At 64.8% G+C, this 54,806-nt stretch carries 57 protein-coding genes and 4 pseudogenes (1 of these 61 running past the window's edge); 28 read left to right on the forward strand and 33 right to left on the reverse strand.

Going from position 1 to position 54,806, the window contains the following annotated elements:
* Window positions 1–681 carry the 5' portion of a 3-hydroxybutyrate dehydrogenase gene (locus ABNX08_RS41915; protein WP_349604328.1) on the reverse strand. It extends 102 nt beyond the left edge of the window, so only the first 681 of its 783 coding nucleotides appear in the window; it begins with the start codon at window positions 679–681; the stop codon falls past the left edge of the window.
* Window positions 682–851: 170 nt separating this feature from the next.
* Here ABNX08_RS41915 and ABNX08_RS41920 point away from each other — a divergent pair, with 170 nt between their 5' ends.
* Both ABNX08_RS41920 and ABNX08_RS41925 read left to right on the forward strand, forming a co-directional pair.
* A complete protein-coding gene (locus ABNX08_RS41920; protein ID WP_374063752.1) occupies window positions 852–1,376 on the forward strand; it encodes an IS630 family transposase in 525 nt (174 codons plus the stop codon).
* A 10-nt stretch (window positions 1,377–1,386) separates the two neighbouring features.
* The gene (locus tag ABNX08_RS41925; RefSeq protein ID WP_267606345.1) at window positions 1,387–1,890 is read left to right on the forward strand and encodes an IS630 family transposase; all 504 of its coding nucleotides are present in this window, start codon (window positions 1,387–1,389) and stop codon (window positions 1,888–1,890) included.
* Here ABNX08_RS41925 and ABNX08_RS41930 read toward each other — a convergent pair.
* Complete coding sequence (locus ABNX08_RS41930; RefSeq protein WP_349608096.1) at window positions 1,887–2,594, reverse strand: acetoacetate decarboxylase; 708 nt, start codon at window positions 2,592–2,594, stop codon at window positions 1,887–1,889. The genes ABNX08_RS41925 and ABNX08_RS41930 overlap by 4 nt on opposite strands.
* 797 nt (window positions 2,595–3,391) lie before the next feature.
* Between ABNX08_RS41930 and ABNX08_RS41935 the strand changes: the two are divergent.
* A pseudogene (locus ABNX08_RS41935) lies at window positions 3,392–3,666 on the forward strand (aromatic ring-hydroxylating dioxygenase subunit alpha); the annotation flags it as partial.
* A 1-nt stretch (window position 3,667) separates the two neighbouring features.
* A pseudogene (locus ABNX08_RS41940) lies at window positions 3,668–3,925 on the forward strand (oxidoreductase); the annotation flags it as partial.
* Between the two features lie 500 nt (window positions 3,926–4,425).
* On the opposite strand, the gene ABNX08_RS41945 reads toward ABNX08_RS41940, so the two are convergent.
* Window positions 4,426–4,620, reverse strand: coding sequence for a hypothetical protein (locus tag ABNX08_RS41945; protein ID WP_349608098.1), 195 nt, complete (start codon window positions 4,618–4,620; stop codon window positions 4,426–4,428).
* 395 nt (window positions 4,621–5,015) lie between these two features.
* Between ABNX08_RS41945 and ABNX08_RS41950 the strand changes: the two genes are divergently transcribed.
* Window positions 5,016–5,879 (forward strand): hypothetical protein, encoded by an 864-nt coding sequence (locus ABNX08_RS41950; protein WP_349608100.1) that lies wholly within the window; start codon window positions 5,016–5,018, stop codon window positions 5,877–5,879.
* A 415-nt stretch (window positions 5,880–6,294) separates the two neighbouring features.
* Here the strand turns inward: ABNX08_RS41950 and ABNX08_RS41955 are convergent, their stop codons facing one another.
* Complete coding sequence (locus ABNX08_RS41955; protein WP_349608102.1) at window positions 6,295–6,525, reverse strand: hypothetical protein; 231 nt, start codon at window positions 6,523–6,525, stop codon at window positions 6,295–6,297.
* A 123-nt stretch (window positions 6,526–6,648) separates the two neighbouring features.
* Window positions 6,649–7,041, reverse strand: a complete 393-nt coding sequence (locus ABNX08_RS41960; RefSeq protein WP_349608104.1) for a GreA/GreB family elongation factor — start codon at window positions 7,039–7,041, stop codon at window positions 6,649–6,651.
* 864 nt (window positions 7,042–7,905) lie between these two features.
* Between ABNX08_RS41960 and ABNX08_RS41965 the strand changes: the two genes are divergently transcribed.
* Complete coding sequence (locus ABNX08_RS41965; RefSeq protein WP_349608106.1) at window positions 7,906–8,199, forward strand: phasin family protein; 294 nt, start codon at window positions 7,906–7,908, stop codon at window positions 8,197–8,199.
* A gap of 148 nt (window positions 8,200–8,347) precedes the next feature.
* Here ABNX08_RS41965 and ABNX08_RS41970 read toward each other — a convergent pair whose 3' ends face one another.
* The 13 genes from ABNX08_RS41970 to ABNX08_RS42030 form a co-directional block, all read right to left on the reverse strand.
* Window positions 8,348–9,181, reverse strand: a complete 834-nt coding sequence (locus tag ABNX08_RS41970) for a shikimate dehydrogenase (protein WP_349608108.1) — start codon at window positions 9,179–9,181, stop codon at window positions 8,348–8,350.
* Window positions 9,182–9,183: 2 nt separating this feature from the next.
* Window positions 9,184–10,632, reverse strand: coding sequence for an NADP-dependent succinate-semialdehyde dehydrogenase (gene gabD / locus ABNX08_RS41975; RefSeq protein ID WP_349608110.1), 1,449 nt, complete (start codon window positions 10,630–10,632; stop codon window positions 9,184–9,186).
* A gap of 24 nt (window positions 10,633–10,656) precedes the next feature.
* Window positions 10,657–11,394, reverse strand: a complete 738-nt coding sequence (locus ABNX08_RS41980; RefSeq protein ID WP_349608111.1) for an SDR family oxidoreductase — start codon at window positions 11,392–11,394, stop codon at window positions 10,657–10,659.
* A 27-nt stretch (window positions 11,395–11,421) separates the two neighbouring features.
* Window positions 11,422–12,813, reverse strand: coding sequence for a dihydrolipoyl dehydrogenase (gene lpdA / locus ABNX08_RS41985; RefSeq protein WP_349608113.1), 1,392 nt, complete (start codon window positions 12,811–12,813; stop codon window positions 11,422–11,424).
* Between the two features lie 10 nt (window positions 12,814–12,823).
* Entirely contained in the window at window positions 12,824–14,071 is a 1,248-nt protein-coding gene (locus tag ABNX08_RS41990) for a pyruvate dehydrogenase complex dihydrolipoamide acetyltransferase (protein WP_349608115.1), read from the reverse strand.
* The gene (locus tag ABNX08_RS41995; protein ID WP_349608117.1) at window positions 14,071–14,559 is read right to left on the reverse strand and encodes a VOC family protein; all 489 of its coding nucleotides are present in this window, start codon (window positions 14,557–14,559) and stop codon (window positions 14,071–14,073) included. The genes ABNX08_RS41990 and ABNX08_RS41995 overlap by 1 nt, the downstream gene beginning before the upstream one ends.
* Before the next feature lie 17 nt (window positions 14,560–14,576).
* Window positions 14,577–16,766: a dehydrogenase E1 component subunit alpha/beta gene (locus ABNX08_RS42000; RefSeq protein ID WP_349608119.1), complete on the reverse strand. Its 2,190-nt coding sequence runs from the start codon at window positions 16,764–16,766 to the stop codon at window positions 14,577–14,579.
* Window positions 16,767–16,819: 53 nt separating this feature from the next.
* A complete protein-coding gene (locus ABNX08_RS42005; RefSeq protein WP_349608121.1) occupies window positions 16,820–17,644 on the reverse strand; it encodes an SDR family NAD(P)-dependent oxidoreductase in 825 nt (274 codons plus the stop codon).
* Window positions 17,641–18,357: an ABC transporter ATP-binding protein gene (locus ABNX08_RS42010; RefSeq protein ID WP_349608123.1), complete on the reverse strand. Its 717-nt coding sequence runs from the start codon at window positions 18,355–18,357 to the stop codon at window positions 17,641–17,643. The genes ABNX08_RS42005 and ABNX08_RS42010 overlap by 4 nt, the downstream gene beginning before the upstream one ends.
* Complete coding sequence (locus tag ABNX08_RS42015) at window positions 18,354–19,112, reverse strand: ABC transporter ATP-binding protein (protein WP_349608125.1); 759 nt, start codon at window positions 19,110–19,112, stop codon at window positions 18,354–18,356. Before ABNX08_RS42015 ends, ABNX08_RS42010 begins: the two co-directional genes overlap by 4 nt.
* Window positions 19,109–20,398 carry a branched-chain amino acid ABC transporter permease gene (locus tag ABNX08_RS42020; RefSeq protein WP_349608127.1) on the reverse strand — a complete coding sequence of 430 codons (1,290 nt, stop codon included), beginning with the start codon at window positions 20,396–20,398 and terminating at the stop codon, window positions 19,109–19,111. The genes ABNX08_RS42015 and ABNX08_RS42020 overlap by 4 nt, the downstream gene beginning before the upstream one ends.
* Window positions 20,399–20,400: 2 nt before the next feature.
* The gene (locus ABNX08_RS42025; RefSeq protein ID WP_349608129.1) at window positions 20,401–21,342 is read right to left on the reverse strand and encodes a branched-chain amino acid ABC transporter permease; all 942 of its coding nucleotides are present in this window, start codon (window positions 21,340–21,342) and stop codon (window positions 20,401–20,403) included.
* A gap of 101 nt (window positions 21,343–21,443) precedes the next feature.
* Complete coding sequence (locus tag ABNX08_RS42030) at window positions 21,444–22,691, reverse strand: branched-chain amino acid ABC transporter substrate-binding protein (protein ID WP_349608131.1); 1,248 nt, start codon at window positions 22,689–22,691, stop codon at window positions 21,444–21,446.
* 264 nt (window positions 22,692–22,955) lie between these two features.
* Here ABNX08_RS42030 and ABNX08_RS42035 point away from each other — a divergent pair, with 264 nt between their 5' ends.
* Window positions 22,956–23,717, forward strand: a complete 762-nt coding sequence (locus tag ABNX08_RS42035; protein WP_349608132.1) for a FadR/GntR family transcriptional regulator — start codon at window positions 22,956–22,958, stop codon at window positions 23,715–23,717.
* A gap of 56 nt (window positions 23,718–23,773) precedes the next feature.
* Window positions 23,774–24,189: pseudogene (locus ABNX08_RS42040) on the forward strand (aldehyde dehydrogenase family protein); the annotation flags it as partial.
* 36 nt (window positions 24,190–24,225) lie between these two features.
* Here ABNX08_RS42040 and ABNX08_RS42045 read toward each other — a convergent pair.
* Window positions 24,226–25,062 carry a TetR/AcrR family transcriptional regulator gene (locus ABNX08_RS42045; protein ID WP_349608134.1) on the reverse strand — a complete coding sequence of 279 codons (837 nt, stop codon included), beginning with the start codon at window positions 25,060–25,062 and terminating at the stop codon, window positions 24,226–24,228.
* A 20-nt stretch (window positions 25,063–25,082) separates the two neighbouring features.
* Here ABNX08_RS42045 and ABNX08_RS42050 point away from each other — a divergent pair, with 20 nt between their 5' ends.
* From ABNX08_RS42050 to ABNX08_RS42075, 6 genes are all read left to right on the forward strand, one after another.
* Window positions 25,083–26,612: a hypothetical protein gene (locus ABNX08_RS42050; protein WP_349608136.1), complete on the forward strand. Its 1,530-nt coding sequence runs from the start codon at window positions 25,083–25,085 to the stop codon at window positions 26,610–26,612.
* A complete protein-coding gene (locus ABNX08_RS42055) occupies window positions 26,603–27,121 on the forward strand; it encodes an SCO family protein (protein WP_349608138.1) in 519 nt (172 codons plus the stop codon). The genes ABNX08_RS42050 and ABNX08_RS42055 overlap by 10 nt, the downstream gene beginning before the upstream one ends.
* 87 nt (window positions 27,122–27,208) lie before the next feature.
* The gene (locus tag ABNX08_RS42060; protein WP_349608140.1) at window positions 27,209–28,717 is read left to right on the forward strand and encodes an AMP-binding protein; all 1,509 of its coding nucleotides are present in this window, start codon (window positions 27,209–27,211) and stop codon (window positions 28,715–28,717) included.
* Between the two features lie 448 nt (window positions 28,718–29,165).
* On the forward strand, window positions 29,166–30,566 hold the full coding sequence (locus ABNX08_RS42065) for an aldehyde dehydrogenase family protein (protein WP_349608153.1): 1,401 nt from the start codon (window positions 29,166–29,168) through the stop codon (window positions 30,564–30,566).
* 58 nt (window positions 30,567–30,624) lie between these two features.
* The gene (locus tag ABNX08_RS42070) at window positions 30,625–31,743 is read left to right on the forward strand and encodes an NAD(P)-dependent alcohol dehydrogenase (protein ID WP_022540460.1); all 1,119 of its coding nucleotides are present in this window, start codon (window positions 30,625–30,627) and stop codon (window positions 31,741–31,743) included.
* Window positions 31,744–31,814: 71 nt separating this feature from the next.
* Entirely contained in the window at window positions 31,815–32,261 is a 447-nt protein-coding gene (locus tag ABNX08_RS42075; RefSeq protein WP_349608142.1) for a nuclear transport factor 2 family protein, read from the forward strand.
* Window positions 32,262–32,814: 553 nt separating this feature from the next.
* Here ABNX08_RS42075 and ABNX08_RS42080 read toward each other — a convergent pair.
* The 3 genes from ABNX08_RS42080 to ABNX08_RS42090 all read right to left on the reverse strand — a co-directional run bounded on the left by ABNX08_RS42080 (window position 32,815) and on the right by ABNX08_RS42090 (window position 33,805).
* On the reverse strand, window positions 32,815–33,225 hold the full coding sequence (locus ABNX08_RS42080) for a type II toxin-antitoxin system VapC family toxin (RefSeq protein ID WP_349608144.1): 411 nt from the start codon (window positions 33,223–33,225) through the stop codon (window positions 32,815–32,817).
* Window positions 33,226–33,230: 5 nt separating this feature from the next.
* Window positions 33,231–33,488, reverse strand: a complete 258-nt coding sequence (locus ABNX08_RS42085) for a type II toxin-antitoxin system Phd/YefM family antitoxin (RefSeq protein ID WP_349608146.1) — start codon at window positions 33,486–33,488, stop codon at window positions 33,231–33,233.
* Window positions 33,489–33,571: 83 nt separating this feature from the next.
* The gene (locus ABNX08_RS42090) at window positions 33,572–33,805 is read right to left on the reverse strand and encodes a hypothetical protein (RefSeq protein WP_349608148.1); all 234 of its coding nucleotides are present in this window, start codon (window positions 33,803–33,805) and stop codon (window positions 33,572–33,574) included.
* A 47-nt stretch (window positions 33,806–33,852) separates the two neighbouring features.
* Here ABNX08_RS42090 and ABNX08_RS42095 point away from each other — a divergent pair, with 47 nt between their 5' ends.
* Window positions 33,853–34,431, forward strand: coding sequence for a hypothetical protein (locus ABNX08_RS42095; RefSeq protein WP_349608149.1), 579 nt, complete (start codon window positions 33,853–33,855; stop codon window positions 34,429–34,431).
* Between the two features lie 47 nt (window positions 34,432–34,478).
* Here the strand turns inward: ABNX08_RS42095 and ABNX08_RS42100 are convergent.
* Window positions 34,479–34,673, reverse strand: a pseudogene (locus ABNX08_RS42100) (acetyl-CoA carboxylase biotin carboxyl carrier protein subunit); the annotation flags it as partial.
* 283 nt (window positions 34,674–34,956) lie between these two features.
* Between ABNX08_RS42100 and ABNX08_RS42105 the strand changes: the two are divergent.
* The 3 genes from ABNX08_RS42105 to ABNX08_RS42115 are packed head-to-tail and all read left to right on the forward strand — an operon-like array spanning window position 34,957 to window position 36,767.
* Window positions 34,957–35,922 (forward strand): tripartite tricarboxylate transporter substrate binding protein, encoded by a 966-nt coding sequence (locus ABNX08_RS42105; RefSeq protein WP_041682435.1) that lies wholly within the window; start codon window positions 34,957–34,959, stop codon window positions 35,920–35,922.
* A 46-nt stretch (window positions 35,923–35,968) separates the two neighbouring features.
* Window positions 35,969–36,646, forward strand: coding sequence for a 3-oxoacid CoA-transferase subunit A (locus tag ABNX08_RS42110; RefSeq protein ID WP_349608151.1), 678 nt, complete (start codon window positions 35,969–35,971; stop codon window positions 36,644–36,646).
* Entirely contained in the window at window positions 36,636–36,767 is a 132-nt protein-coding gene (locus tag ABNX08_RS42115; RefSeq protein ID WP_349608157.1) for a hypothetical protein, read from the forward strand. Before ABNX08_RS42110 ends, ABNX08_RS42115 begins: the two co-directional genes overlap by 11 nt.
* Window positions 36,768–36,775: 8 nt before the next feature.
* Here ABNX08_RS42115 and ABNX08_RS42120 read toward each other — a convergent pair whose 3' ends face one another.
* From ABNX08_RS42120 to ABNX08_RS42130, 3 genes are all read right to left on the reverse strand, one after another.
* A complete protein-coding gene (locus ABNX08_RS42120; protein WP_374063770.1) occupies window positions 36,776–38,848 on the reverse strand; it encodes a recombinase family protein in 2,073 nt (690 codons plus the stop codon).
* 136 nt (window positions 38,849–38,984) lie between these two features.
* Window positions 38,985–39,317 (reverse strand): DUF6788 family protein, encoded by a 333-nt coding sequence (locus ABNX08_RS42125; protein WP_349609875.1) that lies wholly within the window; start codon window positions 39,315–39,317, stop codon window positions 38,985–38,987.
* Window positions 39,318–39,369: 52 nt separating this feature from the next.
* Entirely contained in the window at window positions 39,370–39,657 is a 288-nt protein-coding gene (locus tag ABNX08_RS42130) for a DUF5372 family protein (protein WP_374063771.1), read from the reverse strand.
* A gap of 17 nt (window positions 39,658–39,674) precedes the next feature.
* On the opposite strand from ABNX08_RS42130, the gene ABNX08_RS42135 reads away from it, so the two are divergent.
* From ABNX08_RS42135 to ABNX08_RS42165, 7 genes are all read left to right on the forward strand, one after another.
* The gene (locus ABNX08_RS42135) at window positions 39,675–40,271 is read left to right on the forward strand and encodes a CoA-transferase (protein WP_349606840.1); all 597 of its coding nucleotides are present in this window, start codon (window positions 39,675–39,677) and stop codon (window positions 40,269–40,271) included.
* A 101-nt stretch (window positions 40,272–40,372) separates the two neighbouring features.
* Window positions 40,373–40,543 (forward strand): hypothetical protein, encoded by a 171-nt coding sequence (locus ABNX08_RS42140; protein ID WP_349606846.1) that lies wholly within the window; start codon window positions 40,373–40,375, stop codon window positions 40,541–40,543.
* A gap of 316 nt (window positions 40,544–40,859) precedes the next feature.
* Window positions 40,860–41,828, forward strand: coding sequence for a tripartite tricarboxylate transporter substrate binding protein (locus tag ABNX08_RS42145; protein WP_349606838.1), 969 nt, complete (start codon window positions 40,860–40,862; stop codon window positions 41,826–41,828).
* On the forward strand, window positions 41,825–43,123 hold the full coding sequence (locus ABNX08_RS42150) for a 3-isopropylmalate dehydratase large subunit (RefSeq protein WP_349606836.1): 1,299 nt from the start codon (window positions 41,825–41,827) through the stop codon (window positions 43,121–43,123). Before ABNX08_RS42145 ends, ABNX08_RS42150 begins: the two co-directional genes overlap by 4 nt.
* Complete coding sequence (locus ABNX08_RS42155; protein ID WP_022540473.1) at window positions 43,120–43,650, forward strand: 3-isopropylmalate dehydratase small subunit; 531 nt, start codon at window positions 43,120–43,122, stop codon at window positions 43,648–43,650. Before ABNX08_RS42150 ends, ABNX08_RS42155 begins: the two co-directional genes overlap by 4 nt.
* Window positions 43,647–44,501, forward strand: a complete 855-nt coding sequence (locus ABNX08_RS42160; protein WP_022540474.1) for an oxaloacetate decarboxylase — start codon at window positions 43,647–43,649, stop codon at window positions 44,499–44,501. The genes ABNX08_RS42155 and ABNX08_RS42160 overlap by 4 nt, the downstream gene beginning before the upstream one ends.
* Window positions 44,502–44,609: 108 nt before the next feature.
* Window positions 44,610–45,398, forward strand: coding sequence for a GntR family transcriptional regulator (locus tag ABNX08_RS42165; protein ID WP_349606834.1), 789 nt, complete (start codon window positions 44,610–44,612; stop codon window positions 45,396–45,398).
* Window positions 45,399–45,698: 300 nt separating this feature from the next.
* Here ABNX08_RS42165 and ABNX08_RS42170 read toward each other — a convergent pair whose 3' ends face one another.
* The 3 genes from ABNX08_RS42170 to ABNX08_RS42180 form a co-directional block, all read right to left on the reverse strand.
* Window positions 45,699–46,013: an aldehyde dehydrogenase family protein gene (locus tag ABNX08_RS42170; protein ID WP_349606832.1), complete on the reverse strand. Its 315-nt coding sequence runs from the start codon at window positions 46,011–46,013 to the stop codon at window positions 45,699–45,701.
* Window positions 45,958–47,178 (reverse strand): aldehyde dehydrogenase family protein, encoded by a 1,221-nt coding sequence (locus tag ABNX08_RS42175; protein ID WP_349606830.1) that lies wholly within the window; start codon window positions 47,176–47,178, stop codon window positions 45,958–45,960. Before ABNX08_RS42175 ends, ABNX08_RS42170 begins: the two co-directional genes overlap by 56 nt.
* Before the next feature lie 546 nt (window positions 47,179–47,724).
* Window positions 47,725–48,156 carry a GNAT family N-acetyltransferase gene (locus ABNX08_RS42180; protein WP_349606828.1) on the reverse strand — a complete coding sequence of 144 codons (432 nt, stop codon included), beginning with the start codon at window positions 48,154–48,156 and terminating at the stop codon, window positions 47,725–47,727.
* A 476-nt stretch (window positions 48,157–48,632) separates the two neighbouring features.
* Here ABNX08_RS42180 and ABNX08_RS42185 point away from each other — a divergent pair, with 476 nt between their 5' ends.
* On the forward strand, window positions 48,633–48,836 hold the full coding sequence (locus ABNX08_RS42185; protein ID WP_022540476.1) for a cold-shock protein: 204 nt from the start codon (window positions 48,633–48,635) through the stop codon (window positions 48,834–48,836).
* Between the two features lie 319 nt (window positions 48,837–49,155).
* On the opposite strand, the gene ABNX08_RS42190 is transcribed toward ABNX08_RS42185, so the two are convergent.
* From ABNX08_RS42190 to ABNX08_RS42200, 3 genes are read right to left on the reverse strand one after another with little or no spacing between them, the layout of a single operon-like run.
* Window positions 49,156–50,145, reverse strand: a complete 990-nt coding sequence (locus ABNX08_RS42190) for a tripartite tricarboxylate transporter substrate-binding protein (RefSeq protein ID WP_349606826.1) — start codon at window positions 50,143–50,145, stop codon at window positions 49,156–49,158.
* Between the two features lie 32 nt (window positions 50,146–50,177).
* The gene (locus ABNX08_RS42195) at window positions 50,178–51,680 is read right to left on the reverse strand and encodes a M81 family metallopeptidase (RefSeq protein WP_349606824.1); all 1,503 of its coding nucleotides are present in this window, start codon (window positions 51,678–51,680) and stop codon (window positions 50,178–50,180) included.
* A 21-nt stretch (window positions 51,681–51,701) separates the two neighbouring features.
* Entirely contained in the window at window positions 51,702–52,703 is a 1,002-nt protein-coding gene (locus tag ABNX08_RS42200; protein WP_349606822.1) for a tripartite tricarboxylate transporter substrate binding protein, read from the reverse strand.
* A gap of 171 nt (window positions 52,704–52,874) precedes the next feature.
* On the opposite strand from ABNX08_RS42200, the gene ABNX08_RS42205 reads away from it, so the two are divergent.
* Window positions 52,875–53,882: a LysR family transcriptional regulator gene (locus ABNX08_RS42205; protein ID WP_349606820.1), complete on the forward strand. Its 1,008-nt coding sequence runs from the start codon at window positions 52,875–52,877 to the stop codon at window positions 53,880–53,882.
* 83 nt (window positions 53,883–53,965) lie between these two features.
* Here ABNX08_RS42205 and ABNX08_RS42210 read toward each other — a convergent pair whose 3' ends face one another.
* Window positions 53,966–54,307: a hypothetical protein gene (locus tag ABNX08_RS42210; protein WP_022540481.1), complete on the reverse strand. Its 342-nt coding sequence runs from the start codon at window positions 54,305–54,307 to the stop codon at window positions 53,966–53,968.
* A gap of 34 nt (window positions 54,308–54,341) precedes the next feature.
* On the opposite strand from ABNX08_RS42210, the gene ABNX08_RS42215 reads away from it, so the two are divergent.
* Entirely contained in the window at window positions 54,342–54,644 is a 303-nt protein-coding gene (locus ABNX08_RS42215) for a CoA transferase (protein WP_374063772.1), read from the forward strand.
* Window positions 54,645–54,806: the final 162 nt, after the last annotated feature.

Below are 54,806 nucleotides of genomic sequence, written 5' to 3' on the forward strand. Positions count from 1 at the left end.
GGTCGTGAATTCGCCATCGACCGTTTCCTTGAGCATGACGTTGCTGACGACCTCGGCTTCGGAAATGCCCAGCGCCTTGGCCTGATCGGGGATCTGCTTGTCGACCAGCGGGGTGCGGACAAAGCCCGGACAGACGACGTTGGCGCGAACGCCACGCGGGCCGCCTTCCTTGGCCACGACGCGCGCCAAGCCCAGCAGCCCGTGCTTGGCCGTGACGTAGGCCGACTTAAGCTTGGAAGCCTCGTGCGAGTGGACCGAGCCCATGTAGATGATCGCCCCGCCCTTGCCGGCCTTGTACATGTGCCGGATGGCCGCGCGGGTCGTCAGGAAAGCGCCATCGAGGTGAATGGCGAGCATCTTCTTCCAGTCGGAGAACGCGTAGTCCTCGATCGGATTGACGATCTGGATGCCGGCGTTCGATACCAGCACATCAATGCCGCCCAGCTTTTCCACCGTTTCTTCCATGCCGGCGTTGACCGCTTCCTCGTTCGTGACGTCCATCGCCACGGCAATCGCCTGGCCGCCGTTGGCGACGATCGACTCGGCCACCTGGCGCGCATTCTGGAGATTCAGGTCGGCGATGACAACGGCCGCGCCGTCATGTGCCAGCTGACGGGCACATTGTTCGCCAATACCACTGGCTGCGCCGGTAACGAGGGCGACTTTTCCTTGCAATGACATGGTTGCTCCTTGCGGGGATTATTGATTGACGACCAGCTTCGGCGCCTGTGCCGGCGCGAGGTAGTCGAAAGCGACCTCCCCGATATCGAGGGTGACGTTGGCGATTAAACATGACGACATAAGTATTGCAGCATGTATGATTGCGTGGTTACTCTAATGGAGAGGCAGCCATGCGCAGACTCGAGATTGCAGACGCACAGATAATGCAGTTGGCGATTCGACAGGAGATCGAGCGAAGCGAGGAGTCGCGGTATGACCACCGCCTGCACGGGGTGCTGCTGGTCAGCAGCGGTTACTCGTGCACTGAAGTGGGCCAGATGTTCGGTCAAGCGGCCACGACAGTTCAGCGATGGGTCCGACGTTTCGAGCGGGGCGGTTTCGACGGATTGCGGGAAGGTGAACGGCCCGGTCGCCCGCGTGCGTTGAATGACTCGCAATGGCGTCGCATCGAGGCGGATCTGCGCAAGACACCACGCGACTTCGGATTTGAAGCGGGCCTGTGGGATGGGCCCGTTCTATCGGAGCACTTGCGTCAGCGCTATGGCATCAAACTGGGCGTGCGGCAGTGCCAGAGGCTGTTTCGCCAGATGGGTTTCCGGCTGCGCAAGCCGCGCCCGCAGGTCGCCCAGTCTGATCCCGTTCGCGTTGCGGCGGTAAAAAAAACTGCGGCGACTGTCAAAGCGCGACGACATTGAGTTATGGAGCCTGGACGAATGCCATTTCCAGCAACACGGATCGCGCTGTCGCATGTGGGTGGCCCCGGAGATCCGCGATCCGGTGTTGATGCATGCGCCGACGCGAAAGTCGGTGGCATGTTTTGGCGCCGTCAGTCTGAGCACGGGTCGCTTCGTCTGGCAGGTATGCCCTGTCTTCAACGCAGAAACGTTTGCATCCTTTCTTCGCCAACTACTCCGCCATCGACGTCGCGGCAAGCGCATCGTCGTGGTCCTGGACAACGCAAAGTACCACCATGCCGTCCTGCTCAAACCGTTACTGCACAAATACAGGCGGCACATGACGTTGTTGTTCCTGCCACCATACAGCCCGCAACTGGCGCCTATCGAACGCGTATGGAAACTGACACGGCGCCTGGGGTTACATAACCGGTACTTCGCCACCCTCGTAGAAGTTCTCTCGGCAGTCGACGCCTGCTTCCAGCAATGGAAGAGACCAAACGAGGTACTACGACGACTATGCTGCATTATTTAAGACGCTGTGTTTAGATGCTTGGCACCGACGACGCGGCGGACCGGCAGGTCGGCGACCGGCGCCAGAGCATGCGCGTGGAGTTCCAACGCGCCGGGGCCTGCCCATGCGCCCAGCACCGTGACATCGCGCAGGAGGAATCGGACCAGTTCGCAGATCCGCGCCGAGCCGTCGACGTGCGGCAAGACCTTTAGCAGGTAGTTCGGCGTGTCGGCGAGGTGTCGCTGTTCCGTTTCGAGATCGAGTGGGCGGAACTTGAAGCCCATCGTGCCGGTGGCGATGCGCTGTGTGCCATAGTCGAGCGTGCCGAGCAACGTATCGTGTCCGTCGATCGACAGGCGCGGCGAGCCGAGCTTCTTAGGGAAGCCCCAGATTTCACGGCCGCCGGCAATGGGGCCCTCGTCATCGAGGTACATCGCATGGGTGTAATTGCCCTTGCGTCCCTGCTCGTCGATGACGGGAATGACCTGGCCGCTTTCGGTGTAATTGCCGAATCCGGAGGAATCTGGCATGCGGATGAATTCGTAGTGGACAAGGTTCGCGTCGGGCTGCAGCGGCTCGGGCACGACGGCTCGCAGCGCGTCGGGATCGGTCTCGTAGGAAACGATGAAGTATTCGCGCTGCAGAAAGCGGAACGGCGGACGCGGATACGACGGGTTATGCACCGGCATGGCAAATGCGTTTCGGCGGATATGTTCTGTGTTCACGGCGTGTTCCCTCTGAGATGTGAAGCCATCTGGTCACGCAGCACGCCCCGTTGGGGGTCGCTGGGCCGAGCGAAGCCAGCGCGTGCAGACACACTCGCACGGCAATCATGTCGCGGGGAAGATGGGGTGGCCCTGGCCTGTCAGCCTGGAGGTTCGGTTGGAAGAGTGGGCGGGATGCTGCAATGCAGGATGGCCCATCATATGATTTTCTTTCGCGCAGCAAAACGCCGACATTGGTCAAGACCTTGTTGTCCCAAAAGCGACAATATGATTGTCCTTTAGCGGCATGGGTCGCTGAAATTGACTCATCCGCGCCACCACCACTGACGGCACGCCGTGCGGTGACCCCATGTGGGCGAACAAGCACTATTGCCGGGCGGGTGCCTCCGACGATGCGCTATCCATGGCATGCGGAGCGGTGTCGATGAAGTGCCGTCTGGGAGAGGCCAAGTCAGGGGTGTCTTTAATGACGCAAGAACTAATTTCGCAAACGCCTGGATCTTCCTGCCAGGTGGGTACCAACGCGTGAGTTGCGAATGTCCTCGTTGGGATCACGCGCCCTAGTGGATTGCGAGCGCCAATCCAACCTGTGTCGCGTCGCAGCGACTCCAGTCTTTCCAAGCATCGCGCCGACTCACCGTGCCATAACACCACTTCGCTTTGATCACACGCTCGCGCAGCCGATTCTTGGAATACACATCAGTACCGCGCAGACCTGGGAGCGACATCACGAGGTTCTCGAATCGCATGTCAATGTGGTACCAGTCCAGCACGCGAGCCGTTGCAGACGGCAACTGAACGTCGCGATGTCGATGGCCTTCTTCCGCGTACTGCACCCGGTTTCGCCGACCGAGACCGAGATCCGTCACGTCGCGCTGGGCATGGATGGCGGGCCGGAGATCGCCAACCGCGAACGGCTGCGGATCCACGAGCATTTTCAGGGCCCGTTCGTCCGATCCTGGTCAACCGCGGGCTGAACCGCGAAGTCGTCGCCGCGAACGGCGACAAGGTCTCGCACGCCACCGACGAAGGCGACATGCGCGAAGCCTATCGGATGTGGAAAAGGATGATAGCGCCAGTATTCGTTGTGCAGTCCGCCCGACGATTCGTCTGGCTACCTGATCGCCGTGAAGCGGGAGCAAGCCTCGCGCGGCGGCTCCGCCGCCCTGCATGACAATGTGCAGGAAAGCACCGAGTTGTCCATCAGCGCCCCGCGCAGCCTGTTCAGCCTGTCGCCGGAGGCAAGCGGACGCCTGCTGTTTGCCGCCGGCATCGGCATCACCCCGCTGCTGAGCATGGCCCATGCGCTCAACCGACAGGCCCTCCCCTACCACAGGCCCTCTCCGAAAACGGATGATCCCGGCTGAACTGCCGCCCCCAGCAATCCACTCGGATGAAGGGCTCGACTTGCAGCAACAAGCCCGACGGCATCGCAAACGCCTTGGCAATGGGCACCCGTTGCTGCTGCCCTCCCGAGAGGAATTCCGGACAGGCTCGCCCATGCCCGAACAACTCACCAGGCTAGCGTCGTTCGGGCGTGGCCCGATCAGCGACGTCAGCGCCAAATTTATGCATTAGCAGCGGATCGTCTCATCCGTCACGACTACAAAGCGCAATTGATACCGCTGCGGGAACGCGATGACCAACCGTGATAGAGCGATCTTGCCTTCTTCATCGCTCCATCTGGCGCAACGGGGCCGGCAACCTGACGCCGATCCGGCTGGCAAGGTGGGCAAACCCCAGCGCATATGATATAAGTGAATTCAGTCTCCGCATCCTGGCCGGGCAAGCAGCCCTGCAATTCGAGCGGCGATACCGAATATAGGGGCACTTAGCCCCACCGGAAGCCGGCCAACAGTGGTTCGGCGCAAAACAACCGCCCTCCGGCAAACGTAGCGACCCAATGCACTCTGTACAGATCCGCACCGCCAACCACCAGCATGCCAAGCATGTTGCGGCTGCGCGCGCCTGTGCACAGCAACGCGGCATCGCCGCCCTGCAAGTCAGGGTCGCCCAACAGTTCCATCTTCCCGCCGTGCTTCTCTTAGCCGTGCGGGGAATCAGGGACTAGCCCACAGTCCGGATCTGATCTCCCCGCACGGCACATTGCCCGGGGGCCGCAAGCATCGATGGCGGCCCACTGTTCAACGTGCAAATGGGAGAGAGCATGCCGACGATCAGCCGCAAGACCTTAGTCATCTATCGCAGGACACTCTGCGCGATGGGGGCGATGGCCGTCCTCTACCTTGCCCTCAATCTCGATTGATCAGACGCCGATACCGATCGGATTAAATTCTGATCCAATGCGCGCCGGCCGGTCGTCCGGCGCGCAGACTCCTTTGCACCAAATCCTTTAGCCGGCGCCGGACTTGTCCGTCGCACGACGGCCCTAGCCAGCTTACAAGCTACACCTTCATGGCCATGGAGCTCTCTCAGAATTTTGTCAAAGCCAAACGCCCCTGCGCGGATGGATACAAATGGTTCCTGCGCAACCGCCACGGTGGAAGCGACTACCAGCGCCTGCTCGATGCGCTGGTCCAGGCTGACCGCGTCGGCGATGCGTGCTGGCTGCTCAACCAGTTCGGCCCGACAGACACCATCCTCACGCTGGATGCGCTCGATGCCAAGGCGCTGGTTTTTGCCGGCACCGTGATCGTGCGCGGCGTCATCGATGTCGAGTCAGTGATCAGGGCCGGGCGCAGCATCCGCGTCGGCGCGGGCATCCGGGCCGGCATTTCCATCGTCGCCGGCGAGAACATCGACAGCGCGGGCAATCTCTACAGCGGCGGCACCATCGAAGCCGGCGGCGACGTCAAGGCCAATTGGGGCATCGAAGCCGAGACAGAAATCGACTGCAAGGGCAATGTCCGCGCTGGCTGGGATGTCACCGCCGGCGAGCACATCTCCGTGAGCGGCAACCTGCGAGCCGGGGAGAACATCGTGGCGCAAGGCGCTATCCGCTGCGGTCAGGGCATCAAGGCGGGTGGGAATATCGAAGGCCAGCACGACGTCGTCGCCGGTTGCGGCATCGAGGCCGGCGGCGCAATCCGTGCCGGCCAGCACCTGGTGGCGGGCTGGGGCATCAGGGCCAGAGAGACCATCGCAGCCGAAGGCGCCATCAAGGCCGGCGAAGGCGTGCAGACCGAGGAAGACATCCTGACCGGGCCGGGCTACGGCATCTACGCCGGCCTGAACGTGCGCGTCGACGCCTGGGAAGATAGCGCTCGCATTGTCGCAAGGCAGAAGCCTTCCACGCTGGTGTGCGGAAGCTGGCAGCCGCGCTGAGGCGCGGCTGCTGACCCAGGGCCGTGGCGCCCGCTTGCAGGGCATGGTGGTCGAGCACGACGGTGCGTTGGTCACGCTGGGCAACTTCCGTGAGCCTAATCCACGCCTGTTGGTCGGAAGCAAGCGCGATGTGCCACTGACGTTCACTGAGAGCGGTGAGTCCTAATCATCCTTGGATCGAGATCGCAGGATTCGCGGAACTCTGCAGAATCATAGGAGCAAGCAATCGTTATGGTAGGTATAGGGTGTGTATTGGCCGGGATAGGCCTCGCTGCACTCGTCGCGGCGGTACAGGCAAGGCGAGCGGGCGAGGCGCTCCGAGATGTGCGACTGTTGACTGGCGTGTCAGCAACCTGTGCTTTGGCGGGGCTGATGCTCGCGATGGACCTGATGGGATGGAACGCGTAGTTGGCATTCAGTCTGCGGCATAGATCTGCCTGCCTTCAAGGATTGGGGGCAGCGATCTGTTCTGGCCCATCTCGGCCAGGGTGGCCCGGAAGGCATCACGGACAGCCAAGTTCAGCGAGCACGCGGGCGCGTGGGTAGTGATTGCATCGATGGCATCCTTCAGCGGGATCTGCTGATCCTTGCCATCGCGGTTGACTAGCTGTGATGCAAGATGCGGCCATGGATTCACCGAGAGCATGTTGGGGCGCCAAGCGGAACCATGGGCGACGGCGGCCTTAAGCAGGCCGCCGGTCGGGCATGTGTGCTGGCAGCGGCACCGTCAGTTTAGTACCGAAGAGCGCTACCCTGATCTTTGGAAAGTTCAATAGACGCGTTCGGACTCCAGGATTTCCTCGACCGTGACTTCGAGAAAGTTCCGGCTCTCTGGTATGGCGACACGGACATGCTGGCCCTCGTGCAAACCAAGCAGCGCCATACCCGCCGGCGACAGGATCGACAGCTTGCCGTGGCGATAGTCGGCGTCTTCAGGGTACACAAGGCGCCAAAGCAGATGCTCGCGATGCTGCGCTTCGATGCATAAAAAGGGGGTGTGCAGCGTTATGGCCTTGGCCGGCAGGCTGGTGTGCGTGCAGATGATCGCATGATCAATCATGTCACGCAGGCACTGCCGCTTATGCGTCGGCAACCCCTGATCCACCACAAGAGAATTAAGCCGCTCGACGTGGGCCGTTGTAAGGAAAACCGTCTTTCGCATTGCAAACTCCGCGCATCACTGTGAATCCACGCACCAGGCAGGCAGCGCTGTCCATGGCTGCAGGGGAATGAGTTTCGGCCCGGTGCTCTGCAGACAGTACCAAACGGTGTCAGGCAGAGTGCCGGGCGGCACGGAGCATTGCGGCAATCGCCGCGCGAAGGAGCGGGAAAGTGCGTTTCACGGGAATCCGGGTGCAAGAATGACAACCCTCACAGCCCTCATTTAAACAGGGTTCGCATCTCAAGGGAAGCCATGACGGTCTGGCGGGTTACTGCGCCAAGGCAAGGATATCGGCAGCCGGTTTGCCTTTTTTTGGGAATTGGATAAGATATCGAATATTCAATGGCTCGTTTTCAGTTTTCTGCTTGAGGAACTAGGCAATGGATACGGTGGTGCAGTATTTCTGCCTGGTCGGGTTATCAGGCATGAAGCGACAGCCGGTATCGCACATAGTAGCCTTACCGTCACAAGTTGGCGCTGCAACGAAGGTCCCGCGCTTCTACAGCAAGACGCATTCGCGATATGGAGCGGGTCGCGCCTGCCTCTAATTTTTCCGGAGCTTGTTGGGCACGCGACTGAAGCGCCCAACCAGCTCCGGATTTCCCCCACCTTGCACTTCTTTTTCCGTATTGGTCATTCAATCAATGGGGTCGCCCTGTTGAATTTCGAATGACCATTGGCTTGCGGTCAGAGATGACTGTTGCTGCCATGCAGCGGGCACATGTGCGAGGAGCATTCATGCATTTTCCCTGGTAATCGGGCAGCAAGCCGGCTGAATCCAGCTTTTGCCGTGACGGGCTCGCATGTGGCCCCATTCCAATCAGCGCGCAGAAGAAAATCGCGTGTGCTTACAGGAGTGTGATCATGAATTCACTAGCCATACACCATATTTCCATAGCGCAGCGCTCGAACCTTGAAGTCTTGCGAGGCATGGCGGACATGGTGGGCCTCATGGACCACGCTTTTGCTCACTTTGAAAAGCTGCTCGAATGGAATCTTCAGTTGGTCCCTTTCTCGTTGCAAGGATCCAGTGAGTGCACGAAACGGATGTTCGCAATGGGCAGGCCTCAGGATCTCCTGGCAATGCAGATCGCTCTGATGCAATTAGCAAGCGGGCACGTTTTCTCATTCCAGTATGATTCAAGCCCGGATTCGTGAGCACCAGAGTCGAAGCTACGAAGCGCAGCGCGGCATGTCCCGGCATCCGCCCTACGCCGTCACGCCACAGCGCGAGGCCGCGTGGTGTGCTGGATGCATGGATGTGGGCGCGCAAAAAAACGGTATAAATTCGACAAACGCGGCTAATTCACCACGGCCCCAGCGTCCGCTCTACAAAGGTGGCCTCGAGCGGCACGCCGAGAAAGCGCGCGATCTCCACGATTTGCCCGTACAGCATCCATTGCCCGTGATGGATGCTGCAGCCTCGCGCGCGCGCCGCTGCCAGCAGCGCGGTCTCCGGATCGCGCACGACAGCTTCGCAGACCAGCGTGCCGGGAGCCAGGCGCTCGGCCGGCAACGGCAGCGCATCGTCGTCGCGCAGGCCGAGCGACGTGGCGTTGACCACCACATCGAACCCGGCCGGGTCGTCGCCGCCCGCGCGGATCGCCATGTCGGGCAGCGCGGCGCGCAACCGTTCCACCAGCTGCGCCGCCTTCTCTGCGGAGCGGTTGTGGATCACCAGTTCCGCTGGCCGTTCCCGCGCGATGGCGAAGGCCATGGCCTTGCCCGCGCCGCCGGCGCCGACCTGCAGGACGCACTTGTCCGCCAGCGCGTGGCCGCGCTCGCGCAGACCGGCGACGAAGCCATCGCCGTCGAAGTTGCCGCCGACCCAAATGCGCCGGTCGCGATCGTAGCGCAGCGCGTTGACCGATCCGACCATGCGGGCGGTCTCCGTCAGCTCGGCGCATGCCGCGACGACCGCCTCCTTGTGCGGCACGGTGACCACCATGCCGGCCAGGTTCATCATTGCCGGGAGACTGTCGAGCAGCGCACGCAACTGCTGGGGCGCGACGTGGAACGGCACGCACACCGCATTCAGGCCCTGGCGGGACACCGAGGCGTTGAACAGCTGCGGCGTGCGCACCTGGCCGATGGGGTCGGCGATAATGCCGACAAGCTGGGTATTGCCGTCGATTTGCAATCTCAGATCCCCGCCATGCAGGTGTACTTGATCACCAGGTAGTCCTCGATGCCGTAGTGCGAGCCCTCGCGCCCCACGCCGGATTGCTTGACGCCACCGAAGGGCGCCACTTCGTTCGAGATCAGGCCGGTGTTGACGCCCACCATGCCATATTCCAGCCGTTCGGACACGCGCCAGACGCGGCCCAGGTCGCGCGCGTAGAAATAGCTGGCCAGGCCGAACTCGGTATCGTTGGCCAGGGCCACCACCTCGTCCTCGGTATCGAAGCGGAACAGCGGCGCCAGCGGGCCGAAGGTCTCCTCGCGCGCCACCAGCATACCGGGGCGCACTTCGGCCAGCACCGTGGGCTGGAAGAACGAGTGGCCCAGCGCATGGCGCTGGCCGCCGTGCAGCACGCGCGCGCCCTTGCCCACGGCATCGGCGATATGCTCTTCCACCTTGGCCACGGCCTTGTCGTCGATCAGCGGGCCGATGCGCACGCCGTCTTCCATGCCGTTGCCGACCTGCAGCGCCGCCACCGCGGCCACCAGCTTCTGCGCGAAGGCCTCATACACGCCCGACTGGACGTAGATGCGGTTGGCACAGACGCAAGTCTGGCCGGCATTGCGGTACTTCGACACGATTGCGCCTTCGACCGCCGCATCGAGGTCGGCATCGTCGAACACGATGAAGGGCGCGTTGCCGCCCAGTTCCATCGACACCTTCTTGATCGTCGACGCGGCCTGCGCCATCAGCACGCGGCCCACTTCGGTCGAGCCGGTGAAGGTCAGCTTGCGCACCAGCGGGTTGGTGCTCATCTCGCCGCCGATGGCGCTGGCCGAGCCCGTCACCACCGACAGCACGCCGGCGGGGATGCCGGCGCGCTCGGCCAATGCCACCAGCGCCAGCGCGGTCAGCGGCGTCTGCGAGGCGGGCTTGAGCACCATGGTGCAGCCCACCGCCAGCGCGGGGCCCGCCTTGCGCGTGATCATGGCCGCGGGGAAGTTCCATGGCGTGATCGCCGCGCACACACCCACCGGCTCCTTGGTGACGACGATGCGCTGGTTGCTCACCGGCGCCGGGATGGTGTCGCCGTAGACGCGCTTGCCTTCCTCGGCGAACCATTCGATGAACGAGGCCGCGTAGGCGATCTCGCCGCGCGCCTCGGCGATGGGCTTGCCCTGTTCCGCCGTCATGATGCGCGCCAGGTCTTCCTGGTTGGCCAGGATCAGCTCGAACCACTTGCGCAGCAGCGCCGAGCGTTCCTTGGCGGTGCGCGCGCGCCACGCCGGCTGCGCGCGGTTGGCGGCCTCGATGGCCTGGCGGGTCTCGTCGGCGCCCAGTTGCGGCACCTGGCCCACGCGTTCGCCGGTGGCCGGGTTGGTGACGGCGATGCAGCGCTCGCCCTCGAGCCAGCGGCCGTCGATATAACACTGCTGCCGCAGCAGCGAGGAATCCTGAAGGTTCAGCATAGTCGGTGTGATGGTTAGGCCGTATCAGCCGGCCATATAGAGGCCGCCGTTGACGTGCAGCACCTCGCCCGTGATGAAGCTGGCGGCGCCGCTGCACAGGAAAGCGATCGCGCTGGCGACTTCGCGCGGATGGCCCAGCCGCCGCAGGGGGGTCTGTTCCACCGATTCGGCGCCGCGTGTACGCACCAGTTCGGCCGTCATCGGCGTTTCAATGATGCCAGGCGACACGGCATTGACACGGGTACGCGGCCCCAGTTCGCGCGCCAGGCTGCGCGTAAGGCTCAGCAGCGCCCCTTTGGAGGCCGCATAGTGGGCGTTGCTGTAGGCCCCGCGGTGCGCCGCCACCGAGGTCAGGTTGACGATGGCGCTGCCCTCCCGCAAGGCCGGAATCGCGCGGCGGATCAGGTAGAAGACGCCGTCCAGGTTGATGCCAAGCGTCTGGCGCCACTGCGCGTCGGTCATTTCCGCGACCGGCTGGGACTGGTACAGGCCGGCGGACGGCACCAGGAAATCGATGCCGCCAAAGCGCTCGACCGCCGTGGCGACGGCGCGCGCGCTGTCGTCCGGGCTGGCGGCGTCCATGGGCAGCGTCACGATGCGCTCGGGGTCGCCAAGGCTGCGCGCGAAGCCAGCCAGGCCGTCCGCATCCAGGTCGGTCAACACCAGGTTGGCGCCGCCGGCGTGGAACAGGCGCGCGAGCTCGCGTCCGATCCCTCCGTTGGCGCCGGTCAGCAGCAGCGTACGCGATGCAAAGTCAGACATGCAGTGTCTCCATGCGGTCGGTTCGATTCAGATATGCAGGGCGCGGCCGTAGGCCGCCAGGACGGCCTCGTGCATCGCCTCGGACAGGGTCGGGTGCGGCAGCACGGCCGCCATCAGCTCGGCCTCGGTAGTTTCCAGCGCCTGCGCAATGCCGTAGCCCTGGATCATCTCGGTCACCTCGTCGCCCACCATGTGGGCGCCCAGCAGTTCGCCGCTGCCTTCGTCGAACACCACCTTGACCAGCCCGCCAGTGGCGCCCATCGCGATGGCCTTGCCGTTGGCCGAGAACGGGAACCTGCCGACGCGCACGCGGTGGCCTGCCGCCATCGCCTGCGCTTCGGTCAGGCCGACGCTGGCTACTTGCGGATGACTGTAGGTGCACGCCGGGATCCGGCGCGGGTCGAGCGGGTGCGGCTGGAGCCCGCCAATTTTCTCGACGCAGATCACGCCTTCATGGCTGGCCTTGTGCGCCAGCCATGGCGGGCCGGCCACGTCGCCGATGGCGTACACGCCCGGCTCGCCGGTACAGCCGTATGCGTCCGTGACGATATGCGTGCGCTCGACCCTGACCCCGGTGCCTTCCAGGCCGAGATCCTCGACATTGCCGACGATGCCGGCCGCGACCAGCACCACGTCGGTCTCAAGCCGCACGGGTTCGCTGCCTGCCAGCGTCACCGTCCACCCGGACGCACCGCGCTGGGCACCCTCCAGGCGGGTGCCGGCGTGGATGGCGATGCCGTCGCGCCGGAGCTGGTTCGCCACCTGCGCGGAGATCTCCGCATCCTCCGTTGGCAGGATGCGCTCGGCCATCTCGACCAGCGTGACCTGCACGCCTACCGCGTGATAGAAGCTCGCGAACTCCACCCCGATCGCCCCCGCGCCCACGATCAGCAAGCGGCGCGGGATCGTCGGTGGCGCCAGCGCCTCGCGGTAGCTCCAGACGGTGCTGCCATCGACCGGCAATTGCGGCAGCGGCCGCGCGCGCGCGCCGGTGGCAAGGACGATATGGCCGGCGCCGATGGTGCTGGCCTGGCCGTCTGCCGCGCTCACCTGGAGCCGGCCCTTGCCCGCCAGCCGCCCATGGCCGTTAAGCACGGTGACGCCGTGCTTCTTCATCAGGTGCGCCACGCCCTTGTTGAGCTGCGCCGCCACTGCGCGCGAACGCGCCACCATGGCCGGCACATCCGCGCGGGGCTCGCCCACGGCGACGCCATAGGCCGCGGCATCCTTCACCATGCGCAGCACGTCGGCCGAGCGCAGCAGGGCCTTGGTCGGGATGCAGCCCCAGTTGAGGCAGATGCCGCCGAGCGCATCCTTCTCGATCACGGCGGTACGCATGCCCAGTTGCGCGGCGCGGATGGCGGCGACGTAGCCGCCGGGCCCGCCGCCGACGATGGCAAGGTCGAACGAAGATGTCATCGCGCCCCCTTCAGACCAGCATGGCCAGCGGGTTTTCCAGCAGGCGCCGGACCGCGGCCAACCACTTGGCCGCCAGCGCGCCGTCGATGGCCCGATGGTCGACCGAGAGCGTGCAGCGCATGACCTGGGCCACCTCGAGCTTGCCGTCGCGCACCACCGGCATCGCCTGCGCGGCGCCCACCGCCAGGATCGCGGCCTGCGGCGGGTTGATGATCGCGGAAAACTCACCCACGCCATGCATGCCCAGGTTGCTGACGCTGATGCTGCCGCCCTGGTATTCGTCCGGGCGCAGCTGGCCCGCGCGCGCGCGGGCCGCCAGCTCGGCGATCTCGGCGCTGATCGCTGACAGCGGCTTGCGCTCGGCCGCGCGCACGATCGGGGTGATCAGGCCGCTGTCGGTGGACACGGCCACGGCGATGTCGGCCGTGCGGAACTGGCGCAGCGCGCTATCGGTCCATGCCACGTTGGCCTCCGGTACCTCGCGCAGCGCCACGGCCACCGCGCGCACCACGAAGTCGTTGACGGAGATCTTGCGCGCGGCGCCGGCGTTGATCTCGGCGCGCAGCGCCAGCAGCCGGTCCACCTGGCAGTCCGCCGACAGGTAGAAATGCGGGATGGTGGCCTTGCTTTCCGCCAGCCGGCGCGCAATGGTGCGCCGCATATTGCTGTGCGGAATCTCGATGAATCCTTCGACGGCGGCATCCTGCACCGGTGCCGGGCTGCCGGATGCCGGGGCCGTGGCAAGGGCCGGGACCGCAGCAGGAGCCTGGGCCGCCTCCACATCGCGCCTGACGATCCGCCCGTTCGGGCCGCTGCCCGTCAGCTTGGCAAGGTCGAGGCCGCGTTGCGCGGCCAGCCGCCGTGCCAGCGGGCTCGCGAAGATGCGGGCGGGCGCGGTGGCGGGTTCGGCGGCCAGGGGCGCTACAGGCACGGCGGGTGCCGGTACCGGCGGCTGCGCCCCAGGCACCACGATGGCACCAGACGACACGATCAGCGCGTCGATATCGGCATGCGTCTCGCCATTGACCAGCAGCACGCCAATCGGCGCGCCGACCTCCACCTCCTGCCCGGGCCGAGCCAGCATCCGGCCGAGCGTGCCGGCGGTGTCGGCGTTGAGCTCGACCATCGCCTTGTCGGTCTCGATCTCGGCAATGCAGTCGCCCACGGCAATCTTGTCGCCCTCCTGCCGGGTCCAGGCCTGCAGGGTGGCGTGGGTGGCATTGGCGGCCACCTCGGGCATGCGCAGCAGGATGGCCATCAGGCATCTCCCTTGGCAAGCAGGTCGGGACGATAGCCGGCGATGTCGGTGTACTGGACGATCTCCAGCACGTTGCCCTCCGGGTCGCGGCAGAACGCCAGGTAGGTGCCGGGGCGGACCTCGACGCGGCGGGGACCGGTCATGAACTCGACGCCCTGCGCCAGCATGGCATCGACCACGGCCTGGATGTCGTCGACGATGAAGGTCAGGTACGACGCGTTGGCCTTGTCGAGGATATATGCCGTCGCCGGCTCGGCGGCGGGCGGGTGCGGCGGCGCCAGCAGCTTGATGCGCTCGCCATAAGGGGTCTTCAGGCGCACGACGGTGTAGCCCTGCGCGTGCATCGCCGCCTGCACTGATTTCTCCGCCGGCACCACCACCTCGCTGACAAAGGTGAAGCCCAGCACGTCTTCGTAGAAGCGGCGCATGCGGGGCAAGTCCCGGACCGCGATGCCGACTTCCAGTGGTACCACCATGTTCATCTTCATTTCCATGACTCCCCGGTTCAGGCCAGGCCCTTGTCGCGCATCACATGGCGCAGGCCGTCGATGACTTCTTCGGTGCGCGCCGCCGCCGCCCGCTCGAGCACCTTGGAGATGCTCGGTGCCGCTTCCGCGCCCGTGACGCGCTGCACGGGCTGGTCCAGCCAATCGAAGCAGCGCCGCTGGAGCTCGTCGGCGAGCCAGCCGCCATAGGAAGTCCCGCGCGCGCCCTGCTCGACGATCAGCACGTTGTTGGTCTTGCGGATGCTGGCTTCGATGGTCTCCCAGTCCAGGCTGGCGCGGTCGAGCCAGCGCAGGTCGATCACCTCGGCGTCCACGCCGGTCTTCTCCACGGCTTCCAGCGCGTGGCCGACCATCGACAGGTAGGTGATGACCGTGACCTCGCTGCCCTGGCGCCGCACCGCCGCCTTGCCCAGCGGCAGGTGGTAGTCCAGGTCGTCCACCGGGCCGAGCGCGGAGCTGTTGTACAGGTCCACGTGCTCGATCACCAGCACCGGGTCCTTGCAGGCCAGCGCGGTATTCATCAGCCCCACATAGTCGAACGGGTTCGACGGCGCCACGATGCGCCAGCCCGGATTGGTCGCGAAGATCCCGGCCGGGTCCATCGAGTGCTGGGAACCGTAGCCGGTGCCCATCGCCACCTTGGTGCGCAGCACCAGCGGCACGTCGCTCTCGCCGCCGAACATGTGCCGGGCCTTGCCGATCTGGTTGAAGACCTGATCGGCGGCAACCCACATGAAGTCGGGGTACATGAACTCCACCACCGGCTTGAAGCGGCCATCCAGCGCCACGCCGCCGCCCAGGCCGACAAAGGCGTTCTCGCTGATCGGCGTGCCCAGCACGCGTTCCGGGAAGCGGTCGCGCAGCCCGCGCGTGGCGCCGTTGGTGCCGCCCTTGAGCCGGTGGACGTCTTCGCCCATGACCACCACCGTGCTGTCGGTTTCCATGCGCCGGCCCATCACGTCGGCCACCACGTCGACGAACTTGCGGGTGTCGAGCATGCCGGTGAAGGTATCCTGGTCCGCGTAGCGCAGCCCTTCCAGTTCCTTCAGGTCGCTGCGGATGCCCACGTCGCGGAAGTCCGGGCTGGGCCACAGTTCCGGGCGGATGATGCGCTTGCCCGCCTTGCCGGACGGATCGGGCTGCGTCAGCGCCGCCATGGCGGCCTGCATCGCGGCCCTGACGCGCTCGCGCAAGGCCTGCACCTGCTCCGCCGAGAGCAGGCCACGCGCCTGCATGCGGCGCGCCAGCAGTTCCAGCGGGTCGCGCGCGCGCCACTGCTGCTCTTCTTCCTTGCTGCGATAGCCGAACGCGCTGCCCGGGAACGGGCCGTTCTGGTGGAGGAAGCGATACACCTCCGCCTCGATCACGGCCGGGCCGTGGCCGGCGCGCATATGCGCCAGCGCCTGTTGCATCGCCAGGTGCACGGCCAGCGGGTCCATGCCGTCGACCTTCCAGCTGCGGATGCCGAAGCCCGGCCCGCGCGCGGACAGGCGCGGCTCGGCCGTCGATTCCGCCACGGTGGTGGAGACCGCATAGCCGTTGTTCTCGATGAAGAAGCACAATGGCAGCTTCCACGCGGCGGCCAGGTTCATCGTCTCCAGCACCGAGCCGATGTTGACCGCGCCGTCGCCGAAGTAAGTCACGGCCACCGCGTCGGTACCGGCATGCTTGTGCGCCCAGGCAGCGCCCGCCGCCAGCGGCACGCCGCCGCCGACGATGGCGTTGGTGCCCAGCGCGCCGGCCTCGGCCCATTGCAGGTGCATCGAGCCGCCGCGGCCCTTGCAGAAGCCCTGCGCCAGCCCGAGGATCTCCGCCAGCGTGCGCTGCAGCAGCGTCTGCACGGCGGTGGAAAACGGCGCATCGGGATCCAGCCCTTGCGGTGCCAGGTAGCCCAGCGCCTTGGACAGGAACTGGTGGTGCCCGCGGTGCGAGCCGTTGACCTGGTCCGCGCCGGTCACGCCGACGATGGAGCCAGCCGCGCCGCCCTCCTGCCCGATGCTGGAGTGCGCCGGCCCGTGGACCAGGCCTTCGGCGGCCAGCTCCAGCACGGCTTCTTCGAAGCCGCGGATCAGGTGCATGTGGGTCAGCATGGTGCCCAGCAGGCCTGGGGCCGCGTTGGCCCAGTCTTCCTCCGTGGTGCGCAACTCGACCCAGTCGGCGCCGGGTTGCAGGGCGATGCATTCAGACATGGAATAGTCCTTGGTTCAGGATGTTCGGATCGTGTAGACCGGGCCGCCCGGGCTCAGAAGCCGTCGGCCGTCCAGCCGCCATCGGAGACCAGCGCGTGGCCGGTGATGAACGCCGCCGCGTCCGACGCCAGGAACAGCGCCACCTCGGCCATCTCCTCCGGGGTGCCGAAGCGGTGCAGCGGCGTGCGCGCCATCAGCGCCTCGGCGTCCAGCGCGCGGCGCTCGATCAGCGTGTCGGTCAGCGCGGTGCGCGTATAGCCCGGACAGACGGCATTGACGCGGATATTGTGCTGCGCCCATTCGGCCGCGAGCGACTTGGTCAGCGACACCACGCCAGCCTTGGCCGCGCAGTAGGCCAGCCGGTTGGCGGACGACACCATGCCCCACATCGACGCCGTGCTCAGGATGACGCCGCCGTTCTGGCGGATCATGCGGCGCGCGGCGGCCTGGGTGCAGTAGAAGACGCCGGAGAGGTCAATGTCGATGGCGCGGCGCCACTCGGCCGGCGTCAGCGCGATCGACGGCTTGTTCATCGAGATGCCGGCGTTGTTGAGCAGGATGTCGATGCGGCCGAAGCGCGCCTCGGCCTCGGCGCAGGCGCGCTCGACCGCCTCGTCGTCGGTGATCGACGCCTGCACGGTCAGCACCTGCAGGCCGGGGAAGGCCGCCTCGAGCTCATGCCGGGTAGCGGCCAGCCCTTCGGCGTCCAGGTCCAGCAGCACCAGGCGCGCGCCGTGGCGCGCGAAGCCGTGGGCCATGGCGCGGCCGATGCCGCTTGCGCCGCCGGTGTTGAGCACCACCTTGCCTTCCAGGCCCGGGTAGCGGGCCGGGGCAAACGGTTGCGCGCCGGGAAATCCGGTAAAAGAAGGGGCGTTCATACCGCGAGCCAGTCCTTGAGTAGTTGGGGGTTGGAGGTCAGTTGTTCCGGGGTGCCTTCAAACACGATGCGGCCATGGCCCATCACGCAGACGCGGCTCGACACCTTGAGCGCGATGGCGAGCTTCTGCTCCACCAGCACCACCGAGACGCCGCGCCGGTGGATGTCGCGGATGGCTTCGCCGACCACGGCGACGATCTTGGGCGCCAGGCCTTCGGTTGGCTCGTCGATCAGCATCACCAGCGGGTTGCCCAGCAGCGAGCGGCACATCGTCAGCATCTGCTGCTCCCCGCCGGAAAGGCTGCCGGCCTTGGTATTGCGCCGTTCCTTCAGGCGCGGGAAGTAGTCGAACATCTGCGCCACGGTCCACTGCGGCGCGCCTTCTGGCGCGCGCTGCTCGCCCATGCGCAGGTTCTCGTCGACGGTCAGGTTGGCAAACACCTCGCGCTCTTCGGGCACGTAGGCAATGCCGCTGCGGCAGATGGCATACGAGCGCGCGCCGGTCAGGTCGCGGCCGCGCAGGCGGATGTGTCCGGCCGAGGGCGGCACCAGCCCCATGATCGCCTTGAGCGTGGTCGAGCGGCCGGCGCCGTTGCGGCCGAGCAGGCTCACGACCTCGCCCTGGCCGACCTGGAAGTCCACGCCATGCAGGATGTGGCTCTTGCCGTAGTGCGCGTGCAGCTTTTCCACCGAGAGCAGCGGTGCGGGGTTCATACGCTGACCTCCTCACCCAGGTAGGCTTCCTTCACGCGGGCGCTGTTGCGGATTTCGTCGGGCGTGCCGGTGGCGACAATCTCGCCGTAGACCAGCACGCTGATGCGGTCGCTGAGCGAGAACACCACGTCCATGTCGTGCTCCACGATCATCAGCGTGCGGCCCCTCGTGACCTCGCGGATCAGCCCCGCGGTGTAGCTGGTTTCCTCGTGCGACATGCCGGCCATGGGCTCGTCGAGCATGATCAGCTGCGGGTCGGACGCCAGCGTCATGGCGATCTCCAGCGAGCGCTGCTCCGAGTACGACAGCTCCCCGGCAATCACCTGCGCGCGGCGCGCGAGCCGCACCTGCTCCAGCAGGTGCGCGGCTTCCTCATTGACCGCGCGCGCCTTGTGGGCGAACCGCCACAGCGTGTACTGGAGGCCATGCCGGCGCATCAGCGCCAGGCGCAGGTTCTCGAACACGGTCAGGCCGGCGAAGATATTGGTGATCTGGAACGAGCGGGCCAGGCCACGGCGGTTAATGTCCTGCGGCGAGAGGCCATGGATCGGCTCGCCGCCGAGCAGGATCTCGCCGCGCGTGAGCGGCAGGCGCCCCGAGATCAGGTGGAACAGTGTGGACTTGCCGGCGCCATTGGGGCCGATCAGCGCATGGCGCTCGCCCGGCACGATGTCCAGGTCGACGCCGCGGATGATGTCGACGTCGCCGAACGACTTGCGCAGCCCGCGCAGCGACAGGATGGGGGATGCGGTCATGCGGGGTTCCTCCCGGCCTCGATGGCATCGCCGGCGGCGATGTCCGTGGTTTCAGCGCCCTCGCGCAGCCGCAGCCAGCGCTGGCTGGCATGCCGGGCCAGCATGGCGCCTGCGCCCACCAGCACCGCTGGCGGCAGCCACGTCAGCGCCGACAGCGGCGCCCATTCACGGCCGAACAGCGGGATCGGCGGCCAGCCGGCGCCACCGTTCAGCGGGGCCAGCGCGCGATAGTCCTGCGAGAAGAAGCGCTGCAGCAGTTCCACGCTGAACACGGTGCCGCCCGCCAGCAGCAGCGTGGCGACGACGAACGCGGCGGCTATCGGCAGCAGGCGGCGCGCGCCATAAGTCTTGCTGCCGGCGACCCACCAGGTCAGCAGGCCCGAGATGCCGGCCGGCATGAACAGCATCACCAGCACGAACACGATGCCCTGGTACAGCAGCCACGAGCGCGTCAGGTCGGACACCGCGTAGCCGAAGAAGGTCATCAGCGCCGCGCCGAGCGCCGGCCCCAGGAAGACCTTGACGCCGCCGATATAGCTGTTGAGCACCACGGCCGCGGAAACGCCGGCGTCGAACAGGACATAGTTGGCGGCCTCCATGTTGATGGCCTGCAGGCCGCCGGCAATGCCCGAGAACATCGTGGAAATGGCGAACACCAGCACGCCGAGCCGATGGATGTCGTAGCCGAGGAAGCGCAACCGGTTGGCGTTCTCGCGCAGGCCCAGCGTCAGGCGGCCGACCGGCGTCAGCGTGTACAGGTAGAGCAGCGCCAGCGACAGCAGCACCCAGGCCAGCGTCAGGTAGTAGACCTGGTTGCTGTCGCCGAAGGTCAGGCCCCAGGCCGGCATGCGCATGGTGGAGATGCCGGCTTCGCCGCCGAACCAGCTCTTGATGTGCGGCGCCAGCGCATGCAGCAGCTCGGCCAGTGCCAGCGTGATCATGGCGAAGTAGACGCCGGTGCGCTTGGTGGCGAACCACCCGGCGACCAAGCCGATGGCAAGCCCGGCCGCGCCGCCCGCCAGCGGCAGCAGCGGCGTGGGCAAGAGGCCATTGCCGCCCACGGCGTTCATGGCGTGGACCGTGGCAAACGCACCCACGCCAAAATACGCGGCATGGCCGAACGAGAGCATGCCGCCCTGGCCGCTGAGCAGATTGAAGGCCATCGCGAACAGCACCGCGATCAGCATCTGGATGGTGGCGTTGACCAGCGACGGCGACAGCACCGCGGGGGCCGCGACCAGCGCGGCAACGGCGAGCGCCAGCAGGATATTGCGGGAATGACGCATGCTTACTCCTTCTCGCCCATCAGGCCGGACGGACGGCACAACAGGATCAGCAACATCAGCGCGAACGGGATCGTTGCCGACAGGCTGGACAGTTTCAGGGTCAACAGCCCGCCCGCGCGGTTGGCCCACTCGCCCGCGCCCACCAGCGCCAGCAGGTCGGCCAGGCTGCGGTCCACGCCGACCGACAGCGCCGTCATCAGGCCGATCAGCAGCGAAGCCACCATGGCGCCCTCCAGCGAGCCAAGCCCGCCCACCACGACCACCACGAAGACCAGCACGCCCAGTTCCAGCGCCATGTTGGGGTTGGTGGTATAGAAGGCGCCCGCGACCGCCCCGGCCAGGCCGGCCAGCGCCGCGCCGATGCCGAACACGCCCATGAACACCAGCGGCACGTTGTGGCCCAGCGCCTCGGCCATGCGCGGCTTGTAGATGGCCGAGCGCACCACGATGCCGACGCGCGTGCGGGTCAGCAGCAGGTAGATGACCACGAACATCGCGATGGCCACGATGCCCATGAAGACGCGGTAGAACGGGTAGGTTGACGCGCCCACGTGGAACGCGGCGAAATCCAGCGACGCGGGCACCCGGTAGTCGACCGGGAAGTTGCCGAAGAACAGCTTGACCAGTTCGGCGATGATGAACGACAGGCCGAAGGTGAGCAGCAGCTCATGGGCATGGCCGTGGTGATGGACACGGCGCAGGAAAAAGCGCTCCACGGCCACGCCGACCAGTCCCACCAGCAGCGGCGACACCACGATGGCGGGCCAGAAGCCGATCACGCCCTGCAGCGAGAAAGCAAGATAGGCACCCAGCATGTAGAACGATGCATGGGCAAAGTTGAGCACGCCCATCATGCCGAAGATGAGCGTCAGGCCGGCGGAGACCATGAACAGCAGCAGGCCGTAGATGGCGCCGTTGAGCAGCGAGACGATGAAGTATTCCATGTGCGCTTCCTGGGGACGAGCCGGGCCGCCGCGCGCCGGGACGTGCCCGTGCGCGCGTGGCGGGTGCGGCCCGGACGGGCCGCGAACGCGGCGGAAGAGGCCTAGGCCGGGCGCTGCATCTTGCAGCTGGCCTGCGGCGGCGTGGCGGCTTCTGCGGCGGAGAAGGTCTTCACCGGCTTGAAGCCCATGTCGGTGCCGTCCACCTTGAACCTGGCGTCCTTGCTGACCACCGACACCACCATCGGCAGCAGCACCTGGTGGTCATCGGCACGCATGCTCAGTTCACCCAGCGGCCCCTTGAGCGTGGCCTTCTCCAGCGACTTGGCCAGCGCGGTGACGTTGAGCTTGCCGCTCTCCGGCTTGACCGTCTTCAGGGCCTGGCCCAGCATCTCGATGCCGAACACCGCCTGCGGCTCGACATAGGCGGGCAGATGCCCTGCCTTGGCTTTGAAGTCGTTGGCGAACTTCTCGCCCTCGGCGCCGCCCGCTTCCGCGTTGAACGGATGGGCGACATAGTGGCCGAGCGCCACCTCGCCGGCGTTGCCGAGATTGCCCGGCTGGTCCAGGAACACCGTGGCGAAGCGGGTCTTGAGGCCTGCCGCCTTTGTGGATTTCATCAGCAGCAGCAAGTCGTTCGACCAGTTGCCGGTCATCGTGGTATCGGCCTTGGTCGCGGCAATCTTGGCCACGTACGGCGAGAAGTCCTGCACCTTGTTGACGTCGTGCAGCGTCTTCTCCACCACCTGGTAGCCGCCTGCGGCCGCGTCCTTGGCGATCGCCTTCTCCATGTCCATGCCCCAGGAATAGTTCTGGTTGATGGAGTACACGCGCGTGCCGAGCGCATTGAGCGGCTTCATCGCGCCGACCAGCGCCTTGACGCGGATCTCGGCGTTGGTGGCGAACTTGAAATGGTAGAAGTGGCACTTCTCGCCGGTCAGCTCGAGCGCTTCGCCGCCAACGTTGAGGAACAGGATCTCCTTGCCCGGATTGCGCAGGTTGTACTTGCGCACGTCCTCGGTCAGCTGGCCCGATACCGCCGACGACGCGCCCTGGACCACGATCTGCACGCCATCGGCAATGGCGGCCTTGAGCTTGTCGGCGGCACCGGCGGGGCCACCCTGGTTGTCGTACTCCACCAGCTGCAGCGGTTCGCCGTTCCAGCCCCCGGCGGCATTGATCTTGTCGATCGCATAGCGCGCCGCGGCGCGGAACATAAGGCCGGTAGAGGCTTGCGGGCCCGACAGCGTCTCCACGATGGCGATCTTGACCGGAGCCGCGTTTGCGGCGCCCCCCAGCAGCGAAAGGGCCGCGCAAGCGACAAGACGACTGGGAAAACGGCTACCGCTCATGGTTGTCTCCTGTTGTGTTGGTCTGGTGGAAGTGGCCGGATCGAGCCGACCAAATTGGCCTGACCACAACAACAAGTGGTCAGACCAGTTAAATATAGAGAGACCGGCGGACACAGTCAATGCCGTATCGACGGATCTAGGGTTTCCACGGGGGAAGCAATTTCCCGGAAAGCAGCGCGCCGGGCATGCTACATTAAGCTGTAAGACCAGTTACACACACCGATCCATGCAAGGAACCGAGCGCCCGGCCGAGGGAGAAGAATCATGACGTCGAGAGGATCTGCCCAGGTGCTGAAGACACCCAAACGCGCGGAAGGGACATCGTTCTACCCCGAGCCCAGGCACCTGCCCGACGAGATTGCGTCGCGGCTCACGCAAGCCATCCAGGCCGGCGAGTTCGCAATCGGCGACCGGCTGCCCAGCGAGCGCGATCTTTGCGAACAGTTCTCGTGCAGCCGCGCGGTGGTCCGCGAAGCCCTCTCGCAACTCAAGAGCGAGGGACTGGTCTCGTCACGGGCCGGCAGCGGCGTGTTTGTCACCGAGCGCAGCCAAAAGCAGGCATTTCGGATGCAGGACGTCACCATTGACGAGAAGGACTCGCTGGCCATGGTGATGGAACTGCTGGTGACGATCGAAGTGGCAGCAACCCGGTTCGCCGCCATGCGCCGCTCGCCGGAAGACCTCAAGCGCATCAAGCGCGCACTGATCGGAATGGAATACGAGATCGCCAACGACCGGCTGGGCGATGAGGAGGACTTTGCTTTCCACCAGGCGATCGTGGACGCCACGCACAACCCGCATTTTCGGGCGCTGTCGGAGCACCTGGAGCATGGAGCAAGGCGCGTCATCCGGCAGGCACGCAGCAACACCAAGGCGCAGCATGCCGACCTCATCGAGGCCGTGCAGCAAGAGCACAAGGCCATCTATGACGCCATCGCCGCCGGCGATCCGGCGCGCGCGGCGGAAGCCGCGGAAACCCACCTGCGCAACGCCGCGGAACGGCTGAATATGTATCTGAAGGGTTGAAGATTGCCCGCTTTGGGCGGCTCGCGCAGTTGCTGTTGAGGATCGCTTCTATGCGGAATAGTTTGTCAAGTAGCGGTAAGCCTCTGTGCGGCGGCCGGCGCCACGCGCGCGGGCGCACCTGGTCCGAGCCCACCGTGCTCGCCGATGCCTCGACCGCGATGCGGCTGGCCACCGAAGAGACCTTCGGACCGGTCGCACCGCTGTTTCCGTTCGATGCCGATGACAAAGCCATTACCGCAGCAAATGCCGTGGAATACGGCCGGGCGCCTATGTCTACAGCCGCGACATCAACCGGATCCGGCGTGCGATCGATGCGCTGGAAACCGGAATGGTGGGCATCAACAGCGGGCTGATCTCGACGGCGGTCGCGCCGTTCGGAGGCGTCAAACAATCCGGCCTGGGCCGTGAGGGCTCGAAGTATGGCCTCGACGAGTACCTCGTGCTCAAATACGTTTGCCTCGGCAGACTCTAGTCTGCAGCACAGACCGACTCGGGAGCCGGTCTGCCTTCAGCCTGCGTCAGTAGGCAGCGGCTGATCGACAATCGCCTGCGCACGGGCGGCGTCCACACCGAGCGCTCGCAGCAGGCAGACGCAGAAGGAGCGCACATAGCCCGGCGGGCGCGATTCGCTCAGCAGCGCCCGCATTGCCATCCGCACGCTGCCCACTACCAGGTCGCTGGCACTGGCAAGATCGCCGAACTCGAACTGGCCCACATGCTTGCCGGCAATCAGCTCCGGGCGGGGATAGCTGAGCAGGTCCTCGTTGATGGACTGGCCATCCACCGACAACGCATAAACGAGCCAGCCCCAAGCGGGCTTCTCGACCGTGCGCTGCAACACGAGGCGCGTCTGCGCCGCAAAGCGTTCGACCGGATCTGCAATGGTGTGGCAGCGTCGCTGGATCTCGTCGAACGGATCGTGGCCGATCTCCTTCCACAGATCCGCGAGCAACTCGTCGCGAGTCTCGTAATAGTTGTAGAAGGTGCCGCGCGCCACGCCGGCAGCCTGGATGAAATCGTCGATCGTCGCCTTCTTCTCGCCCAGATCCGCAACCACCCGGGCAGCCGCCTCCAGCAGCTTCTGCCGCGTCCGGGTCCTGCGCTCTTGCCCGATCTCTACCCGTCTGACGTTGTTCATGTTTGCCCATTGTCCTGTCTGGTCAGCATGATACCAAATAGACTGATATTGTTCATATTGACAAAGATAGTCTAATAACTCATGATGGATCCACTGCCGGGCCAAGGCCGCGGCTACATCAAAAAAGTGCACCGCCGGTGGCGCGTGCGCCCGGAATGGAGACACGTATGGACCACTCCCATGCTCAAAGGGAATCAAGGGAATCAAGGATCTCTCCGCAATGGCTCGTGTCGACGCCGCTGATGGACGATATCCAGGCCGGGAGCCTGCGGCATATCCTGAATCTCGCCGCCCGGCTCCCGGACGACTGGTCGGGCATGCAAGGCCGCACCACCTTGCAGGAGGACTTCGGCGCACTGCGCTTCCAGCTTGCCTACATGGCCTATGCACTAGGCCTCGCCCACGTACATCGCCTTCCCGCCGCCCCGGCCGTGTTCAGGCAGCCGTTCGACAGCCTGATCGGCAAGATCCTCTCCCCCGATGTCTGGACCTACTGGCACTACGTCGGCACCGGCAACGGCCCGTTCAACAAATCGCTGGGCGAACTGCCCGCGCAGTGGGATCCGGTGGTCAGGGACAACATCATGTACAGCGCCTATGTGCAGAGCATGGCGTTGCTCTATCACTACCTGTTCCGCGACGACAAGTACGCTGCCGAGGGTGCACTGACCTTCTCGGTCAACCCTCTGTTCTGGGGTGAAGGCGGCAAGCATTTTGCGTACGACGAGCGGTCGCTCAACCAGCACCTTTACTGGAGCATGGTCGAGCGTGGCTATCTTGGCATCGCCTGCGAGCCCAATTGCGTATTCCAGATCTGCAACCAGCCTTCGATCCTGGGCTTTCGCTTCCATGACCTCGTCTACGGAGGATCCATCGCAGAGGAAGTGACCACGGGCTACCTGCAGGCCTGGTCCGAGTTCGGCGTACTGAACGACGCCGGCCACTTCAATATGATGGTGCAGGAGCGCGAGCGCCAGGTGATCACGCCCACCAATCTGCCCTGGACGGATTTCTGGATGGCTGCGTTGATGCATGCGTGGAACCCGGATTTCGTGAAGGAGCATTACCCGCGCTTCGTCGCGCAGTGGGTAATCGACGGTCCGGATGGCAGCGCCTGGGTCAAGCCTGCGCCGACGCTCGCCCCCGGCGCTGCGGACCGATCTACGGCGTATGACTTCGGCTGGGCTGCGGTGTGCGCTTCCGAGGTTGGCGATGAAGCCTTGCTCACGCGCCTGCATGCCTATGCCGACGCACGCCTGGACCCGACCTGGCAACACGGCGGCCTCTACTATCCGCGTTGCGACCAACGGCTCGACGAAGACGGCGTGTTGCGTGCCATGGATCCGCATACCGGCAATGCCTTGCTTCCCTATTCACGGCTCAATGTGCCCGGTGGCCTGCGCGCCCTTTATGAAGGGCCATGGCAGGACGAGCATTTCGCGCAGCCCGGCCTGACAGCGGTGACGCCTTCACTCGACGTTCGTCGCGCATGGTTCGATCCGCATATCAACGCCCTGGCACTGACGTTGACCCCGGTGCGAGATACCAGGGCCAAGCCTGAGGCGCGCCTTGAGCTGGACAACGTATGGAACCGCGGCAACTGGCGACTGGAGCGCGACCAGGAACTGCTGGCTTACGGAAAGGCGGACCAGGTCCTCTGGACAAGCCCCAACGTCAGGGTTGAACGGGCACATGAGCAGATGATCGTCGAGCTCGATGTTGTCGACACAACCACGATGGTGCTCTCATGGAACTGAAGGCCAGCCCGGGCGGGGAATTCTCGCTGATCGATCATGACGGCCAGGCCGTGACGCAGGACAGCTATCGCGGGCGCTACCGCCTGGTCTTTTTCGGCTTCACGCATTGCCGAGTGGTCTGCCCGCGCAATCTGGCGCGCTTGTCCCGCATCCTGGAGGTGCTGGGCCCGCGCGCCGAGGAGATCCGCCCCCTCTACGTCAGCGTGGATCCCGAGCGGGATACGCCCGAGATCATGAAGGACTTTCTTGCCAGGAACTATCCGCGCTTCACCGGCCTGACGGGAAGCCGGGCCCAGGTCGATCACGCCAAGCAATCCTTCCGCGTCTTCGCCGAGCGCAAGGCCGATGCCGACGATCCGGACGGCTATGCCGTGCCGCATACCGCCATCACTTACCTGATGGACCGGAGTGGCGGCTATCTCGCGCATTTTCCGGAGAGCCTGCCAGAGCAGGAGGTGCTCCAGCGGATTTCGGCGCTGCTGGATTCGGCAAGCGCCGCAAGCCAGTAAAGACAACCTGAAGCAAGCTGAAGCTTCCCATAAGCCATCCACACTATCACGCGCCACCAATCAAGAGCGCGACGCGGAGACCCCCACGTGGAAACATCCATTGGAGACCTCATCAGGCATTCGGCAGTCAAGTATTCCGATAAGACTGCGCTGATTGTCGATGGGAGGCGTTACTCGTTCACGGAAATCGACACCCTGTCGTCAAATGTGGCTGCCCATTTGATCAGACGCGGGCTTGAGCCAGGGGCGAGGGTGTCGCTCTACTCGCCCAACTGCGCCGAGTGGATCATTGCCTATTACGGGATCCTGAAAGCGGGTTGCGTCGCCAACCCACTCAACCTGATGCTGACCGCGTCCGAGGCACTGTATGCCATCCGCGACTGCCAAGCGGCTGCTGTGTTCGGCCAGCTGGATAAGCTTACAGCGCTTCGCGCGCAGTCCGACAGCGCAGTGCCAGGCCTGATCTCATTTCAGGGTCCGTCCGGCGGGATTGAAAGTTTCGAGGCATGGATCGCCGCCCCGCCAGAGTCGATCGATGGCGAACGCCCTGTCGTCCCCGACGCCATCAGCACGATCGCCTACACATCCGGCACGACGGGCAATCCCAAAGGTGCCGTATTGTCACACCGCTCGATCTTGCTGAATAGCGCGATGACGGCCACGTATCATGTCCGCACCGCGCAGGACACTGTGGTCAGTGCGCTGCCCCTCTCGCACGTCTACGGCAACATCGTCATGAACAGCGCCATCGCCTATGGCATGACGCTGGTGCTCCACAGCACCTTCAAGCCCGAGGACATACTGGGCAGCATCCAGCAGCATCGCGCCACCTTATTTGAAGGCGTGCCGACGATGTATATGTACTTGCTGGACTTCCCGCATCTGGCCGACTACGACCTGTCATCGCTGACCCGCTGCACGGTTGGCGGGCAGACCATGCCGCTGGCCAAAATGGAACAGGTGGAAGCACGGTTCGGGGTTCCCCTGCTCGAGCTGTGGGGCATGACGGAACTTGGCGGCCTGGGTACAACGCACTGCCTCCACGGCCCGCGTCGCCTGGGATCGATCGGTATCCCGCTGCCGTTCATGCAGGCCCGTGTCGTCGGCCCTGGCTCCGCTTTGCCGCTGGCGACCAACGAGGTGGGCGAGCTCGTACTGAAAGGACCGCTGACGATGGAGGGCTACCTGAACGCCCCCGATGCCACCGCCGAAACGCTCGATACAGAAGGCTGGCTGCACACCGGCGACCTGGCCTATGTCGACGCTGACGGGTTCATCTATATCGTCGACCGTCTCAAGGACATGATCATCACCGGCGGCTACAACATCTATCCGGCCGAGCTGGAGCGGGTGCTTTGCGCACACCCCGCAGTGGCCATGGCAACGGTGGTAGGCGTGCCCGATCCAACCAAGGGCGAACTGGCGAAAGCCTTCGTCGTGCTGGCCCGCGGCATGTCCGTTACCCAGGACGAGATCCTGGAGTTCTGCCGGACACGCCTGGCGAACTACAAGGTTCCGAGAATTGTGCAGTTCGTCGATGACCTGCCAAAGACTGCATCCGGAAAAATCTTGCGCCGGCACCTGAAACGCAGTTAACGCAATTCAGAACCCATCCAGGAGGGCCAGATATGGCTTGTTGCCTGCTGGCAATGGTGGCGCTCGGCCCGGGCATCGCCTTGCTGGGCTGGCTACGGCAAATGCTTGGCGGTGCGTCGCGCGCGCCGTGCTGCCCGGCCGGGATACGACGGCGTCGGCCCCGTGCCGCGCTTCTCGTGGCTGCCATGTCGTTGATTTTCCCAGCCGGTGCCGCGCTGGCTGACTACGCATGGGATGCCTGGCTGGCGCATCAAAGCCACTTCAGGCAAGCCGTCGGCCAGTTTGAAGCCGAGCTTCAGGCGTCTCGCTGCAAAGCATCTCCGGCATCAGGCGAGGCGCGGACAGTACCTCCCAACGGCAGCGTAGCACTGCTTTCCCAACACACCGCAAAAATGCGAGGAGACAAATGAAACACGTACCAACAGAACCGGGACGCTTACCATTCGCGATGACGATCCATGGCAAGCGGGTCGAATCGGCGCAAACAGGGGTCGCGCTTAACCCGGCAACCGAGGAGGAAATCTGCCGCTTTCCCATGGCGTCCAGGGACGACCTCGAGGCTGCGGTAGCAGCGGCCCAAGCGGCGTTCCCCCGTTGGGCTGCCACGGCGACAGAAGAGCGGCAGCGCGTGGTCACGGCGCTAGGCGACATTATCGAGCGCAACTTCGAAGCGTTCGCCCAGTTGCTGTGCACGGAGCAAGGCAAGAGCCGTGCCGCAGCCGAATGGGAAATCGGCGGATCGGTTCACTGGTGCCGGGAGATTGCGAAGCAGCGCCTGGACGAAGAAACCGTGGACGTTGGCGGCGATGACGCGGTGGTCACGCGCTACACGCCGATCGGCGTGGTCGCAGGGATCACGCCGTGGAATTTCCCGTTGCTGCTGGCAATCTGGAAGATCGCGCCGGCCCTGGTCGCGGGCAATACGATGGTGCTCAAGCCCTCCCCTTACACACCGCTGTGCACGCTCTGGTTCGGTGAACTCGCGCAAGACGTGCTGCCGCCTGGCGTGCTCAATATCATCTCCGGTGGCAACGAACTGGGGCAATGGCTGACGGAACATCCACATATTGGCAAGATCGCATTCACCGGATCCACCGCAACGGGCAAGAAGGTGATGCAGAGCGCGGCAAGCAACCTGAAACGCCTGACGCTGGAACTGGGGGGCAACGACGCAGCCATCGTGTTGCCGGATGTTGATCCGAGCAAGATCGCCAAAGAGCTGTTCTGGGCATCGTTCGCTAACAGCGCGCAGTTCTGCGTTGCCTGCAAGCGCCTCTACATCCACGAAGAGATCTACGACGAAGTCGCCGAGGCACTGGTCGCTTATGCGAAGAGCGTGACGATGGGCGAATGGACCGGCGCCTACGTCGAACTGGGTCCGCTGCAGAACCGCATGCAATACGACAAGGTGCGGGATCTGCTGGACGACTCGCGGGCACAGGGACACAAGTTCCTGCTCGGTGGCGACCTGCCGGATCGGCCTGGCTACTTCATCCCGGTCACGCTGATCGACAACCCGCCTGAGGATGCGCGCTGCGTCACCGAGGAAGCTTTCGGACCGGTGTTGCCACTGCTGAAGTGGCGCGACCTCGACGATGTCATCGAACGGGCAAACCGCAGCCACTACGGCCTTGCCGCCTCGGTATGGTCGCGCGACACCGACATGGCGCAGCGCATCGCCGCCCGGCTCGAAACGGGAACCGTATGGATCAACCAGGTCCATGTGTTCTCGCCACACGTTGCATTTGGCGGGCACAAGCAATCGGGCATGGGCATCGAGAACTCGCTGCATGGCCTGGCCGAGTACGCCAACTTGCAAACGATCCGCAGCAAGCCATTGGCGGCCTGATGCGGTCCGCTTCATTCGGCAAACCACGATAAGCATTGGAACCTGGGAGTCAGAACTAATGGAGAAAACAACACTGCGGACTGTCATGGCCGCTGTCGTGCGGGAAAAATCGGGGCCGTTCCTGCTTGAGGAGATTGGGCTGGAGGAGCCCCGCGACAACGAGGTGCTGGTCAGGATTCTTGGCACCGGCGTCTGCCACACCGACATGGTGGTGCGCGACCAGTATTTCCCGACCCCATTGCCAGCCGTGCTGGGCCACGAGGGTGCCGGCGTCGTGGAAAGGGTCGGCGCTACTGTCACCAAGGTCGCGCCCGGTGACCATGTCGTGCTGACCTACGCGAGCTGTGGCATCTGCGCGAATTGTCAGAAGGGACTTTATGGGTACTGCCTTGACCTATATGGCAGGAACTTCTCGGGTGCGCGCCCGGATGGTTCCTCGCCGTGCTGCTCGGCGCATGGCGGGCGCCTGAGCGGATATTTCTTCGGCCAGTCGTCGTTTGCGGAATACGCGGTGGCGACGGAGCGCAACGTGGTCAAGGTGCGCAAGGACGTGCCGATCGAGTTGATGGGGCCGCTTGGCTGCGGCATCCAGACCGGAGCCGGTGCGGTGATCAATGCGCTGAAGCCTGGCGCAGGCTCAAGCATCGCCGTGTTCGGTGCAGGCTCGGTTGGACTGGCGGCAGTCATGGCCGCGCGCGTGGTCGGCTGCACCACCATTATCGCCGTCGACATCGTGCCTGAGCGGCTTTCCCTGGCTCAGGAACTGGGCGCCACGCATGTGATCAACAGCGCCGATGGCGATACGATCGCGCAGATTGCGGCAATCAGCGGTGGTGAAGGGGTTCAGTACTCGCTGGAATGCACGGGGATTCCGCGTGTGGTACGCCTGGCAGTGGACTGCTTAAGGCTGACGGGTACCTGCGGATTGATCGGGGTCGCCCCACTAGGTACCGAGATCGCACTGGATCTCAACACGATCCTCTTTGGCCGTTCGGTAAGGGGCATTATCGAAGGGGACAGCATCCCTGACATCTTTATTCCCCAACTGATCGAACTCTGGCGCCAGGGACGTTTCCCGTTTGACAGGCTGCTGCGCAAATACCATCTGTCTGAGATAAACGAGGCGGTAAAAGCGAGCGAACGGGGGGAAGTCCTGAAGGCCATCGTTACTCCCTAAGTGGTTGTCCAGTTCCTGAGCACGCTGCCCTGCGTGCTCGGGTCGATACCTCTACCCTCCCCTTAAATCTTATGAACGTTACCGATATTGCCACCCGATGGCTTGACCAACTCCAGCAACCTGATTCGGTTGCGTTTGCTAACCTTTTCACCGAGGATGGCCTGTATGTCGATCCTTCCTGGGGGCTGGCGCGGCAGGGGCGCGAGTTCGTCCGGCTGCATCACCGCAAATGGCACGCTGCAGTCCCCGACTTCAAAGCCGAGCTCGAGCGGGTGCTTGTCGACGACATGACGGCAACTCTTCTCTACGAAGGGACTGGGACATTCGATGGAGAGTCGCTTGGAGCAGGCGAGAACCTGATGCAGCCAACTCATCGCGCTTTCAAAGCCCGCGCTGTCATTATTCTCGACCTTGACGAAAACGGGCTCGTCAAATGCTGCACCGAATATTATGACCGGTCCATCATGCCAATGGGTGTGAAAACACCTTATGCCGACGATCCACGCGGACTGCAATAGCTATCTTTATCGGGCGCCGCCGTTTTCCCTTTGACAGCATGCTGCGCAAACACGCGATGTTGGGGATAGGGGACTTTGCCGTGTATGACTGTACGCGCCCCTATGAGCTGCATTTCGAAGCCGCCCATGCCATGCGTGACTGAGGATAGCCATGCAGCAGCAGCAATGGGGGGCCACTACCGCCGCCAGGGCGTCAATCGTGACGCCATGGCCAGGAAGGCGCTGGCGGCGCCCTGCCTACCGCGGCCGCGACGTCAGCCAATCCTGGGCGCTGGCCTCGGCCTCGTTGAAGGCTTCGGCGTTCAGGTGCCCCGCTCAGGCATCAACGGGCCGGGCACTGCCGGGCCTGTTGTAGCCACTGTGCGCGCTCCGGCTCCGTCAGCGCATTGAACCACGCCATGCCGGCGTGCGGATCGGCGTCGGCCTCGGCGGCAAAGACGCCGCCGCCGACCTCCTCGCCGTTCTCGAGCAGGCGCAGCCGCCAGCCGCCACCCAGTGCGGCCGGGCGCGGGTCGATTCGTAACGATAGTTGGTCATGGTGGATCCTCGCGGCTCACCGCGCGGCCTCGAACGGGTTCAGCAGGGCGACGCCGAAGTGCGCGAAATCACTGACATTGCGCGTCACGACGGTGAGATGGTTCTGCTTGGCCGTCGCCGCGATCATCGCGTCCTCGTACAAGGTGTCGGAGCGCCGATGCATCAGGCGCGCCCACAGGCGAAAGGTCTCAGCGTCCATCGGCAGCACATTGTAGGTGTCCGCAACCAGATCCACCCACTGCTCGATCTCGTCCGCTTTAGCGCCATCCTGATCCCGCGTAAGCTCGATGCCCGCCTGGATCTCACCCAGGGTCACGGCTGACAGGAACAAGTCGGCGTCCGCGACCGACTGCAGCCAAGCGACCACCGCGCCATGGGGACGCGGCCGGCGCAACTCGGAGATGACATTGGTATCCAACAGGTACATGGCGGTTAGCTGATGGGCTCAATAGGGCGGCGGCGCGCCCCGCCACGGGGCGGCACCAGGAACTCCGTTCGGGCCGTATCAGCGAGCAACAGTTCCTTCAGCGACGGCCTGGCCGCCGCATGCAATCGGCGCCATTCTGCCGCGGACACCAGCACAGCCGCCTCCGCCCCGCGCTTGGTGACCATCTGCGGCCCGTCGGACAGGCAGGCATCGAGAAATTCGCTGAAACGCGCTTTAGCGTCTTGGACTGGCCATGCTTTCATGTTCGCCCCAAGAAAGACTAGTTACCTGACTAGTCTAGACGAATTGGAACGCCATGCCAAGTCCAGCATGTGCAGGCTGCGCCCTAGGTCTGCTCTGTTTTTGTGAGAAGTGACGCCGCCGCGCAACCATCGCCAGTAACATCCGGCGCGCCGGTCAGGGCATCGGTGATCCTCGCCGATCTTGACCGCATGAGCCGCTGACTGGTCGAGCCAAGACGCATGGGCCTTGGGAACGACAAGTTCAAACCCAGTCCGTCCATCACACGCAGGGCGTGCTCGAGATTGACGCCCTTGCCGTTCTCCAGCTTGGACAGCATACAGAGGGGGACACCGCAATGCTGCGGATCGTGCGCAATGCTCGCTGATGTTCAATCCGCTGGGTAACCGCAAGTTCACCTCGTCGTGCGATACGGCCAAGCAGGCCCTGGCCAGCACTGGCGCAAGCTACCAGATCGTCGACGCCGTGCCTGGCACGACCGCGCGAATCCGGATCGGCAACGACATCGTGAATGCCTACGATGCCGGCGGCATCGCACCGGAACAGGCGAAAGCCCAGTCGAATCAGCTGGCGCAGGCACTGCGCACGGCGCTGCACGGGAACGGCTATCCGGCAACGAGCGATCCGAACGCGTTCGACGCGCCGAAGGTCCTGCTCCTGCTGGTACTGTTCTTCGCCAGTTCGATCCTGACGGTGATGACGATCGGGCCTGCCCCGGCCGAGATGTTCCCGACACGCATCCGCTATACCTCAATGGGCGTGCCTTACAACCTGGCTACCGGCTGGGTCGGCGGACTCCTGCCAACCTTTGTGTTCGCCATCTCGGCGCAGACGGGGAATGTCTTCTCCGGGCTGTGGTATCCGCTGGGCTGGACTATCGTGTCGCTGGTCGCGCTCTGGCTTTTCCGCGAGACCCGCGACGTCGATATCACGGCTGACGCCTGACGCGTCCTCAAGCCATCCCATGCAGGTTGCGCCTCCTTGCCGGCCTGTCAGGTACTGAACGCCAGGAGCTGGGCACCCTCTGTCACCTGCTCGCCGATGCCGTACAGCACTTCACTGACGACGCCGTCGGCCGGCGCGCAGATGGTGTGCTCCATTGTCATCGCCTCCATCACCAGCAACGGTGCCCCGCGCGTCACGGTGCTGCCGGCCTCGCCCCTCACGGCGATGATCTTCCCAGGCTGGCGCGGTGAGCTTGCTCCATTGCCCCCCCCCCGACATCCCGGGCTTCTTAACGGCTTCCCTCAACAGCAAAAGCCGTGCTCTCCCGCGTATGCATGAGTTTCGTCAGACCGAAGGGTCCTTTTCTGAATCGTGAATTCCAATGCCGGCGCGCTCCACTTACCGTATCGTGGCGCGGCAACAGAGCGAACGAACAAGAACGGTGCACGCCACGGCGTGGCCAACAAGGAGACGACGATGAAACTGGCCCTCGACAGGCTGCGGCTGCTGGGCGGCAAGCTGGCAATGGTGGCGACCGGCCTGGCGGGCGCGGTTGGCGTGGCGGCAATGGCGGCACCGGGCGCCGCGCTGGCCGCATACCCCGACAAGCCGATCCGGCTGATCGTGCCGGCTGCCGCGGGCGGCACCACGGATATCGCGTCGCGCCTGGTCGGCAAACGCCTGGGCGAGCTGCTAGGCCAGCCGGTGGTGGTGGAAAACCGCGCCGGCGGCGCCGGCATTATCGGCGCGCAGGCGCTCAGGCAGTCTGCCGCCGACGGCTACACCCTGATGATGGGCAATATCGGCCCCAATGCGATCAACTATAGCCTGTACCGGCAGCTGCCCTACCGCGCGGAGGACTTTGCGCCGGTCACCATGGTGGTGTCGGTGCCCAATGTCCTGGTGGTCAATGCCAAGGTGCCGGCGCGTACGGTAGCCGAGCTGGTGGGGCTGGCCAGGGCCCAGCCCGGCAAGCTTTCCTTTGCCTCGTCGGGCACTGGCCAGTCGGTCCATCTGTCCGGCGAGCTGTTCCGCAAGCGCACTGGCACTGACATCATCCATGTGCCCTACAAGGGCGCGGCACCGGCCGTGGCCGACCTGGTCGCCGGCCAGGTCACCATGATGGTGGACAACCTGCCCAGCTCGCTGCCGCATATCCAGTCGGGCAAGCTGCACGCGCTGGCCGTAACCAGTGCCACCCGTGTGCCCGAACTGCCCGATGTGCCCACCATGAAGGAAGCCGGCCTGGACGACTTCCAGGTGACCGCATGGTTCGGCCTGGTGGCTCCAGCCGGCACGCCTTCGGCCGTGATCGACCGGCTGCAGAAGACCGTGTCGGGCATCCTGGCCGAGCCCGAGGTCAAATCGCGCCTGGCGGAGCTGGGCGGCGTGCCCGGCGGCGATACGCCCGCGCACTTCGGCAACTTCATCAAGAGCGAGCGCGAGCGCTGGGCACGCGTGGTCAAGGACACCGGCATTCCGCTGCAATAGCCCACACCGGCCCGCCGACTATTCGGACCGCCACGAGACGCGCGACATGATCGACAAGACTGTGACATCACTGGAGCGGGCAGTGGCTTGCATCCCCGACGGCGCCACCGTGCTGGTGAGCGGCTTCGGCGGCTCTGGCATTCCCGGCGCACTGCTCGACGCACTGCTCGCCCAAGGCGCGTGCGAACTCACCATCGTCAACAACAATGCCGGCAACGGCGACACGGGCATCGCGGCGCTGATCCGCGCCGGGCGCGTACGCAAGGTGGTCTGCTCCCATCCGCGTTCGAGCAATGCCGAAGCCTTCATCGAAGCCTACCGCGCCGGCAAGGTTGCACTGGAATGCGTGCCGCAGGGCACGCTGGTGGAGCGCATGCGCGCCGCCGGCGCCGGACTCGGGCCGTTCTTCACGCCAACCGCCTATGGCACGGCACTGGCCGATGGCAAGGAAACGCGTGAGATCGATGGCGTGGGCTACGTGCTGGAGCAGCCCCTGCGCGGCGACTTCGCGCTGGTCAAGGCGCATCGCGCGGATCGCTGGGGCAACCTCACCTACCGCTATGCGGGCCGCAACTTCGGGCCTGTGATGTGCACCGCAGCCCGCCACACCATCGTCCAGGTCGACCAGATCGTGCCGCTGGGCACGCTGCTGCCGGAACAAGTGATGACGCCTGGCATCTTCGTCGAGGCTGTGGTGCAGACCGGAGAACGCCATGCCGCGTGAGATGCCGCCGATCCAGCAGTTCCGACTCAGCCGCCATGCCATGGCGCGCATCGTGGCCGCCGATATCCCGGACGGCAGCTGCGTCAATCTCGGCATCGGCATGCCGACGGTGATCTCATAATGCACCTCTCACAGTTGAGTGTGGGAATGTTGCCCCCGAAGATGCCCTGAAGTGCGCACCCAGTCCCGCAGTTGCTGTTCCTTGACGGGATCCAGCGTGATCCACCATGGGCCCCGCCCGTCGAGCTTACGAGCGTGGACCACCTGGCGCTCAATCCAGTAATACACGACGTGTGGACTGATGCCTAGTCGGTGAGCGAGTTGCTGGACCGTGAGTTCGTCGGGCCGCATGAAGTTGGTCGCCGCAATCCCGTACCGGTAGCGGATCCATTTGACCATGGAGAGCGTGAACGATTTGCCAGTTGGGCTGCGCAGGCCTTCCTGATTAAGGTGCGCAACGATTTGTGGCTCGGACAAATGTTGCGACAGTTTGCGCACGTGCTCGACGGTTGCAGTGGGATAGCGCACCGCGTCGGCGACCGGCTTGGGCAAAGTCACGGTGGTGTCGGTACAGGTGCCTCCCTGCCAACGCACGTGTAGGACCACCTGTCTGGTTGCGGGCAGTTTCTCGACCGTAATGTCCCGGATGAGCAGTCGCAGCATGCGCTTGCGATCCTTCGCCGGGGTCGCCGGAGCACGCCAGAGGCGCGGCAGATTGTGCGCCAGTGCGAGGATCTGGGCCTTCTGTTCGGGTGTGGCAACGCGCGCCTTCTGGCTCTGGAACTGGGCGGCTTCCGTCTTGATCGCTTCGAGGCGAAGCATCGCGTCATTCCAGCGCCGCTCGAGGGTGCCCGTGACCAGACGGTTGGCGGGATCGCATTCCTGATAGCGACGCTCGGCAAGAGCGACTTCATACTCGGCGCGTTCGATGCGCATATGCCACTGACGCATGATGGCGTGATCCCGCTGCTCGAGTTCGTTCAGGGCGGTCACGGCGAGTTCGAATTCGGCTGGCCGCAGGGCCGCGAGCATTGCTTCGCCGATCGCGTTGTCGAGCAGGTCGCTGCGCACGCTCATGCAATCTCTGGTCGCTAAACCCTGGCGGCGCTGCGCATTGCACAAGTACATTGGGTAGATGCCACCGTTACCCTGGTAGCGCACGGTCAGCGCCCGACCGCAGCAGCCACATAGCAGCAGCCCCTGAAGCAGCGCCAATCCTTCACGCGCCGCACCGCTGAGCACGGTACCTTCGCCGTTGGTTCGGTTGCGCGCCAGGCGTGCCTGGTTGCGCTCGAATTGCTCCGGGGTGATATACCCTTCGTGATGGTCGGGCAGATGGACACGCCAGTCCGCCTTGGGTACCGGCTGCACGCGCTTTTGGACCTCTCCCTGTGGCGTGATGCGTTGCCGGTACTGGTACCGTCCAAAGACATAAATGCCCGCATACGAAGGATTCTTGATCAGGCCGATCACGCGCTCATGGCTCAGGCGCCCCCAGATGAGCCGGCCCGCCCAAGCGCCGCCATAGGCGCGCTTGGGAAAGCGCAAGCCACCTTCGGCAAAGCGCTTGACGACCGCGTATGCGCTGCCGGTCTCTCGAAAGAGATGAAACACCAACTGCACGGCGCCGCGTACCTCGTCATCGGGGTCCAGGACGATGCGGCCGTCGTCGTCATAGCACAAGCCGACTGGCAGTGGAAAGCGCAACTCACCCTTCTGCGCCTTGTTGAGCTTGCCGCCTTGGAGGCGCCCGCGCAAAAAGTGCAATTCGGCCTGTGCCATCGTGCCTTTGAGGCCCAGCAGCAGGCCGTCGTTGAAGTCGCCCGGGTCGTAGCACCCATCGGCGTCGACGACCAAGGTACCGGTGAGCGCGCACAACTCGAGCAGGCGATGCCAGTCCAGATTCGAGCGCGCCAGGCGCGAGACCTCCAGCGCAAACACGGCGCCCACGTGCCCCATCGAGACATCCGCCACCAGCGTCTTGAAATCCTCGCGGCCCGTCATCTGCGCGCCTGACTGACCGAGGTCCCGATCCAGGATCCGGATCGACGTTTGTGGCCAGCCCAATGCCAGCGCCTTGTCGCGCAACGCATACTGGCGCTCCGTGCTCTCCTGATGGTGTCGCACTTGGGCCAGCGTCGATTGGCGGATATAGATGTACGCCGGCTTGCTCTGATGTTGGGGGGTGATCTTGGTGTTCATCGACGGCCTCCTCGGTCAACTCCAGCGCGGGCTCTGCGGTGAGCCAGGCTTCGAGCATGTTGGCGATGAGTACGCCGGCCGATTGCAGGTCGATGGAGTCGGTGAGCGACAGCGGCGACTGGCTCACCGACGCCCCTTATAGCGCCTCGCGGCGGCGTAATAGTTCGCGATTGATCTCGCAGATCTCCTCGATGATCTCGCGGACACGGTGATAGCTCGCCAGGCGTTCGGTGACGTCGGCGAAATCGGCTTGTGGCACGTAGTCCATTTGTGGTCGGCGCCCGGGAAAACTCACCGACAAGTAGTACTTGGGGCCATGACCTGGGCCATCGGCGCACTTGCAGCCAGGCTTGCCACAGCGCTTGTAGCGTTCGATGAGCGAGCCCCGCAAGAGCGTGTCCAACGCCGGCATTTGCTTGAGCAATTGCGCGCGACGCCTGCGTAATGTTGACGACGGAATATCTTCCATTGGCGGACCACGTTAAAAACTGGTCTGATAGTAGGGCAATGAAATGCATTGATCAAGCTCCTTTGGTTGATGACTTCTTGGAGGACGAAGCGGCAAGCTGATCGATCAACGCGATCAGCTCCAGCAGCATTCCCAGATCGAAGCGAGACACAGGGATCTCGCAATCGTCTTCGACAGCAGGCGCGCCCCAGTCGGTCCATTCGCGGGCAATGCTGAAGCTGCCGCACTCGACATGACCCAGCAGCAATGTGTCGACGCCCGCCACCCGGCGCGTCTTCAGGACCGGATAACGCTGGCCCCGGAGCGGATGAAACGGATGGCGGATCTCAGCCCATCCCAAATGCTCGTTGAGCGCTTGTGCAGTTCGCGCTGACCGTCCCGACGCTGGTGTCTGACCAGTTGCCGCCGGACCGGGAGATCATCCTGCACAGCGAGAACGGCATCCTCGGCATGGGTCCGATGATCCGCGAGGGCGCAACCGATCCTGACCTGATCAACGCCAGCAAGGCGCCGATCGGGCTGCTGGCGGGCGCTTCCATCTCCGACCATGCCGTGTCCTTCGCGATGATGCGCGGCGGCCATATCGACATCACGGTGCTGGGCGGCTTCCAGGTCTCCGCCACGGGCGACCTGGCCAACTGGTCGACCGGCGGCCCCGATGCGATTCCCGCAGTAGGCGGTGCCATGGACCTGGTGGTAGGGGCGCCGAGGCTTTTCGTGATGATGGAGCACGTTACCCACGACGGCCAGCCTAAGATCGTTGATCGCTGCAGTTATCCGCTCACCGGCATCGGCGTGGTGCATCGCATCTACACCGATCTGGCGGTGATCGACGTGCAGCCCGGCGGAGGGTTGCTGGTCACTGGCCTGGCCGAGGGAGTGCCCTTCGACACGGTGGCGGCGCTGAGCGCGGCACCGCTCGTACTGGCGGCGCAGTGCCGGGTGTTGTGCTAGTGGCCAACACCCGATCGCCCATCGCTGGGCGCTGAAGCTACTGCCGGCACGGCACAAAGTGTGTTTGTCGTCGCAAGTGCCCAGTGGGAAGGAGCTGGCGCATGGACGAGACCTACATGTACGACATCAACACCAAACGGGAAACGCCCATCGTCGTTCTCCGGGTCAAGTACCTGAACGACATCGTCGAGCAGGACGATGGGCGACGCAGGCCGCAGTGCTGGCCAGTGCCTCGAACCACTGGCTGCGCCACACCGCCGGCTCGCACGTGACCGACCAGCGGGTTGACCTGCGATTGTGCTCGACAACGTTGGACGTGCCTCGATCGCTACCAGCGCTTACCTGCACAACGAAGCGGATGCGCGGCACGAGGCCACCCAAGAGCGACTTCGTACACGGTGGATCCACAGGACGTAGGCTCTCCGCTTCGTCTGTGCCGTTTGCGTGGCCTGACTATCGCAAATGACAGAACCTGCACCGTCAAACTGGTCCCATCGATAGGACCACCCGGTTCCATTGAGTCGCACAGCGGCGAGGCATAGAGTCCCACTGACTCCTTCGGGAGAAGAAACAGCCGTGGAGACAGACATGCCCTTCAGCAGAAGAAAGATTCTCGCCAGCACTGCGCTGGCCGCCCTGTCCGTGATGGCCCCCGTGGCGCAGGCCGCGGCGGACAAGCCGATCACAATCGTGGTCGGCAGCCCCGCCGGCGGCACCACCGATGCACTGGCGCGCCTGATCGCCCGTTCGATGGGCGAGACGCTGCAGCGTACCGTTGTCGTCGACAACAAGCCCGGCGCCGGCGGCAATATCGCCGCGCAATTCGTGGCGCGCAGCACCCCGGACGGCAGCACGCTGCTAATGAGCTTCACCGGCCATACCATCAACGCGTCGCTTTACAAGAACCTGCCGTTCGACGCGGTCAAGGACTTCACGCCGATCTCGATGGTCGCGCGCGTGCCGAGCGTGCTGGTGGCGCGCAAGAACGTGCCGTTCGACACCACCGCAGGCCTGATCGACTACGCGAAGCGCAATCCGGGCAAGCTTAGCTTTGCCATCGGTGCGCAGGGGTCGTCGCTGCACCTGGCCAGCGAGCAGTTCAAGCTGCAGACCGGCACCGACATCCTCAACATTCCCTACAAAGGCACGAACCCCGCACTGACCGACCTGCTCGGCGGCACTGTGGACCTGATGTTCGCCAGCACCGTCAACGTGCTGCCACATGCCAGGACCGGCGCACTCAAGATCCTCGGCGTCAGCAGCAAGGAGCCGTTGCCACAGTTTCAGGGCGTGCCGGCCGTCGGCAGCACCGTGAAGGGCTTCGAGTCGTCGGCATGGTTTGGCCTGTTCGGCCCCGCCAGGCTGCCGCAGGCGGTCACCGACCAGATCTATCGTGCCGTGAAGATCGCCGTGGAAGATCCCGCCTACAAGCAGCGGATGGAAACCGAGGCCGCCACCGCGGTGAGCATGACGCCGCAGGCGTTCGCGCAGTTCGTGCGCAAGGATATCCAGCACTGGGCCAAGGTCATCCAGGCATCGGGCACGCGGGTGGAATGATGGCGCAGAAGCTGGCACAGACGTCGGCACAGACACTGGCGCAGAAGCTGCTGGCCCGCGCGGCCGGCCGCGACCAGGTCACGCCGGGCGAGATCATCAATTGTCGCGTGGACCTGGCGATGATGCACGATTCGGGCGGCCCGCGCCGCGTGCAGCCGCTGCTGCAAAAAATCGGCGCCAAAGTATGGGATCCGGCCAAGGTCGTGGTGGTGACCGATCACTACGTGCCGGCCCATGACCAGGACAGCCGCAAGATCGTCCAGATCGCGCGCGACTGGGTCAGGGACACCGGCGTGGCGCGCTTCCACGACATGGAAGGCATCTGCCACGTGGTGGTGCCGCAGAAAGGCTACCTGCGTCCCGGCATGTTCGCCGTGGGCGGCGACAGCCATTCGTCGACGGGCGGCGCGTTCGGCGTCTACATGTTTGGCATCGGCGCCACCGAGATGCTAGGCGTGCTGGTGACCGGCGAGATCTGGGTGCGGGTGCCGCAGACCATCCGCATGCAATGGCACGGCCAGCTGCGCGCCGGCGTGTCGGCCAAGGACATGATGCTGCGTATGTGCACGCAGTTCGGCATGGACGGCGGCCAGTACCAGGCCGTGGAGTACACGGGTGCCGCGGTGTCGGCATTGTCGATGCAGGAACGGATGACGCTGGCGAACATGACCGCCGAGCTGGGCGCGCAGGTCGGACTGGTCCCTCCTGACTCGGTCACACGCGACTGGCTGCTGGCAGCGGGCGTCGACGCAGCGTCCATCGATATCGATGCCTGGCAGTCCGATGCCGATGCCGCCTGCCTCGCCACGCACGACTTCGACGCCGCGTCGCTGGCGCCGCAGGTGTCGCGGCCCGGTACGCCTGCCGATGCCTGCGACGTCGATACCCTCGGCAACGTGGCGGTCGATATCGCCTATATCGGCGCCTGCACGGGCGCCAAGCTCGAAGACCTGCGCATGGCGGCCGAGGTGTTGCGCGGCCAGCGCGTGGCACGCAATACCCGGCTGCTGGTGGCGCCGGCAAGCGCCGCTGACCAGGCGCAAGCCGCGCAGGAAGGCACGCTCGGCGCACTGCTGGACGCCGGGGCCGAACTGCTGCCGAACGCGTGCGGCGCCTGCGCCGGTTACGGCGAACACCGCTTTGGCGAAGACACCGTGGTGATCAGCGCCACGGCACGCAATTTCAAGGGGCGCATGGGCGCCGCATCGTCGCAGGTCTACCTGGGCTCGCCCTACACGGTGGCCGCGTCGGCGATTGCGGGCCGAATCGCCGATCCACGGGAGAGGCTGGCGTGAATCAACGCACTGCGCAATATACCGGTCGCGCCTGGGTATTTGGCGACGACATCAATACCGACCTGCTCGCGCCAGGCGCCTACATGAAGTTCGGCATCGACGAGATCGCCCGCCATTGCATGGAACAGGTCGATCCCTCCTTCGCCACCGCGGTGCAGCCCGGCGACATCGTGTTCGGCGGGCGCAACTTTGGCGCGGGATCCTCGCGCGAGCAGGCCGTGGAGGTGCTGCGCCATCTCGGCGTTGCCGCCGTCGTGGCGCCCTCGTTCGCCGGCCTGTTTTATCGCAATGGCTTCAACCTGGGCCTGCCCCTGCTAACGTGCCCCGCGCTGCCGCGGATGGCCACCGGCCGGCGCGTCGGCTGCGACATCGGCACAGCGCAGGTCATCGTCGAAGACCATTCGCCGCTACAATGCGAGCCGATTCCGCCACACCTGGTGGCTATGATCCGCGACGGCGGACTCGTGCCGCACCTGATGCGCAAGATCGCGACAGGCCAACTCTCCGTGACCGAAACCACATCATGACGCTGAAGCAACGCCTGCAACAACCCGGCATCGTTACCGCACCGGGCGTCTACGACGCCTTTTCGGCCCTGCTGGTCGAGCAGGCCGGATTCCAGGCCGCCTACCTGTCGGGCGCCAGCCTCGCCTATACGCGCTTCGGTCGGCCGGACATCGGCTTCCTGTCGCTCGACGACGTGGCGTCCGTCACCCGCAATATCCGTGAACGCGTGGCGCTGCCGTTGATCGTCGATGCCGATACCGGTTTCGGCAACGCGCTCAACGTGATGCAGACCGTACGCGTGCTGGAGCGCGCCGGGGCATCGGCAATCCAGCTCGAAGACCAGGCGATGCCGAAGCGCTGCGGGCACCTCGACGGCAAGTCAGTGATTGCCGCAACCGAGATGGCGGGCAAGATCCGCGCAGCCTGCGACGCTCGCCGTGATGCGAACACACTGGTCATCGCACGCACCGACGCCGTGGCCGTGGAGGGTATGGAGGCGGCGCTCGAACGCGCCGAGCGCTATGCCGAGGCCGGCGCCGACGTTTTGTTTGTGGAAGCACTGCGCAGCCGCGATGACATGAGCGCCGCCATCGCGCGGCTGGGCGGCCGCGCGCCGCTGCTGGCCAATATGGTCGAAGGGGGCAAGACGCCCGTGCTGCCCGCGCCGGAGCTGGAGGAAATCGGCTTCCGCATCGTGATCTTCCCCGGCGGGACCGTGCGGGCCCTGAGCTTCGCGCTGCGTGACTACCTGCAAAGCCTGGCCTCGCACGGCACCACCACGCCGTACCTGGATCGGATGCTGTCATTCCAGGCGCTCAACGAGATGATCGGCACGCCGCAGATGCTGGCGCTGGGCAAGCGATACGAATAGGCCGCCTGAACTCGGCCCCGGTAGCACTTGTCGCCGAGGCACCGAGGGCGTACCGTGGCGGCATGGCCGCCCAAGGCCGCACAAGGCCGCAGGTCGCCCCATCCGCCCATGTCACTCGACGCCAATCCCGACCTGCCCCGCTTCCAGCAGGTCCGCCTGATCCTGCGCGACCGCATCCGGAGCGGCTTCTACGAAACGGGGATGCCCTTGCCCGGGGAGCGGCAACTTGCCGAAGAATTCGGCGTGGCGCGCGTGACGGTACGCTCGGCGCTGGCGCGATTGCAGGAGGAGGGCCTGGTCGCCCGGCTGCGGGGCAAGGGCACGGTGCCGACCTTCCGGCACGATGCACCGGCCGCCTCCGTGCGCAGCGGACTGCTCGACAACATCGTCAGTGTCAGCATGCGCACGCGCGTGACCGTGCTCGAATGGAAGCGAATGCCGGCGCCGCCGGCCGTCAGTGCAGCGCTGGGCCTGGCCCCCGGGGCGCCCGTGCTCAAGGTGGTGCGCGTGCGCAAGTTCAAGGCGCAGCCGATTGCCTATACCGAGGTGTTCGTTCCCGGCGAGCTGGCCGGCGCGCTCGATCGCCATACTTTGCAGGACACGCCAATGCTCGTGGCGCTGGAGCGGCATGGGGTGGAAGTTGTCTCTGCCGACCAGACCCTCGGTGCCGCCGTGGCCGACCTCGACGTGGCGCGCATCCTGCGCATCGCCCCCGGCGTGCCGCTGTTGCGTGTGTCGCGCGTCGTCTCGGACCGGCATGGCAGGCCCGTGCAGTTCCTGGTCGGCCTCTATCACCCGGAGCGTTACACGTACCAGATGCGCTTGTCGCGCGTGGGCGCGTCCACGCGCGTCTGGATCGATGCCGATGCTTCCAATACGACCGAGCCGGGCGCCTGACGCTGCTGGCGCCCGGGCGGTTCTCGATCACGACCGGCTGGCCGAGCTGCTCCTGCAGCTGGGGTCCGAGGGTGCGCGCGACGGTGTCGACGGATCCGCCTGGCGGAAACGGCACCACCAGCCTGATCGGTCCCGACGGGTAAGTGCCCGTGGCCCTTGACGCGAACGGCACGGCACCGGCCGCCAGCGCCAGGGCGCCGCCGCACAGCGCCAGGGCCTGACGCCGGCTGATCTCGCGGGGCCCCGCTTGCGGGGCTTCGCCTTGCTTGGTCTTCATGGGGGTTCTCCTTGCGGCGGGGGTCAGGTGCGGATCGCGAAAGGATCGCGCACCTCGTCGGAGAAATCGATCATCACATTGCGGGTGGTCAGGTATTCGCGCAAGCCGGCCTCGCCGCGTTCACGGCCGATGCCGGACTCCTTGAAGCCCCCGAAGGGTGCCTGGGCGGCGATGGCGCGATAGGTGTTGACCCAGACCGAGCCGCATTGCAGCTGCCGCGACACGCGCATGACGCACGAGAGATCGCGCGACCACAGGCCGGCGGCGAGCCCGTAGCGGCTGTCATTGGCCAACTGTACGGCCTCGTCTTCGGTATCGAACGGGATGATCGCCAGCACGGGGCCCGAAGATCTCTTCCTGTGCGAGTTGGCTGCCGTTGTCGACGTCGGTAAAAATGGTCGGCTCGATGAAATAGCCCTGCCCCAGCCCGGCGCCTTCGGCACGGCGCCCGCCGGTGACCAGCCGCGCACCGGCCTCCCTGGCCTGCTCGATGGCGGCCAGGATGCGGCGGAACTGCGGTTCGTTGGCGACGGTGCCCATTTCGGTGGCGGGATCGAGCGGATCGCCCATACGGATATTGCGCGCGCGCTCCGCCAGGCGCGGCACCACCTGGTCCAGCACCCCCCGCTGCACCAGCAGCCGCGAACCGGCGACGCAGGTCTGGCCGGTGGCGCCAAAGATGCCGGCCAGTGCGCCGACCACGGCCTTGTCCAGGTCGGCATCGTCAAAGATGATGTTCGGCGACTTGCCGCCAAGCTCCAGCTTGACGGGCACCAGCCGGCGCCCGGCCATGGCGGCAATCTCGCGCCCGACCTGCGGGCTGCCGGTAAAGCTCACCAGCGCGACGCCGGGATCCTCCACCAGCGCCCGCCCGGTTTCGGCGCCGCCGGTCACTACGTTGAACACGCCCGGCGGGAAGCCGGCTTCCTCCACCAGCGCGGCAAACTCCAGCGTCGATGCCGACGCATGCTCGGACGGCTTGACCACCACGCAGTTGCCGGCGGCAAGCGGCGGGGCGAGCTTGTTGGCCAGCAACGCCAGCGGCGAATTCCACGCCGTGATCAGCGCCACCACGGCAAAGGGCTCGAGCGAGAGGTAGTCAAGCGTGTTCGGCTGATCTAGCGGCACATGCTGGCCGAATAGCTTGTCGGCATAGCCCGCGAAGTAGCGCAACTGGCGGCCGACCCACAGCATCTGCGGGCGGGTTTCCCGCACGATCTTGCCGTTGTCGGTGCTTTCGATGCGCGACAAGCGGGCTGCCTGGCTTTCGATCAGCGTGGCCAGCTTCAGCATCATCTCGGCGCGCCGGACGCCCGGCGTATCCCGCCAGACTTCACGGAAGGCGCGATTGGCGGCTGCCACCGCGGCGGCTACGTCTTCGGCACTGGCATCGGGGATCTCGGCCCAGACCTGGGACGTGAAAGGATTGGTGCTTTGCAGCATACGGCCGCTGGCCGGTGGGATGCGACGCCCGGCCACATGCAAGTGATACGTCTGGACCACTGTTGTCTCCTCGTTATCTTGTATTTGTCGGCGAGGCCGGGCGTTCTGCATGGCGTACCGGCGTCGCTTGCGTCATGGCAAATCAGTGGAGGGAGTATAGGGACGCGGTTTTCCCGGCGTCTAATACCGTTTTGCTCATTCAGTTATCTGAAGACGTCGTATTTCGCTGCGTGGCGGCGCCAACACCCGTTGGCAAGAAAAATGGCCCGCCCGGGAATCGCCGGGCGGGCCAAGCCATGCTTCTTGTTGTCCGTATTCAGGCGCTCAGTTCTGGCGCTCAGCTCCGCGGCTTGGGGGTGGGTAATCGTCCGCATTGGGTCCACTGAGTGGTGGAGGTCGCGCCGTCACATTAATACCCGCCAAGTACGCGCCAGGCGCATCGGGATCGACCACCCGAAGATGGATCCGGAAATCCGCCGTTGACACTCGAGGAGCGCGAACGCGCGGCCCTCGAAGGATGGATACTTGGCGTTTCGTAACACGCTCAGGGTAGGCTCTCCCAATTGCACCGTACCGCGGTTTGAGATAGTCCTAATGACCGAGGGTTCAGTCGAGTCGACGGCACATGTAATGCGTCCTCGCACCAAAGCGTCGAAGGAATTCCTTCGACAACTGCATTTCCTGTGGCATGTCGTTCAAGGCCGTAAGCGTAAAGCCGAAGCGGGCGAAGAACGTGGGATGGTCGGACGTGAGCACTGCAGCCCTGGTGCAGCCACTGGCGCGGGCACGCATCAAGATGGCCCCGAGAAGATGGGTGGCTACCTGGTGGCCTCGGTACTCACTTAGAACCGCAACGGCCTGGATGATGACTATCTCGCCATATTTTTCGCCGCAGGCGCAGCCGATTACCTTCTCACCCAGGAGACCCAGACTGTAGAGACGGGCCGACGGGTCCACATCGCTGCCAGGCAAACCGCAGGAACGGAGCACCTGTGAGATGGCTTGGATGTCTGACGCCCCGGCCGCGCGGAGTCTCATATCCTTTATCATTTTCTTTTTCTCGACTCCCGACGCACATGCAACGATGTTCTACAAGCAGTGTGTCGCAAGAGTTCGAGGCATACCATCGGCTAACGGTATGAGTGGCACCGTTTCAAACATAATGCCTGCCTTCACTATTCCGTGCGCCGTGTCCAGTGCCAGGCAATATCAAGTGATTTAATTCTGATGTGAAAATTTTTAATTTCACCTGAGGCAGTCATGCGAAGTTCTTGGTCCAGCACAAACATGGCTGAATGAGTGGCGGCTATCAGACCCCACCAGCATCCCGCCCTCGCGACTCGCTGCCCATCGCCAAAGGTAAACCCTAGCGAGGGGTTGCTTGGCGTCAGGGAGACGGCGCGATATGCTAACGGCACGAGCAGCTACCGGCAGCGAAGCTTGCACCGGGGCTCAGCGAGTCTTGACAATTTTTCTTGCATGCAAGTCTGCATGCTTTTGGCTTCGAGGATGAGATGGCAACAGGTATCGTGAAGTGGTTTAACAATGAGAAGGGCTATGGCTTTATTACGCCGGATGACGGCGGCAAAGACCTGTTCGCGCATCACTCGGAAATCCAAGGTACCGGGTTCAAGTCGCTCGAGGAAGGTGCGAAAGTAGAGTTCGAAGCCACGCAAGGCCAGAAAGGCCCACAAGCATCAAAGATTCGCAAGCTATAGGCCATCGCGGCTCCAGTAGTACAAATACAAACGCCCTTCGTCACGGCGAAGGGCTATGTTGTTTCCGGCTCGCCGCTTCCTCCGCTTCCCACTAGACCTTGGGAATAGTCGTTGGCGCTGTCCAGCGTACTTTTTAGTCACGAAGGCGATTCTTTCTCGCCTCCGTTTGGCCTCCCAGGCCGATGCAAAAGGGACCGTTCGCTTACGGCCCTCGCACCTGCCTCGCCCAACACCGTGGTTCCTCCGGATCATGCCGGCAGGGCGGCCGTCGCGGGTGCGCGAACCCGAATGAGCCGGGGCCCGCTCTATTCACCCACATTCAGTCGCTCGCAGTAAACCCGGACGCCTCGACCACAGGTCTCCATTGCGCACGCTGGTCCAGGATGAGCTTGCGCAGCGCTGCGCCGGACTGGCCGTTCATTTCCATCCCTAGCGCGGCCATCTTGTCGCGCACCACTGGGTCTTTGATCGCCTCCAACATGGCCTTCTCGATCCTGGCGACGGTGGCGGGCGGCGTTCCGGCCGGTAAAAATGCCGAATACCAGCCCGATGCGGTCTCGAAGCCCGGTGCGCCGGCCTCAGCAAGCGTCGGCACTTCCGGCAGCAGTGCGCTGCGCCGGGTACCGGTCACGCCGAGGAAGCGGATCTTGCCTGCCCGGTACAGTTCCATCTGACCCGCCACCGCATCGATGCCGAGCGGCAGCGTGCCACCGATCTCGTCGGTCAGCATCATCACGGCGCCTCGATAGGCGGTAGGCAACAGCGGCACGCCGATAGCCTTGCTGAGCGACAACACGCCGAAATGGATACTGCCGCCCAAGGTGACCAGCCCAACGCCGCCCTTGCCGGGCTCGCGCTTCACCCAGGCCAGGTATTCCTGCATGGTCCGGTATGGCTGGTTGACGCTGGTGGAAGCCACCAGCGGCACATCGGCCAGGTAGGCAACGGGAACGAAGTCCTTATCCGGGTCGTAAGGCAGGCGCTTATAGGTGAGCGGAAAGATGGTGAACGGCGGTGCCGGCGAGATCAGCACCGTCTTGCCGTCCGGCGCAGCGCGCCTGACGTTCTCCAGCGCCAGACGCGCCGAAGCCCCGGGCCGGTTCTCGACCAGGACCGGCGTGCCAAGCGATACGCGCAGCTTCTCGCCAAGCGTGCGCGCAAAAATATCCAGCGCGCCACCGGGCGCAAATCCGATAACGATGCGCGTGGGCGTCTCCGCGGTTGTAGCAGCGGTGGCATGCAAGGAGGCGCCGCCGCAGGCAAGCGCCAGCGCGGTTGCCAACCGCCTCAAGGTGGTTTGATATGGCATGGGGTGTCTCCGTGGGTGGCGTGGCGATACGTTCACGCGTGCTTCGCGGTGGTATGCGGCTCCAGCGGGTAGATCGGACGGCGCAAGTTGCGGAACGGGAACTGGCTGTAGTCCGAGCTGCAGACCCCGGGGCCGGCCACCAGGACGATCTCCTTGGCGATCGGCTCGAATCCGGCGCGAAAGTGCTGGCGCGACTTGATCAGGATGTACTTGCGGCGCGATAGATCAATGCCCGCGTGCGTGAACACGCCGCTATCGAACGGCTCCTGTGGCTTCTCGCAGACCACGACCAGCGTACCCCCAACATCCAGCACGACGGTGCGGCCCAGGCTCAGCTTCATGCCCGTGAACATCGGGCCGGTCACCTGGTAGTTGCCGTCGGTGATGCACTTTACGCAGCCCGTAAGCCGCAGCGGCGTGCCCTTGAGGCCGAGCGCCGGCATGTCGGTCTTACCACCGACATCCAGCGTGACGGTCTGGCCAACGCCCGCGGCTACCAGTTCCGCCACGGCCGCCGGATCCCAGAACGGGCCGGCGACCACCCCGTCGAGCCCCTGGCGCAGCACCTCCCTCAGCACTGTCATCTCGTCGGTCGGCCCACCCGCGCCGCAGTTGTCGCCGTGGTCGACCAGCACCACCGGCCAGTGCGCGAGCTCCCGGGCTCGAGCGACGGACGTTTGCATGGGTTCGAACGGAAAGACAAAGTCGGCGCGGCGCTCCCAGGCCATACCACAGAGTTCGTCGAGCAGGCGCTGGCCAGTGTCCATCCGGTCCCCATCAGCCACGATCACCACGGCCAGGCCCGTATGTGGAATATCGGCCAGCGGAAAGCCGCCGAACACTGAAGCATTGAGTACCTCGCCATCGCGCTCGGCCGCCATCGCGCGATCCATGATGTCCTTCATCGGTTGCGCGCGCGGGGTCTGGCGCAGCATGTGGGTAAGCATCGGCAGCGTCCGCCAAAGCAGTACCGGCTTGGCTTCGCCGCGCAGCGCCGCCATTAACGTGCGGGCCGCGCGCGCTCCGGTCTCGTAGACGTCCACGTGCGGATAGGTGCAATAGCCGGCAATCACGGTGGCGTTGCCAACCAGGGCATCGCTGAAGTTGGCGTGGAAATCCAGCGCCACCGCGATCGGCACCTGCGGGGCGACGGCGCGGATGCGCGCCAGCAGTTCACCTTCCGCATCGGGGAAGCCCTCGGCCACCATGGCACCGTGGAGGTCGAGCATGACCGCATCGCAGCCGGCGCGCACCGCCTCGACGATGGTGCCGGCCATCGACTCGAACGCCTCCGCGGTCACGATGCCGCTGGGGACGGCGTTAGCCATCAGCGGCATGACGGACTCATCGCCCTGGCGCTGCGCGATATCTATGAAGGCCGCGGCGGCGCTGTTGGTCCCCTGGCATGCACGCACCGCGTCGTCGCCATAGAGCGGGCCATCGGTGCTGCTGCCGCGGTTGAAGGCGCGCAACGGCGTGGCAATTGGCGAGAAAGTATTGGTTTCATGCCGCATCAGGGCAATGACAAAACGCATGAACAAGCTCCGGCGTAAGAATCAGTTGGCTTCGAGGTCGACCGCGCGCGCAATGGCGCCGTAGCGGGTCGTCTCCGTATGCAGGAAGCGGCGCGCCTGCGCCGGCGGGGTCAATACCGGCTCATAGGCAAGCGTCTGCAGGCGGGCGATGAAATCCGGTTCCTGCACGCTGGCCTTTACCTCTCTGTAGAGCCGCTCGATGATTGCGTCCGGCGTGCCGGCCTTGACTACCAGCGCGAGATTGGCCCGCACCTGCAGCGCGTCCGCGCCACCCGCCTTCTGCGTTTCGAGATTCGGGAGCTGGGCCACTGGCTCTGCCTGCAGCGTGGCCAGCGGCTTGGCCTTGCCGTCCTTGACGTAGGTGACGGAGGAGCCGATCACGTCGACGTGCGCATAGGTCTGGCCGCCGATCAGGTCCGACATTGCCGGGGGCGAGCCGCGGTAAGGCACGATGGTGAAGTCGAGCCGGTTGCGGCGTTTCCAGTCGGCCAGGCCGAGGTGGGCGGCACCGGCCACCGCGTTGACGCTGATCGAGACTTTGCCCGGGTTGCGCTGGATATGCGCCTTGAGTTCGGCGAGAGTCGCCTCCTTGCGATCGGCGCGAGTGATGATCCAGTGCGGCACGGTATTGACGATGGTGACCGGCACCAGGTCGGTATCGGGGTCGTAGCGCAGGCCCTTGATCGTGTGCGGATTGATGTTGAGCGTGCCGTCGCTGGCAAGCAGCAGCGTGTTGCCGTCAGGCTTATCCTTCAGCACGGACGACACGCCCGGCACGGTTGCGCCGCCGGCGATGTTCTCCACCACCACGGACTGCCCCAGCCGCTGCTCCAGCTTGCGTGCCAGGGCGCGGCCGACGATGTCGTACGAGCCGCCGGCAGGGAATGGCACCACCAGGCGCAGCGGCCGGTCCGGCCACGCGGCAGCCGCGTTGGCACCGGTAGCCGTCACCAGCAATGCGCCGGAAATCGCGCCGGCAAGCGCGCCGCGCAGCACCGCGGCAAATCCGCTCATTGTCATCATCGATATCTCTCCTCCAAGGTCTGCTTGCCTCGTGTTTACATATGGAATGGCAGGTGATGCGCCGACTATAGGGGAGCTGCATCGATACCAAAAGCGAATTTAAATATTAAATAGTTGAGCAAATGGTTAACTTGTAGAATGGGCATCTCCCCACCGCATGACCGCAACGCCATGACCTCCGCAGATCCTGCGCACACCTTGCTGAGCCGCCTCAAGCTGCGCCACTTGCGCATCATCCTGGCGCTGAGCGAAATGCAGACCGCCGCAGCCGTCGCCGCGCGCTTCCACGTCAGTCCAGCGGCAGTGTCCAAGACGCTGGCGGAGATCGAGGACATCGTCGGCATGCCCCTGTTCGAGCGCGGCCGCCGCGGCCTGCGCCTGACCGAGTCCGGCCAGGAGATGGCCGCACACGCCGGGGTCTTGCTGGCGCAGCTCGAGCGGCTGGCCGAGTCGCTGCACGCCGTGCGCACCGGCAGCAAGGGCCAGTTGCGCATCGCGTTCCGGACCATGTCCGTGCAACCCTTCCTGGCGCAGGCGATGAGCGACTTCTACCGTGACCATCCGCGCGTGGAGATCAGCGTGATCGAAGGCGGCATCGCCGACCTGACCGAGCAACTGGTCGACGGTTCGCTGGACCTGCTGTTTGCCTATGACGATCCGCGCCTGTCGCTGCGCACGCTGCGCACGGCGCCGGTGGTGGCGGCCCAGAAAGTGGTGATCGTCTGCAGCCCGGACCATCCGCTGCTGGCCCGTCGCAAAATCACTGCGCAGGAGCTGTCGATTCAGCAGTGGTGTATTCCAGCGACCGGCTCGCGCATGCTGCATCTGCTTCATACGGCATTTCATGCCCTGGGCGCCGCACCGCCGGAAGGCGGCATCCGCACCAGCGACGTGGCGGCGACGGCCAGCCTGCTGCAGGCGGGACATTTCCTCGCCGTGTTTCCCGAGCGCATCGCCGCACAGCTCACGCTCGCCAAGGTGGCAAAGGTGCTTCGCTTTGAACTGGAAAGCCACGTGGAGCCGGTGGTCGCCGTTTGGAACAGTGAACTCACGCCGCGCACGCCGGCGCGCCTGTTCCGGGATTTCGTCATGCGCCGTGCAGGCGACAGCGCCGTGAACGCGCCCGTTCCACTGCTGGCCGCGCGCGCTGTGGCCGCCGCGGGCATCGGAAAGCCCTGAGCGAGCAGCCTGGCCGCTGGCACAGCGGCTAGCTAGCGAACCGCGAGGTGCTGCCCAAATCGATCTCGACGCACCGCCGAAGCTCAGGCAGGCCGCGTTGCCGGAACGCGGGCTTCGACCTGCTGGCGCAGCGTGATATGCGCCTCCGGCAGAAGCCACGCCTGCAACGCGAAGTGCGCCGACACAAGCGCGGTTTCAGGCGAAGTACGGTTGCCCCATAGGTTCGTGTAGGCTGTGAGGTAGCCGTGCTCAACAGCAGCCGGCATCAAGTCGCGGCGCAGGAACTCGGTCTTGCCCATCCCTCGGAGAGCGAACAATCCGCGAGCTGCGGATAGCTTCAAATCGAATGCACGCAGATACGCGTTCGCCAGTTCCGGACGGGCAAAGTGCCAAAGATCTGGCAACCTCTTCTCATCAGTTCTCATGGATCCTGAGAATTCTCAAATCTCTTGAGAAGTCTTGATTCAAGTCATTCAGTTCTTCGTAAAGAACTCGTGCGGACGCGGCAGCGTGACGTTGCTGGCGCTGAACAATGCGCAGTTCGCCAAGCTCTGCCACGCGCTGGACCGTGCCGACTGGCTGGAAGACCCGCGCTTTGCCGACAATGCCGCGCGCATGGCCCACGCCGCGCTGCTGAACCAGCAGGTGACGGAGAAGATCGCCACGCGCACAACCGCGCAATGGCAGGACATCCTGAGCCGGCATGACGTGCTGCATGCCTCGGTGCGTAGCCCCTGGATGGGCTTGTGCCCGACTGCGTAGGCATGCGCATGGGTATGAGGCGTCTCCGGCCAAATTAGCTCGGAAGCGACCACCGGAATCCATCGCGTACCACCTAGCTGCCGCAGCGCCTTGATGTAGCCCGCATCAATCTGTAGCGCAACAGTCAGAAGCGGACTTCGCGGTGGCGCGGTCACGGCCGCA

It is taken from the genome of Cupriavidus sp. DF5525 (assembly GCF_040149425.2).
Taxonomy (GTDB): Bacteria; Pseudomonadota; Gammaproteobacteria; order Burkholderiales; family Burkholderiaceae; genus Cupriavidus; species Cupriavidus pickettii_A.

What these genes read in the sequence shown, in the direction of transcription:
- ABNX08_RS41920 (WP_374063752.1), top strand. Translation starts at nt 852, where the DNA reads ATGCGCAGACTCGAGATTGCAGACGCACAGATAATGCAGTTGGCGATT.
- ABNX08_RS41945 (WP_349608098.1), bottom strand. Translation starts at nt 4,620, where the DNA reads ATGGAACTGTTGGGCGACCCTGACTTGCAGGGCGGCGATGCCGCGTTG.
- ABNX08_RS41950 (WP_349608100.1), top strand. Translation starts at nt 5,016, where the DNA reads ATGGAGCTCTCTCAGAATTTTGTCAAAGCCAAACGCCCCTGCGCGGAT.
- ABNX08_RS41955 (WP_349608102.1), bottom strand. Translation starts at nt 6,525, where the DNA reads ATGCTCTCGGTGAATCCATGGCCGCATCTTGCATCACAGCTAGTCAAC.
- ABNX08_RS41960 (WP_349608104.1), bottom strand. Translation starts at nt 7,041, where the DNA reads ATGCGAAAGACGGTTTTCCTTACAACGGCCCACGTCGAGCGGCTTAAT.
- ABNX08_RS41965 (WP_349608106.1), top strand. Translation starts at nt 7,906, where the DNA reads ATGAATTCACTAGCCATACACCATATTTCCATAGCGCAGCGCTCGAAC.
- gabD (WP_349608110.1), bottom strand. Translation starts at nt 10,632, where the DNA reads ATGCTGAACCTTCAGGATTCCTCGCTGCTGCGGCAGCAGTGTTATATC.
- ABNX08_RS41980 (WP_349608111.1), bottom strand. Translation starts at nt 11,394, where the DNA reads ATGTCTGACTTTGCATCGCGTACGCTGCTGCTGACCGGCGCCAACGGA.
- lpdA (WP_349608113.1), bottom strand. Translation starts at nt 12,813, where the DNA reads ATGACATCTTCGTTCGACCTTGCCATCGTCGGCGGCGGGCCCGGCGGC.
- ABNX08_RS41990 (WP_349608115.1), bottom strand. Translation starts at nt 14,071, where the DNA reads ATGGCCATCCTGCTGCGCATGCCCGAGGTGGCCGCCAATGCCACCCAC.
- ABNX08_RS41995 (WP_349608117.1), bottom strand. Translation starts at nt 14,559, where the DNA reads ATGAAGATGAACATGGTGGTACCACTGGAAGTCGGCATCGCGGTCCGG.
- ABNX08_RS42000 (WP_349608119.1), bottom strand. Translation starts at nt 16,766, where the DNA reads ATGTCTGAATGCATCGCCCTGCAACCCGGCGCCGACTGGGTCGAGTTG.
- ABNX08_RS42005 (WP_349608121.1), bottom strand. Translation starts at nt 17,644, where the DNA reads ATGAACGCCCCTTCTTTTACCGGATTTCCCGGCGCGCAACCGTTTGCC.
- ABNX08_RS42010 (WP_349608123.1), bottom strand. Translation starts at nt 18,357, where the DNA reads ATGAACCCCGCACCGCTGCTCTCGGTGGAAAAGCTGCACGCGCACTAC.
- ABNX08_RS42015 (WP_349608125.1), bottom strand. Translation starts at nt 19,112, where the DNA reads ATGACCGCATCCCCCATCCTGTCGCTGCGCGGGCTGCGCAAGTCGTTC.
- ABNX08_RS42020 (WP_349608127.1), bottom strand. Translation starts at nt 20,398, where the DNA reads ATGCGTCATTCCCGCAATATCCTGCTGGCGCTCGCCGTTGCCGCGCTG.
- ABNX08_RS42025 (WP_349608129.1), bottom strand. Translation starts at nt 21,342, where the DNA reads ATGGAATACTTCATCGTCTCGCTGCTCAACGGCGCCATCTACGGCCTG.
- ABNX08_RS42030 (WP_349608131.1), bottom strand. Translation starts at nt 22,691, where the DNA reads ATGAGCGGTAGCCGTTTTCCCAGTCGTCTTGTCGCTTGCGCGGCCCTT.
- ABNX08_RS42035 (WP_349608132.1), top strand. Translation starts at nt 22,956, where the DNA reads ATGACGTCGAGAGGATCTGCCCAGGTGCTGAAGACACCCAAACGCGCG.
- ABNX08_RS42055 (WP_349608138.1), top strand. Translation starts at nt 26,603, where the DNA reads ATGGAACTGAAGGCCAGCCCGGGCGGGGAATTCTCGCTGATCGATCAT.
- ABNX08_RS42065 (WP_349608153.1), top strand. Translation starts at nt 29,166, where the DNA reads ATGACGATCCATGGCAAGCGGGTCGAATCGGCGCAAACAGGGGTCGCG.
- ABNX08_RS42070 (WP_022540460.1), top strand. Translation starts at nt 30,625, where the DNA reads ATGGAGAAAACAACACTGCGGACTGTCATGGCCGCTGTCGTGCGGGAA.
- ABNX08_RS42075 (WP_349608142.1), top strand. Translation starts at nt 31,815, where the DNA reads ATGAACGTTACCGATATTGCCACCCGATGGCTTGACCAACTCCAGCAA.
- ABNX08_RS42080 (WP_349608144.1), bottom strand. Translation starts at nt 33,225, where the DNA reads ATGTACCTGTTGGATACCAATGTCATCTCCGAGTTGCGCCGGCCGCGT.
- ABNX08_RS42085 (WP_349608146.1), bottom strand. Translation starts at nt 33,488, where the DNA reads ATGAAAGCATGGCCAGTCCAAGACGCTAAAGCGCGTTTCAGCGAATTT.
- ABNX08_RS42090 (WP_349608148.1), bottom strand. Translation starts at nt 33,805, where the DNA reads ATGCTGTCCAAGCTGGAGAACGGCAAGGGCGTCAATCTCGAGCACGCC.
- ABNX08_RS42095 (WP_349608149.1), top strand. Translation starts at nt 33,853, where the DNA reads ATGTTCAATCCGCTGGGTAACCGCAAGTTCACCTCGTCGTGCGATACG.
- ABNX08_RS42105 (WP_041682435.1), top strand. Translation starts at nt 34,957, where the DNA reads ATGGTGGCGACCGGCCTGGCGGGCGCGGTTGGCGTGGCGGCAATGGCG.
- ABNX08_RS42110 (WP_349608151.1), top strand. Translation starts at nt 35,969, where the DNA reads ATGATCGACAAGACTGTGACATCACTGGAGCGGGCAGTGGCTTGCATC.
- ABNX08_RS42115 (WP_349608157.1), top strand. Translation starts at nt 36,636, where the DNA reads ATGCCGCGTGAGATGCCGCCGATCCAGCAGTTCCGACTCAGCCGCCAT.
- ABNX08_RS42120 (WP_374063770.1), bottom strand. Translation starts at nt 38,848, where the DNA reads ATGAACACCAAGATCACCCCCCAACATCAGAGCAAGCCGGCGTACATC.
- ABNX08_RS42125 (WP_349609875.1), bottom strand. Translation starts at nt 39,317, where the DNA reads ATGGAAGATATTCCGTCGTCAACATTACGCAGGCGTCGCGCGCAATTG.
- ABNX08_RS42140 (WP_349606846.1), top strand. Translation starts at nt 40,373, where the DNA reads ATGGACGAGACCTACATGTACGACATCAACACCAAACGGGAAACGCCC.
- ABNX08_RS42145 (WP_349606838.1), top strand. Translation starts at nt 40,860, where the DNA reads ATGCCCTTCAGCAGAAGAAAGATTCTCGCCAGCACTGCGCTGGCCGCC.
- ABNX08_RS42150 (WP_349606836.1), top strand. Translation starts at nt 41,825, where the DNA reads ATGATGGCGCAGAAGCTGGCACAGACGTCGGCACAGACACTGGCGCAG.
- ABNX08_RS42160 (WP_022540474.1), top strand. Translation starts at nt 43,647, where the DNA reads ATGACGCTGAAGCAACGCCTGCAACAACCCGGCATCGTTACCGCACCG.
- ABNX08_RS42165 (WP_349606834.1), top strand. Translation starts at nt 44,610, where the DNA reads ATGTCACTCGACGCCAATCCCGACCTGCCCCGCTTCCAGCAGGTCCGC.
- ABNX08_RS42180 (WP_349606828.1), bottom strand. Translation starts at nt 48,156, where the DNA reads ATGAGACTCCGCGCGGCCGGGGCGTCAGACATCCAAGCCATCTCACAG.
- ABNX08_RS42185 (WP_022540476.1), top strand. Translation starts at nt 48,633, where the DNA reads ATGGCAACAGGTATCGTGAAGTGGTTTAACAATGAGAAGGGCTATGGC.
- ABNX08_RS42190 (WP_349606826.1), bottom strand. Translation starts at nt 50,145, where the DNA reads ATGCCATATCAAACCACCTTGAGGCGGTTGGCAACCGCGCTGGCGCTT.
- ABNX08_RS42195 (WP_349606824.1), bottom strand. Translation starts at nt 51,680, where the DNA reads ATGCGTTTTGTCATTGCCCTGATGCGGCATGAAACCAATACTTTCTCG.
- ABNX08_RS42200 (WP_349606822.1), bottom strand. Translation starts at nt 52,703, where the DNA reads ATGATGACAATGAGCGGATTTGCCGCGGTGCTGCGCGGCGCGCTTGCC.
- ABNX08_RS42205 (WP_349606820.1), top strand. Translation starts at nt 52,875, where the DNA reads ATGACCTCCGCAGATCCTGCGCACACCTTGCTGAGCCGCCTCAAGCTG.
- ABNX08_RS42210 (WP_022540481.1), bottom strand. Translation starts at nt 54,307, where the DNA reads ATGAGAACTGATGAGAAGAGGTTGCCAGATCTTTGGCACTTTGCCCGT.